Below are 57,671 nucleotides of genomic sequence, written 5' to 3'. Positions count from 1 at the left end.
AGGGGGTTGCTGGTCACGGTCCCGGCGGCGGGTTGCGGTTCGTGCCTGGTCGCGGTTTGCGTGCCGGGCCAGGGGGTTGCTGGTCACGGTCCCGGCGGCGGGTTGCGGTTCGTGCCTGGTCGCGGTTTGCGTGCCGGGCCAGGGGGTTGCTGGTCACGGTCCCGGCGGCGGGTTGCGGTTCGTGCCTGGTCGCGGTTTGCGTGCCGGGCCAGGGGGTTGCTGGTCACGGTCCCGGCGGCGGGTTGCGGTTCGTGCCTGGTCGCGGTTTGCGTGCCGGGCCAGGGGGTTGCTGGTCACGGTCCCGGCCGCGGGTTGCGGTTCGTGCCTGGTCGCGGTTTGCGTGCCGGGCCAGGGGGTTGCTGGTCACGGTCCCGGCGGCGGGTTGCGGTTCGTGCCTGGTCGCGGTTTGCGTGCCGGGCCAGGGGGTTGCTGGTCACGGTCCCGGCGGCGGGTTGCGGTTCGTGCCTGGTCGCGGTTTGCGTGCCGGGCCAGGGGGTTGCTGGTCACGGTCCCGGCGGCGGGTTGCGGTTCGTGCCTGGTCGCGGTTTGCGTGCCGGGCCAGGGGGTTGCTGGTCACGGTCCCGGCGGCGGGTTGCGGTTCGTGCCTGGTCGCGGTTTGCGTGCCGGGCCAGGGGGTTGCTGGTCACGGTCCCGGCGGCGGGTTGCGGTTCGTGCCTGGTCGCGGTTTGCGTGCCGGGCCAGGGGGTTGCTGGTCACGGTCCCGGCGGCGGGTTGCGGTTCGTGCCTGGTCGCGGTTTGCGTGCCGGGCCAGGGGGTTGCTGGTCACGGTCCCGGCCGCGGGTTGCGGTTCGTGCCTGGTCGCGGTTTGCGTGCCGGGCCAGGGGGTTGCTGGTCACGGTCCCGGCCGCGGGTTGCGGTTCGTGCCTGGTCGCGGTTTGCGTGCCAGGCAACGGAGCTGCTGCTCACGGCCCCGGCCGCCGGTTGCGGTTCGTGCCTGGTCGCGGTTTGCGTGCCGAGCCAGGGGGTTGCTGGTCACGGTCCCGGCCGCGGGTTGCGGTCCGTGCCTGGTCGCGGTTTGCGTGCCAGGCAACGGAGCTGCTGCTCACGGCCCCGGCCGCCGGGTTCCGGTGGGCTGATGCCGCGGTCTGGCCCGGTTCTGGTCCGCAGCCCACCGTTTCTGACCGTGGCACAACTTTCCGGAACGCTGCGCGGCCCAGCCCCGGCCGCTGTCTGTTCTGCTTGGTGCGTTCGGTGGCTGGTCCTGGTGGCCCTATCCGGATCCGGATTAGGGCCGTAGGTGCCAGCTCGATGGTTCCGGCTGGTTCCCATGGCCCTATCCGGGCAGGGGTTAGGGCCGTAGGTGCCAGCTCGATGGTTCGGGTTGGTTTCCATGGCCCTATCCGGGCAGGGGTTAGGGCCGTAGGTGCCAGCTCGATGGTTCGGGCTGGTTTCCATGGCCCTATCCGGGCAGGGGTTAGGGCCGTAGGTGCCAGCTCGATGGTTTCGGGCTGGTTTCCATGGCCCTATCCGGGCAGGGGTTAGGGCCGTAGGTGCCAGCTCGATGGTTCGGGCTGGTTTCCATGGCCCTATCCGGGCAGGGGTTAGGGCCGTAGGTGCCAGCTCGATGGTTCGGGCTGGTTTCCATGGCCCTATCCGGGCAGGGGTTAGGGCCGTAGGTGCCAGCTCGATGGTTCGGGCTGGTTCCCATGGCCCTATCCGGGCAGGGGTTAGGGCCGTAGGTGCCAGCTCGATGGTTCGGGCTGGTTCCCATGGCCCTATCCGGACACGGGATAGGGCCATAGAGACCAGCCGGGGAACTCGGACTGTGTGCCGCGACCGGCGCCGGGGGCGTGCCGGCTCGCTCCAGCCGATATGCACACTGGAGCGCTGTCCACAGGGTGCCGAACCAAGATCGCGGAATCACGTCATGCTGGCACAGGGCAGCCCCCCAGGGCGGGTGGGGGCTCGGAAAGGGCGGGTGGGGCTCGGAAAGGGGGTGGCTGTCGGGGCGAGCGTTTTTCGTCAGCGGCCCGCACGACGCGCGGTGCGGTCTGGGGTGGGCCGCAGCGTCGCGTGCCGATTGCCACGGGGCTGCCGGTCGTACCGGAAAAGGATCCGCAAGAGGGACGGCGGCGTCGCGGCAGCGGGGATGGTTGTCGTCGGCGGGTATGTGGAAAGGGCCGCCCATGAGGACGGCCCTTTCCCTGAGTGCGATTACCAGCCGCGCTCGGCGAGGCGGTGCGGCTGCGGGATCTCGTCGACGTTGATGCCGACCATGGCCTCGCCCAGGCCGCGCGACACCTTGGCGATCACGTCCGGGTCGTCGTGGAAGGTGGTGGCCTTGACGATCGCGGCGGCGCGCTGGGCCGGGTTGCCGGACTTGAAGATGCCGGAGCCGACGAAGACGCCCTCGGCGCCGAGCTGCATCATCATCGCCGCGTCGGCCGGGGTGGCGATGCCGCCCGCGGTGAACAGCACGACCGGCAGCTTGCCGGCCTCGGCGACCTCCTTGACCAGCTCGTACGGCGCCTGGAGCTCCTTGGCGGCGACGTAGAGCTCGTCCTCCGGCAGGGTCTGGAGGCGGCGGATCTCGGCGCGGATCTTGCGCATGTGGGTGGTCGCGTTCGAGACGTCGCCGGTGCCGGCCTCGCCCTTCGAGCGGATCATCGCGGCGCCCTCGGTGATCCGGCGCAGCGCCTCGCCCAGGTTGGTCGCGCCGCACACGAACGGCGCGGTGAACTGCCACTTGTCGATGTGGTTGGCGAAGTCGGCCGGGGTCAGCACCTCGGACTCGTCGATGTAGTCGACGCCCAGCGCCTGGAGCACCTGCGCCTCGACGAAGTGACCGATCCGGGCCTTGGCCATGACCGGGATGGAGACGGCGTTGATGATGCCGTCGATCATGTCGGGGTCGGACATCCGCGACACGCCGCCCTGGGCCCGGATGTCCGCGGGAACGCGCTCCAGCGCCATGACGGCGACGGCGCCGGCGTCCTCCGCGATCTTCGCCTGCTCGGGGGTGACGACGTCCATGATCACGCCGCCCTTGAGCATCTCCGCCATGCCGCGCTTGACGCGGGCGGTTCCGACGGCGGGCTGGTTCTCAGACATACGACTCCTCGTGCGCGATTTCGGTAAGGCGATCCTATGGAGCGGCGCGTGAACGCCTCGATAGCCAATCGACCCCCCGGTGGCCTGCATTAGCGCGCCGTCGGGGACGTCCTAGAGTTGACGGCGTGAACATCGGAGTGCTGGCCCTGCAGGGCGACGTGCGCGAACATCTGTCCGCTCTGGCCGAGTCGGACGTGCTGGCCCGCCCGGTCCGCCGTCCCGAGGAGTTGTCGGACGTCGACGCGCTGGTGATTCCCGGCGGTGAGTCCACGACGATGAGCAACCTGGCGATCACTTTCGGCCTGCTCGACCCGATCCGGAAGCGGATCGCGGACGGCATGCCGGTGTACGGTTCCTGCGCCGGCATGATCATGCTGGCCACCACGGTGCTGGACGGCCGTCCCGACCAGGAGTCCTTCCAGGGGATCGAGATGACCGTCCGGCGCAACGCGTTCGGCAGGCAGATCGACTCGTTCGAGGCGGCCGTGGAGATCGAGGGCATCGAGGGCGGCGAGTTCCACGCCGTTTTCATCCGCGCGCCGTGGGTCGAGCAGGTCGGCCCCGACGTGCGGGTGCTGGGTCGCGTGGCCTCCGGGGACGCCGCCGGTAGGATTGTCGCCGTTCGGCAGGGGAACCTGCTCGCCACGGCTTTCCACCCGGAGCTGACCGGCGACCTTCGCGTCCACCGGTACTTCGTCGAGATGGTCCGCCAGGCCGCACCCGCACGGTAGACACGGAGGTTACGCATGTCCGGCCACTCCAAGTGGGCGACGACCAAGCACAAGAAGGCGGTCATCGACGCCAAGCGCGGCAAGATGTTCGCCAAGCTGATCAAGAACATCGAGGTCGCGGCGCGGACCGGCGGTGGCGATCCGGCCGGTAACCCCACGCTCTACGACGCCATCCAGAAGGCGAAGAAGTCGTCGGTTCCGAACGACAACATCGACCGCGCGGTCAAGCGCGGCTCCGGCCTGGAGGCCGGCGGCGCCGACTGGCAGACGATCATGTACGAGGGGTACGGGCCGAACGGCGTCGCGCTCCTGATCGAGTGCCTCACCGACAACCGGAACCGGGCCGCCACCGAGGTGCGCACCGCGCTGACCCGCAACGGCGGCACGTTCGCCGACGCCGGCTCGGTGTCGTACCTGTTCAACCGCAAGGGCCAGGTGATCATCCCGAAGGCCGGCCTGAGCGAGGACGACGTGATGCTCGCCGTCCTGGACGCGGGCGCCGAGGAGGTCAACGACCTGGGCGACTCGTTCGAGGTGATCAGCGAGCCGACCGACCTGATCGGGGTCCGCAACGCGCTGCGCGACGCCGGGATCGAGTACGACTCGGCCGAGTCGCCGTTGGTCCCGACCATGACGGTGCCGCTGGACGAGGAGCCGGCCCGCAAGGTGTTCAAGCTCATCGACGTCCTCGAGGACTGCGACGACGTGCAGAACATCTACGCCAACTTCGACATCTCCGACGAGGTAATGGCACTCATTGACGCGTGACGGGTAGTCGCGCATGCGGCCGGTGCCGACGCGTTCCAGGATCCTGGAGTGCGTGGGCGTCGGCCGCGCGACTGTCGCCTTCCGGATGTCGGCGTCGCCATCGCGCTGCCACCCAACACTGCCGGCTGGTCGTCGATGCCGACAAACCAGGTTATGAGCGCGTGCGGACGCTGCGTCTCAGTGAGTTGGAAGCCGAGTACAAGGCGAGGCGAGCCTAGGACCCGGTGGCGGCGAGCCAGGACATGCCCTGGACCATGCCGCCGACCAGCAGGAGGCCGCCGATCACCAGCCGGGCGATGCGGCGGTGCTCGGACTGGCGCCAGGCGTGACACCAGGCGACCGAGGCGTCCGCCAAGGTGAGCAAGCCTGCTCGGGCCGTACCGTCAAGCACCGCGGCCTTGTGGAAAGCGATGCTGGTGGCGTGGCCGCGGACCGTGACCAGCGCCGGTTGGTGCGTGCGGAGCACGCGGACGTCCACCTCGTAGACCTGGTCCTCGCGCCACGCCGACGTCCGTTTGGCGAGTCGTTTGCGCAGGTAGAGACCGGGTGTGTCGGTGTGGGTGAGGCGTCCCCACAGGTGCAGGCGGCGCCAGTGGCCGGCCAGGTCGGTCAGCGCGTCCTGATAGATCTCGTGGCCGACCGGGTTGCCGCCGACCAGGCGCACGGCCTCGTGCCGCAGCTCATCCTCGTGGGCCGCGACCACATCGACGAACTCCGGTGGCGGATCGTCCTGCATCGGCGGTATGAGGTACATCCTGGCCTCCCACCCCCATCGTCGAGGCGTGTCGGCGGTGGGCGCAAGAGGGCCGTGGATTAGGGTGTCGAACACACGTACGTGAGGGGAGGCCGTGGTGCGCGTGCTCGGCATCGACCCGGGTCTCACCCGGTGCGGCGTCGGCGTGGTCGAGGGGGTCCCCGGCCGTCCCGGCAAGCTGATCGCCTACCACGTGGTCCGCAGCGAGCCGGACGAGGACATCGCCCTGCGCCTGCTGCACCTGGACCGCAGCCTGACCGAGCTGGTCGCCCTGCACCGACCGGACAGCGTCGCGGTCGAGCGGGTCTTCTCCCAGCACAACGCGCGGACCGTGATGGGCACCGCGCAGGCCAGCGCGGTCGCCATCCTGGCCGGCTCCCGGGCCGGGCTGCCGGTGCAGACCTACACTCCGAGCGAGGTCAAGGCCGCCGTCACCGGCTCCGGCACCGCCGACAAGAAGCAGGTCACCAGCATGGTGACCCGTCTGCTCCAGCTCGACGCCCCGCCGAAACCGGCTGACGCGGCGGACGCGATCGCCATTGCCATCTGTCACATCTGGCGCGGGGGCACCCGCGCGAAAATCCAAGCCGCGGCGATCGCCGCCGCCCGCAGGAGCAGCCGATGATCGCCAGCGTGCGCGGTGTGGTCACCGCGATCCTCCCGGACAGTGCCGTGGTCGAGGTCGGCGGAGTCGGTATGCGCGTGTTCTGCACACCGAACACGCTCGCCTCGCTGCGCTCCGGCGCCGAGGCCCGGCTGGCCACCACGCTGATCGTCCGGGAGGACTCGCTCACCCTCTACGGCTTCGCCGACGACGACGAGCGGCAGCTCTTCGAGCTGCTCCTGACGGCCAACGGGGTCGGCCCGCGGATCGCGCAGGCGGTGCTCGCGGTCCATCAACCCGATGCCGTACGCCGTGCCATCGGTGGCGGGGACATCGCGGCCCTGACCCAGGTCCCGGGCATCGGCAAGCGCGGCGCCGAGAAGATGATCGTCGAGCTGAAGGACAAGATCGGCCCGATCGGTCTCGGTGACGGCGGCGGCACGAGCGTGCTGGCCGGCGCCTGGCAGGAGCAGGTCCGCCAGGGTGTGCTCGCGCTCGGCTGGACCGCGACGCAGGCCGATCAGGCGGTCGCCGCCATCGGCGAGACGATCGACGGTGAGGTGCCGCCGGTTCCGGTGCTGCTGCGCCAGGCGATCCGGTTGCTGGGCAAGACGCGATGAGTGACGATCTGTCCCCCTTCGCCGGGGACGAGGAGCTGGACGCCGAGGCCAGCGTCCGGCCGCGCCGGCTGTCCGACTTCATCGCCCAGCACCGGGTCCGCGACCAGCTGGAGCTGCTGCTCAAGGCGTCGATGGGCCGGGGCGCCCCGCCGGACCACATCCTGCTGTCCGGGCCGCCCGGCCTGGGCAAGACGACGCTGGCCAACATCGTGGCGGCCGAGCTGGGCACCGGGATCCGCACCACCAGCGGCCCGGTGATCGAGCGCTCCGGCGACCTGGCCGCCATCCTCACCGGGCTCGGCCCCGGCGACGTGCTCTTCATCGACGAGATCCACCGGATCGCCAAGCCGGCCGAGGAGCTTCTCTACAGCGCGATGGAGGACTTCCGGGTCGACGTGGTGGTCGGCAAGGGCCCGGGTGCGACGGCCATCCCACTTGATGTGGAGCCATTCACACTCGTCGGCGCGACCACCCGGGCCGGCCTGCTGACCGGCCCGATGCGCGACCGGTTCGGGTTCGTCGCGCACCTGGACTTCTATTCACCCGCCGACCTGGACGCGTTGCTGCACCGCTCGGCGCGGATCCTCGGCGTGCCGATCACCCCGGAGGGCGCCGCCGAGATCGCCGGCCGCTCGCGCGGCACGCCGCGCATCGCGAACCGCCTGCTCCGCAGGGTCCGGGACTTCGCCGAGGTGCGGGCCGACGGGACGGTCACCGAGGCGGTCGCCAAGGCCGCCCTGCAGGTGTACGACGTCGACGCGCTCGGCCTGGACCGGCTGGACCGGGCGGTGCTGCGCGCCCTGATCGAGTCGTTCAAGGGCGGGCCGGTCGGTCTCTCCACGCTGGCCGTGGCGGTCGGTGAGCAGGCGGACACGGTGGAGGAGGTGTGCGAGCCGTTCCTGGTGCGGGCCGGGCTCCTCGCGCGTACCCCGCGCGGCCGGGTCGCCACCGAGGCCGGTTGGGCGCACCTGGGGAAGACTCCGCCACAGGACGGCAGGTCCGGGGTGTTTCAGGGGGACCTGTTCGCGCGAGATGCGTGAATATACCTCGTGATGTGAACGTGACGTGTGCCGCATTCGTAGTCTCAAGGTTGACCGATTAGACTCGCCCCCGCTTCAACCCGGATGTTTTGATGCCCCGGCGAGTCTCGACCGAGATCCCGGGGGCTTACGGAAGGCTGTTTCCCGTGCACCTGGCCGAGTCCGCCAGCTCCAACCCACTGGGGCTGTTCCTGCCCTTCATCCTGATCATCGGTGTCATGTATTTCCTGATGATCCGGCCGCAGCAGAAGCGGCGCCGCGAGGCGGCGGAGATGCAGAACAAGCTCGGCGCCGGCGACCAGATCGTGACCATCGGCGGCCTGCACGGCACCGTGGTGTCCGCCGAGGATGACGTGGTCAGCCTGGAGATCGCGCCGGACGTCGTGGTCCGGTTCGCCCGCCCGGCCATCGCCCGCGTGGTCACCCGCGCCGACGAGCCGGCCGCACCGGTCGAGGACGAGCCGGTCGCCGCCGAGCCGGTCGCCGAGGAGCCGCAGAGCCCGGTCGTCGACGTCCGCAAGCAGGACTGACAACACCACCCCCCGGACCGGCCCGAGGCGCCTGCGCCATCGGGTCCGGTCCCATCCGGCCGCCGTCCGACCGTCGACGGCCGGCCACCGATCGACAGAGCCGCGCGGCCGCGCGGCCGGAACACAGGGAGACCGAACGCCGTGGCACGACCACCACAGGGACAGATGCATCCCGGACGCCAACTCGGCGTGCTCGGCCTGATCTTCGTCGTCCTGTATCTGCTGGTCTTCTTCGCTGCTGACGCCAAGGGCAGTTTCACCGAGCGCCTGCAGCCGAAGCTGGGCCTCGACCTGCGTGGCGGCACGCAGGCGACGTACATCGCGACCCAGGCCGGCGGGGTGCCGACCAAGGAGTCGATGGAGGAAGCCCAGGCCATCATCGAGAAGCGGGTGAACGCTCTCGGTGTCTCCGAGGCCGACGTGGTCATCCAGGGCAACAACACCATCGTGGTCTCCCTGGCCGGTGAGGCGAAGGACGAGCTCAAGGACCTCGCGCAGGCCGCGAACATGCGGTTCCGGCTGCTCACCGCCACCACCGGTGACGTCTCCGCGAGCGCGCTGAACCCGGCGCCGCCGTCGGCGAGCCCGTCGGTCAGCGGCGCCCCGTCGGCGAAGCCGTCCAGCTCGGCCGGAGCCAAGCCGGCCGCCAGCGGCAGCAGCGTGCCGAAGGTGAAGGCCAGCTCGTCGGCGAACACCGGTGGCCAGGGTGGCGGCGAGGCGGTGCCGAGCGGCACCCCGTCGGCCAAGGCCTCGGCTGCCCCGTCGGCGTCGGCCGCGGCTCCGGCCGCCACGCCGACCAAGGCCGCCCCGGACGCCCCGGTCACCGCGGACGTCAAGGCGCAGCGCGCGGCGATCGAGAAGAAGGTCGGCGCCAAGCTCTGGGCACAGGCCGAGGCGCTGAAGGCGCCGGTCGACCTGAGCACCGACCCGAAGGCGGGCCTGCCCTACAAGCCGTTCGCCGCGCTGACCCCGGCCGAGGTGGCCGCGCTCAGCCCGGAGATGCAGTTCAACGTCCCGACGATCAGCTGCGACCAGCTCAACAAGCGGCCGAACGGCTCGATCGACAATCCGGACACCAAGGTGGTGGCCTGCTTCCAGAACGTCGCCAAGGTCACGCTGGACCAGGCGAAGGTGGTCGGTGACGACATCTCCAGCGCCAGCCCGCAGCTCGACCAGCAGACCGGCCGCTGGGTGGTCTCGCTGGACTTCAAGAGCGAGGGTCAGAAGAAGTGGGCCGACCTGACCCGGGTGGCGTACAACGCGACCTCCGGTGACCCCTGCTTCGCCGCGGTGCAGGCGCTGTACCCGAACGGCGCCGAGCACTGCGCGGTCGCGGTCGTGCTGGACAAGGAGATCCTCTCCGCGCCGCAGATCCAGGGCGTGCTGACCGGCTCCTCCCAGATCACCGGCGATTTCGACGTGGTCAGCGCCAAGAAGCTGGCCGACCAGCTGAAGTTCGGCGCGATCCCGGTGACCTTCTCGGCCGGCCCGATGCAGACCGTCTCGGCGACCCTGGGTCTCCAGCAGCTCGAGGCCGGTCTGATCGCCGCCGGGATCGGCATGGCCCTGGTGGCGGTGTACGCGTTCTTCTACTACCGCCTGCTCGGCTCGGTCATCTTCCTGAGCCTGCTGCTCTCCGGTCTGCTCACCTTCGGCGCGCTGGTCTTCCTGGGCCGCAGCATGGGTTACACGCTGACCCTGGCCGGTATCGCCGGTTTCATCGTGTCACTAGGTGTGGCGGCGGACTCGTTCGTCATCTACTTCGAGCGGCTCAAGGACGAGATCCACGAGGGCCGGACGCCGCGCAGCGCGGTCCCGCGGGCATGGCACCGGGCCCGTCGTACGATCATCTCGGCGAACACCATCACGATCATGTGTGCGGTGGTGCTCTACGTCGTGTCGATCGGCGCGGTGCAGGGCTTCGCCTTCGCCATGGGCCTCTCCACCGTGCTTGACTTGCTCGTGGTGTTCCTGTTCCGGCACCCGATCATGACCATGTTCGCCAACACCAAGGCGTTCCTCTCGCCGCGGGTCAGCGGGCTCGGCCGGGTCCTGCGCCGCAACTCGACCGAGGAGTCCGTCTCCTCGCGTGTGAAGGAGGCCTGACATGGCCCGTCCCGGTCTCGCGTCCCGCCTCTACGCGGGTGAAGCGAACATCAACATCGTGGGCCGCCGGAAGATGTGGTTCACCGTCGCGGCCGCGCTGGTGCTGATCTCGATCGGCAGCTTCGTGATCCGCGGCTTCGAGCTCGGTATCGAGTTCGCCGGTGGCACCTCGTTCAGCGTGCCGGCCTCGGCCAGCGGCAAGACGCTGACCAAGGACGAGATCCAGACCGCGGTCGACAAGGCGGTCACCGCGGCCAACCCGGAGGCGACCACCACCGCCGCGCAGAAGGTCGGCGACGGCCCGGACGCCAGCTACACGGTGCGCGCCTCGGCGCTCACCGCGAGCGAGTCCGAGGTGGCCAAGACCGCGATCGTCAACGACCTCGGGGTCAAGGCCGAGGACATCAGCGACAGCCAGGTCTCGCCGGCCTGGGGTGGCCAGGTCAGCCAGAAGGCCCTGCTCGGTCTGATCATCTTCCTGGTCCTGGTGGTCGGGTATCTGGTGGTCCGGTTCGAGTGGCGGATGGCGGTGGCCGCGCTGGCCTCGCTGCTGCTCGACCTGGTGCTGACCGCCGGCGTCTACTCGCTCGTCGGCTTCGAGGTCACGCCCTCCACCGTGATCGGCTTCCTGACCATCCTGGGCTACTCGCTGTACGACGTGGTGGTGGTCTTCGACAAGGTGCAGGAGAACACCCGCGGCATCACCGCGGGCAGCAGCCGCACCTACGCCGAGGCGACCAACCTGGCCGTCAACCAGACCCTGATGCGCTCGCTGAACACCGGTCTGGTGGCCCTGCTGCCGGTCGGCGGCCTGCTCTTCATCGGTGCCGGCCTGCTCGGCGCCGGCACCCTGAAGGACCTGGGCCTGGTGCTCTTCGTCGGCATGGGCTTCGGGGTCATCTCCTCGATCCTGTTCGCCGCGCCGGTGCTGAGCGCGCTCAAGGACCAGGAGCCGAAGATCAAGGCGCACAACGCCCGGGTGCTCGCCCGCCGGGCGAACAAGTCCGACGACGTGGCCCGCGGCACGCGGACCCGTCCGGCGAACGCCACCGACGCGGACGTGCAGCCGGCCATGGCGGGCAGCTCGACGCCGCGTCCGGGCGCCCGCCCGGCGACCCGCCGCACCGGCAACCGCCCCGGCAACAAGCGGTAAAGCCCGGCAGCCCTCGAAGGCCCGTCATCGCAGCGCGGTGGCGGGCCTTTAGGCTGTCCGCCGTGACTACCGAGAGAACCCCGGACGAGCTGGCCGCCCTGGTCGCGGGCGCGAGCATCGACGTGCCGGACTTCCCCAAGCCGGGCGTCGTCTTCAAGGACCTGATGCCGCTGTTCGCCGACGGCCCGGTGTTCCGCCAGGTGGTCGACGGGATCGTGGCGCACCACGGGGCCGGCTCGTTCGACGTGGTGGCCGGTGTGGAGGCGCGCGGCTTCCTGCTGGCGGCGGCGCTGGGCTACGCGACCGGCGCCGGGGTGGTGCCCATCCGCAAGGCCGGGAAGCTGCCGCGCAAGGCCCTGTCCGCCTCGTACGCGCTCGAATACGGCGAGGCCACCCTCGAGGTGCACGAGGACGCGTTCATCGCCGGACAGCGCGTCCTGGTGGTCGACGACGTGCTCGCCACCGGGGGGACCGCGGCGGCCGCGATGGACCTGGTGGAGCGGGCCGGCGGCACCGTCTCCGGCTTCAGCGTGCTGCTGGAGCTCGGCTTCCTGGACGGCCGGGCGAAGCTGAGCCCGCGCACGGTACACGCCCTGTTGACCGTTTGATCCGGTTTAACCATTGTTCCTCCACCCGGTCCGGCCGATTCCGCTGGTTCGGCCGGGCCATTCGCGATGTCGGTGCGGGTAGGATGGTCGTTCCAGAGGGCCACCCCTGGAGAAACTCGACTTCATCGGGCGTCCCGCACCGGTGGAGACCATGGCGCAGGTGATGAGGAGGCCGGTGTCCAGCGACGTCGTCCCTCCGGCGGAGGGCACGGTGCAACCGACCCAGAACTCGCGGACCGGCTCGGGCGATGCCACGCCCGTCGAGGCGGCCAGCGCTGACGACAAGGTTCCGGCCGACGGCGGCACGACCAACGGGGCCAACGGATCCGACCCGGAGAGCACCCAGCCCTTCACGCCGACCGAGGAGTCCGGGTTCGGCGGTTTCGCCAGCGCGCCCACCGGGCGGCGGGTGCGTGCCCGCCTGGCCCGGTTCAACGCGCCGTGGCAGAGCACGCAGGTCAGCGAGGTGCTCGAGCCGCTGATCGCCACGCACCGGGCGAGCCACCCCAAGGGTGACGTCCGCCAGCTGCAGAAGGCGTTCGACGTCGCCGCCCGCTGGCACTCGGGGCAGTATCGGAAATCCGGCGATCCGTACATCACGCACCCGCTCGCCGTCGCCACCATCCTGGCCAATCTGGGCATGGACACCACGACGCTGGTGGCCGCCCTGCTGCACGACACGATCGAGGACACCGACTACGGCCTCGAGCAGATGCGCAACGACTTCGGCGCCGAGGTGGCGCTGCTGGTCGACGGCGTCACCAAGCTCGACCGGGTGAAACTCGGTGACGCGGCCAAGGCCGAGACGATCCGCAAGATGGTCGTCGCGATGGCCAAGGACCCGCGGGTCCTGGTGATCAAGCTGGCCGACCGGCTGCACAACATGCGGACCCTCACCTTCCTGCCCCGCGCCAAGCAGGAGCAGAAGGCGAAGGAGACGCTGGAGATCCTGGCTCCGCTGGCCCACCGGCTGGGTATGAACACGATCAAGTGGGAGCTCGAGGACCTGGCCTTCGGCACCCTGTTCCCCAAGCGGTTCGAGGAGATCAACCGGCTGATCGGGGAGCACCAGCCGCAGCGTGAGGCGCTGCTGCGCCAGGTGACGAACAGGGTGAGCCTCGACCTCAAGTCGGCGAAGATCAAGGCCGAGACCACCGGCCGTCCCAAGCACCTGTACTCGATCTATCAGAAGATGATCGTCCGGGGCCGGGACTTCAACGACATCTACGACCTCGTCGGCGTCCGCATCCTGGTCGACACGGTCCGCGACTGCTACGCCGCGCTCGGAGTGATCCACGCGAACTGGCAGCCGGTGCCGGGCCGGTTCAAGGACTACATCGCGATGCCGAAATTCAACATGTACCAGTCGCTGCACACGACGGTCATCGGCCCGACCGGCAAGCCGGTCGAGATGCAGATCCGGACGTTCGCGATGCACCGCACCGCCGAGTTCGGCATCGCCGCGCACTGGAAGTACAAGGAGCAGAAGGGCGCGACGATCGTCGGCCCGCCGGCGCACATCGACGAGATGACCTGGCTGCGGCAGCTGCTCGACTGGCAGCGGGAGGCGAGCGACCCGTCCGAGTTCCTGGACGCGCTCCGCTTCGACCTCTCCAGCCAAGAGGTCTACGTCTTCACGCCCAAGGGCGACGTGATCCCGCTGCCGACCGGTTCCACGCCGGTCGACTTCGCCTACGCGGTGCACACCGAGGTCGGGCACAAGTGCATCGGCGCCCGGGTGAACGGCAAGCTGGTCCCGCTCGAGTCGACGCTCTCCAACGGCGACGTGATCGAGATCTTCACGTCCAAGTCCAGCACGGCCGGTCCGACGCAGGACTGGCTCGGCTTCGTGAAAAGCCCGCGGGCGCGGACGAAGATCCGGCAGTTCTTCAACAAGGAGCGCCGCGAGGAGGCGATCGAGGAGGGCAAGGACGCGATCGTCAAGGCGATGCGCAAGCAGGGCCTGCCCCTGCAGCGCATGCTGACCAGCGAAAACCTGACGACGATCGCGCGTGACCTGCACCTGGCCGACGTCTCGTCGCTGTACGCCGCGGTGGGCGAGAGCACCGTCTCGGCCCAGTCCGTGGTCGCCAAGCTCGTCGCCGGGTTCGGTGGCGAGGAGGGCGCGGTCGAGGACATCGCCGAGACCGCCGTCGCGACCCGCCCGCCGCGCAACCGCAGCACCGCGCAGGACCCGGGCGTGGTGGTCAAGGGCGTCTCGGACGTCTGGGTCAAACTCGCCCGCTGCTGCACCCCGGTGCCCGGCGACGCGGTGTTCGGCTTCGTCACCCGGTCCGGTGGGGTCAGCGTGCACCGGGAGGACTGCGCCAACGCTCAGGACCTGCGCGAGCAGGAGGAGCGCGTGGTCGAGGTGAGCTGGAAACCGACGTCCGCGTCGACGTTCCTGGTCGCCATCCAGGTGGAGGCGCTGGACCGGCACAAGCTGCTGGCCGACGTGACCCGGGTGCTCTCCGAGGAGCGGGTGAACATCCTGTCCGCGACGGTCACCACGACGCGGGACCGGGTGGCGGTGAGCCGGTTCACCTTCGAGATGGCCGACCCCAAGCACCTCGGGCACCTGGTCGCGGCGGTCCGCAAGGTCGACGGCGTCTTCGACGCCTACCGGGTGACCTCCGGCGCCTGAACGTCGAGAGACAACGAAAAAGCCCCGGGTCGCCCCGGGGCTTTTTCGTCACGCGCTGATCAGGCCGCGGCCATCGTCAGCGTCTTGATGTTGACCTCGAGCTTGGGGTGACCGTCACCCTGCCCGTTGGCGTTGTCACTGCCGGCCTTGCCGACCTTGTCCACGATGTCCATGCCCTTGGTCACGGTGCCCAGGATGGTGTACTCCGCGGGCAGCGAGTCCGCCTTGATGTCCTCGCCCCAGACGATGAAGAACTGGCTGCCGGTGGTGCCCGGCGTCTGGGTGCGGGCCATCGCGAGGGTGGCCTTCGGGTACGTCGGGTCCTGGCCGAGCGGCAGGTTCTCCTCGGCGTACTTGAAGTTCGGCCCGCCCTGGCCGTCGGTCTCGCGGTAACCCTTGCCGGTCGCGGTCGGGTCGCCGCACTGGAGCACCTTGATGCCCGCGGTGGTGAGGCGGTGGCACTTGGTGTTGTCCCAGAACTTCTTGGACGCCAGGTACTCGAAGGCGGCGGCGGTGCACGGCGACTTCGACTTGTCCACCGCGGCGGTGATGACGCCGAGGGCGGTGTCGAGGGTGAGCGTCGCCTTGCCCACGTTCGGCACGGTGGTCGGCGGGGTGCCGCCGGTGTCCTTGATGCCGGGGCCGCCGGTCGTCTTGTCCTCCGGCGTCCAGCTGCACGCGACGGTGCCGGCCGCGTTGGCGGTCGACTTCTTGTCGTCCTTCTTCAGCACGGAGACGATCCACACGGCCGCGCCGGCGACCACCACCACGGCCAGGGCCGAGCCGATGATCGCCTGCTTGCGGCGCCGGCTCTTGGCCGCCGCGGCACGCTCGGCCATCTCCTTCTCGAGCCGCGCCCGCGCCGCCGCGCGCTGCCGGTCCTTGATCGACGACACGTCGTTCCTCCTGCTGGTCTCTTCCGAACTCATGACTGCGCGCTCACCGAGGGTGCGGCCGTGGCGGCGGCATCCGCGCCGACGGTCAGGGATGTGATGGTGATCTTCTGCGAAGGCTTGACCTTGTCACCGGCGTCATCGGCCACCGTGGTGATTTTGCCGATTTTCGCCAGCGTGTCCAGACCGCCGGTCACCTTGCCGGCGATCGAGTAGGGCGCGTCGGTGGTCGGCGCGTAGTCCTTGAAGAAGATGAGGAACTGGCTGCCGTTGCTGCCGGCCGGGTTGCCGATCAACGTCACGGTGCCTTTGGGGTAGAGCACGGCGGGTTTCGCGGCGGCGCTGGCGCTCGGCGCGGGATCCGGCGTGACCGGCGCGTTCTCGTCGTAGAAGCTGTAGAGCGGCCCGCCGTTGTTGGTGCCGCTCGGGTCGCCGCAGTGCACCGCGCCGATCGAGAGGATCTCGTGGCAGTCGGTGTTGTCGTAGAACTTCTTGCCGGCCAGGTGGGTGAAGCTGGCGGCGGCACAGGGGGCGCTCGCCACGTCCAGGCTCACCGCGATCGGGGCACCCTGGTTGGTGCTGATCGTCATGGACTCGGTGCCGGTGGTCGGCAGGTTCTTGGTGGGCGGCGTCCCGACGTCCGTCTTCTCCGGGTTGTCGGATTTGTTGAGGGGCGACCAGAGGCAGGTGTCCGCGGCCTCGGTGGTGGTCTTCTCGTCGCTGTCGAACGCCCCGCCGATCCAGGCGCCACCGACCGCGACCAGCACGACCGCCACGGCGATGCCGGCGCCGGCCAGCATCCGGCGGCGACGCCGCTCCCGAACGGCCCGGCGAGCCATCTGGCGATCGAATTTCGCGCGCGCGAGCTTGCGCTGCCGGTCCTTGCTGGGAGCCACTAACGCTGTCCTTCCCTGTGCATGTCAAGGGGTGCGGCACGCCACACGCCCGCAAGAGTGTACGGGTACCTCCTGAGAAAGTGGTGTGCGGCTGCCCAGCTAGGCTCGTTACGATTCGCACCTGTTTTTGTGAGGGGGTCAGGCTCGTGCTCGTCGCCAGCTGTGAGGCGCAGGCCTTCGGCACCAACTGTTATGTGGTGGCCGCCGCGCCCGGCGAGCAGTGCTTGATCGTCGACCCCGGGATCGGTGTGCTCGACCAGCTGGACGCGTTGCTCGCGCAGCACCGGCTGTCGCCGGCCGCGGTCCTGCTCACCCACGGTCACCTGGACCACACGTTCTCCGTCGCGCCGGTCTGCGGCGCGCGCGGCATCACGGCATATGTGCACCCCGGCGACCGGGAGATGCTGGCCGATCCGGCCAAGGGGCTGAGCGTCGACCTGACCGCGCTGTTCGGCGGCCGGATCCAGTATTCGGAGCCGGACGACGTCGCCCCGCTGGTGGACGGCGCGGTGCTGAGCATCGCCGGCCTCGAGGTCACCGTCGACCACGCGCCCGGCCATACCGGCGGGTCGGTGCTGTTCCGCCTGCCCGGAGCAAGCTCTTCCTGGGACGCGGAAGAGGTCTGTCTCTCCGGGGACGTGCTCTTCGCGGGCTCGATCGGACGCACCGACCTGCCGGGTGGCAGCACCCCGACGATGATGGCCAGCCTGCGGGACAAGATCCTGCCGCTGACCGACGACACCGTCGTGCTGCCCGGCCACGGACCGGCCACCACCATCGGCCGTGAGCGCGCGTCGAACCCGTACCTGCGGGAGCTGATCGCGGCGCCCGGCCGCTTCCTCTAGGAGATTCAGTGCCCATTTCCGGCTTCCCTGAGTGGCTGCCGTCCCAGCGCATCGTCGAGCAGTACGTGCTGGATAAGATCCGATCCACCTTCGAGCTCTACGGTTTCGCGTCGCTGGAGACGCGTGCGGTCGAGCCCCTGGAGACGCTGCTGTCCAAAGGGGAGACCTCCAAAGAGGTGTACCTGCTGCGCCGGCTCCAGGACACGACCGATGCGCCCGCCAAGGGCGAGGACCAGCTGGGGCTGCACTTCGACCTGACCGTGCCGTTCGCGCGGTTCGTCACGGAGAACCACGGCAAGCTGCAGTTCCCGTTCCGCCGCTACCAGATCCAGAAGGTGTGGCGGGGCGAGCGGCCGCAGGAGGGTCGCTATCGCGAGTTCCTCCAGGCGGACATCGACGTGGTCAACCGGGACACCCTGCCGTTCCACTTCGACACCGAGATGCCCCTGGTGATCGGCGACGTCTTCCGGTCGCTGCCGATCCCGCGGGCCGTCATCCTGGTCAACAACCGGAAGGTGTGCGAGGGGTTCTACCGGGGGCTGGGCCTCGAGGACACCGCGCAGGTGCTGCGGACCGTCGACAAGCTCGACAAGATCGGCCCGGACAAGGTGGCCGCGCTGCTGGTCGAGACGGCCGGGGCCACCGACGCGCAGGCGCAGGCGTGCCTGCGGCTCGCCGAGATCTCCACCTCCGACGCGTCGTTCGTGGACGCGGTGAAGGCGCTCGGTGTCAGTGACCCGCTGCTCGACGAGGGGCTCGGCGAGCTGGCGCAGGTGGTCGAGGCGGCCAACGAGCACGCGCCGGGTCTCATCCGGGCCGAGCTGAAGATCGCCCGCGGCCTCGACTACTACACCGGCACGGTGTACGAGACCCAGCTGCTCGGCTACGAGCGGTTCGGCTCGATCTGCTCCGGCGGCCGGTACGAGAACCTCGCCTCGGTGGGCAACACCCGCTTCCCCGGCGTGGGCATCTCGATCGGCGTCTCGCGGCTGCTCGGCCTGCTCTTCGGGCAGAACGCCCTGAGCGCCTCCCGGTCGGTGCCGACCTGCGTGGTGGTCGCGCTGCCCAGCGAGGACCAGCGGGCCGAGTGCGACCGGATCGCGGCCGCGCTGCGCAAGCGGGGGATTCCGACCGAGGTGGCGCCGACCGCGGCGAAATTCGGCAAGCAGATCCAGTTCGCCGATCGGCGGGGCATCCCGTACGTCTGGTTCCCCGGCTCGCCGGACACGGTCAAGGACATCCGCTCCGGGGAGCAGGTCGAGGCGGACGCCTCCTCCTGGACCCCGGCGGCCGCCGACCTGCACCCGGTGGTCACCGGCATCTGACGGTACGACGAGGGGCGCGCCGCCCGCGCGGCGTGCCCCCGCCGGTCAGGTGTGCAGGACGAAGTACGCGGTCGAGTGGTCGGCGCTGAGGAACAGGTCGCCGCGTTTCGCCCCGGTCGCCTTGAGCTCCGCGTACTCGTCGCTGTGCAGCCAGCCCGGATCGGCCGGGACGAACGGGGCGAGGCCCGGCCACATCGCGGCGGGCGTACCGGAAACGGGGTCCTCGTCGTCCAGCGGCGCCCAGTCGTAGGCCGCCGCGAGCCGCGTCCCGTCCTCCGGGCGCAGCCGGATCACCCCTTGATAGCCCCAGTCGCCCGGCCCCGGCACCCCTCGGGTGCAGGGTGCGCCGGCCTCGGTCAGGTGATAGTGGACCTCGAGGTAGCCCCCGATCCCGGGCAGGTCCGCCTCGGTCCACCGGTGCGCGGTGTAGACGTGGTCCAGGGCCGCGTCGACGCCGTCCTGACAGTGGTCCACGTTGCGCTCCTGCCAGGCCAGCGGGATCCCGCAGGCGATCAGCGTCAGCACGCTGAGCCCGATCGACACCTGCACCGCCCTCTTCATCAGCGCGAGCCTAGTGATCCCCGGCAATCCCGCGCCGCGCCGGAGCGGCGGGTCAGGCCTTGGGCAGCTCGAAGAGCAGGCAGCTGGAGGTGGCGTGGGCGACCAGGCGGCCCTGGGCGTCGGTGAGGCGGGCCTCGGCGAGGGCGGTGCGGCGGCCGCTCTGCAGGACGGCGCCGGTGCAGGTGAGGGTGCCGGAGGTGACGGTGACGGCGCGCAGGAACTTCACGTTCAGATCCATGCTGGTGTAGCCGACGCCGATCGGGAGGGTGGACTGGACCGAGCAGGCGGCGGCGGTGTCCAGCAGCGTGGAGATGATGCCGCCGTGCACGGTGCCGATCGGGTTGTAGTGGAACTCCTGCGGGTCGAGCGTGATGGTGACGCTGCCGGGCTCGGCGTGCAGGCCGCTGCCGCCGATGAGCTGGAAGATCGGCGGGGGCGGGACCTCGCCGGCGCTCATCGCCCGCAGGATGTCCAGGCCGCTGCGGGTGGCGAGCAGCTTGACGTGCTCGGACGGGTCGGTCCAGGAGAAGGTGCGGGTCCGGGAGGCGACCGGAGCATCCTGAGTCTGCGTCATAGATGCAGGCTGGCATCGGCTTGCTGCGTCTGTCAACGAGACCTAGCCTGGTCGGATGGTCGGTCACGTCACACCTCCGGCGGCCCTCGAATGGGACGTGGACAACTGCACCATCGGGCGGGCGATGGCGATCCTCGGCGAGAAGTGGACGATGGTCGTGCTGCGGGAGGTCTTCAACGGCATCCGGCGGTTCGACGACATGCGGGTGCGCACCCGGATCCCGCGCCAGGTCCTGGCGAACCGGCTGGCCGACCTGGTCGAGCACGGGGTGCTGCGCCGTGAGCCCTATCAGGAGCCCGGCGCCCGGGTCCGGCACGAGTACCGGCTGACCCCGAAGGGCTTCGACCTCTACCCGGTGCTGATCGCGCTGGCCGGGTGGGGCGACCGTTACCTGGCCGACCCGGAGGGGCCGCCGATCGAGTTCGTGCACCGGGACTGCGCCGCCGAGCTGCGCGTCGCGATCCACTGCACGGAGGGGCACACGGTGACCGATCAGCGCGACGTCGTGTCCCGTCCGGGGCCGGGTGCGCGGCGGAGGAATCCGGAGACCTAGATTCCTCGGCGTGTGGAGTGAGACCGGGCCGGTGTTCCGTGCCCTCTGGATCGGCGTGCTGGCCAGCAACATCGGCACCTGGATGCAGACCGTGGGCGCCCAGTGGCTGGTGGTCGGGGAGCCGGACGCGGCGACCTGGGTCAGCCTGGTCCAGACCGCCACCACCCTGCCGGTGCTGCTCTTCGCGCTGCCCGCGGGCGCGGTCGCCGACGCTGTCGACCGGCGGCGGCTGCTGCTGGGCGTACAGTCAATTCTCTTTCTGATCGCGGCGGCGCTGGCCGCGCTGACCGCGCTGAGTGACGTCGGCCCCGCGCTGCTCCTGATCTTCACTTTCCTGCTCGGGTGCGGGCAGGCGCTGACGCTGCCGTCCTGGCAGGCGGTGATCCCGGAGGTCGTGCCGCGCGACGCGCTGCCGTCCGCGTCCGCGCTCGGCGCGGTCAACACCAACCTGGCCCGGTCGGCCGGTCCGGCGCTGGCCGGTCTGCTGGTCGCGCAGTTCGGCTCGGCGCTGGTGTTCGCGCTGAACGCGGTCTCCTTCGCGGTCTTCGCCGTGGTGCTGCTGCGCTGGCGGCGCCCGCCGGACCCGCCCACCGCACGGCCCGAGCACCTCGCCTCGGCGCTGCGGGCCGGTGGGCGCTTCGTCCGCTGGTCGCCGGTGATCCGCCGGATCCTCGGCCGGGTGCTGCTCTTCGTGCTGCCCGGCAGCGTCGTCTGGGGACTGCTGCCGCTGGTCGCGCGGCAGGAGCTGGGGATGGGCGCGAGCGGTTACGGCATCCTGCTGGCCGCGCTCGGGGTCGGCGCGATCGCCGGCGCGCTGCTCATGCCGCGGGCCCGCCGGCTGCTGCGCACCGACCAGATGATCGTCGCCACCGGCGCGGTCCACGGCGCCGCGCTGCTGGTCGTGGCGCTGGTCCCGAACCGGTACGCGGTCACGGCGGCCCTGGTCGCCGCCGGGCTGGCCTGGATGATGCTGGTCTCCCGGATGAATACGGCGATGCAGCTGAACCTGCCGAACTGGGTCCGTGCCCGGGCGCTCGCGATCTATCAGCTGGTCTTCGCCGGCGGGCAGGCGCTCGGCGCGCTCGCCTGGGGTCAGTCGGCCGAGGCCTTCGGCCTGCGGCACACCTTCGCTCTCGCGGCGGGCTTGATGCTGGCGGGGACCCTGACGGTACGCCGGTGGTCCGTACACACCCACGAGGACGAGGACCGCACCCCCGCGGTGTTCTGGCCGGAGCCGCACCTGATGCTGCAACCGCACCCGGCCGACGGCCCGATCCTGGTCTCCGCCACCTACCGGGTGACCGGCGCCGACCCGGCCGCCTTCGTCGCCGCCATGCGCGAGTTGCGCGGCTCCCGGCAGCGCACCGGCGCGACCCAGTGGGGACTGTTCCGCGACGGCGCCGACCCGGCCCGCTTCGTCGAGGTCTATCTGGTCGCGACCTGGGAGGAGCACCTGCGCCAGCATCGGGGCCGGCTGACCGAGGCGGACGAGCAGATCGAGGAGCGAGCGATCGCGCTGGCCGACGGCCCGCCGGAGGTGCGTCATCTGCTGCCCGCGGAGCATTCTGATTAGCCCGATGTTTCGGTTTTGTTCCGATTAACCTCAACGGTGGCCCGGTAGGGCCCTGAGGAGGCACGGTGGACGCCCGGCTACTGATCATGGGAGGCGCCGCCGGACCGGCCCTGCTCGCCCGGTTCGTGGAGCTGGCCGGGGCGGCGTCGGCCCGGATCGTGGTGATCGCCACCGCCAGCGAGGAGCCGGACAGCGCCGAGGCGTTCCACGTCGGCGCGTTCACCGCACTGGGCGCCGGTTCGGCCCGCGCGCTGCGGCTGGCCACCCGGGCCGACGCGAACGCGCCGGGTGCCGCCACCCTGCTGCGCGAGGCCACCGGGGTGTTCTTCACCGGTGGCGACCAGGAACGGATCACCAGCGTGCTGGGTGGCACGGTCATCGACTCGCTGCTGCAGGAGCTGGTCGGCACCGGCGCGGTGGTGCTCGGCGGGACGAGCGCGGGCGCGGCGATGATGTCGGCCACCATGATCGTCGGCGGCGACCGGCCCGGGGTGACCGCGGCCAGCGTCCGGACCGGCCCCGGCCTGGAGTTCCTCCCGGGTGTGCTGATCGATCAGCACTTCGCGCAGCGCGGGCGGCTGAACCGGCTGCTCAGCGCGGTCGCCCGGTATCCGCACGAGCTCGGCCTGGGCATCGACGAGGACACCGCGATCCTGACCGACGGCGACCGGTTCGAGGTGCTCGGCAGCGGCGCGGTCACGGTGGTCGACGCCGGCGCGGCCACCGACATCCGGGTGCCGCCGGACGGGCCGATCGCGCTGGCCGGGGCGCTGGTCCATGTGCTGCCGGCCGGACACACCTTTCATCTGACCGGCCGGCGGCCGGGGAGCGGGGAGCACTCCCATGAAGATCGAGAGCCTGCGCCGCCTGCGCGGCCCCAACGTGTATCTGTCCCGGCCGGCGGTGGTGGCCCGGCTCCGGCTGGAGGAGCTGACCGGCCGGGAGACGTGTGACGTACCCGGGTTCACCGAGCGGCTGCTGCGGGCACTGCCGGGGCTGGCCGAGCACCACTGCGCGGCGGGCGCGCCGGGCGGGTTCGTCAGCCGGCTGCGCGGCGGCACCTACTTCGGGCACGTCACCGAGCACGTCTGCCTGGAGCTGTCCCAGCTGATCGGCCGGGACGTGAGCTTCGGCCGGACCGTCTCGGCCGGCGAGAACGGCCTGTACGACGTGATCCTGGAGTGCCCGGTCGACGAGTCGCCGGAGTCCCGCGTGCCGGGCGAGCTGCTGGAGGCCGCGGTCGAGCTGGTCCTGGCCGTGCACGCCGGGCAGGCCGGTGGGGCGTACGCCGAGCGGCTCGCCGGCCTGGCCGCCTTCGCCGAACGGGAGGCGACCGGCCCGAGCACCCGGGCGATCATCGAGGCCGCCCGCCGCCGCGGCATCCCGGTCGAGCGGTTCGACGACCTCAGCCTGGTCCGGCTCGGCTGGGGCACCCGGCGGCGGATGGCCTGGGCCGCGATGACCGACCGGACCAGCGGGGTGGGCATCGACATCGCCGGCGACAAGCACGTCACCCGGCGGCTGCTCGGCGAGGCCGGCATCCCGGTCGCGGCCGGCGGCGCGGCGACCACCGCCCAGGAGGCGGTCCGGTTGCTGGCCGAGCTGGGCGCGCCGGTCGTGGTGAAGCCGCGGCACGGGCGGCAGGGACGGCACGTGGCGCTCGGGTTGCGCACGCCGGAGGCGGTCGAGCGGGCGTTCGCCGAGGCGGGCCCGGACGTGGTGATCGAGCGGCAGCTGGCCGGCCGGGACTACCGGGTACTGGTGGTGGCCGGCGAGGTGGTGGCCGCCGCCGAGCGGATCGCCGCGCACGTGGTCGGCGACGGGAGGTCCACGCTGCGGGAGCTGGTCGACCAGGTCAACGCGGATCCGCGGCGCGGCATCGGGCATTCGCGGGTGCTGACCCGGATCACGCTGGACGAGTCGCGGTTCGACAGAACCGAGGTTCCGCCCGAGGGCGAGACGGTCTGGCTGCACGACTGCGCCAACCTCTCCACCGGCGGGACCAGCCGGGACGTCACCGACCAGGTGCACCCCGACGTGACCCGGCTCTGCCAGCGGGTGGCCGCGCTGGTCGGCCTGGACGTGGCCGGGATCGACCTGCGGCTGCCGGACATCGCCGCGCCGCTGCCGCCGACCGGCGAGGACGAGCCGGCCGCCGGGGTGATCGAGGTGAACGCGGTGCCCGGGCTGCGGATGCACCTGGCCCCGGTGCGCGGCCGGTCCCGGGACGTGGGCGACGCGATCGTCCGGGCGATGTTCCCGGGCGGCTCCGACGGGCGGATCCCGGCCGTCGCGGTGACCGGCACGAACGGCAAGACCACGGTGACCCGGCTGACCGCGCACCTGCTCGGCGTGGGCCGGCGGGTCGGGATGGCCACCACCGACGGGGTGTACATCGACGGCCGCGCGGTGCACCTGGCCGACGCCACCGGCCCCCGGTCGGCGCAGCAGGTGCTCGGCGATCCGCAGGTCGAGGTGGCGGTGCTGGAGACGGCGCGGGGCGGCCTGCTGCGGCGCGGGCTCGGCTACGACTGGACGGACGTCGGGGTGGTCACCAACATCACCGCCGATCACCTTGGGCAGGACGGGCTCGGCTCGATCGAGGACCTGGCGCACGTCAAGGCGGTGGTGGCGGAACGGGTCCGGGACGGCGGCACGCTGGTGCTGAACGTGGACGACCCGTGGGTGCGCAGCCTCGCCGGGCGGCCCCGGGTACGCGCCGACCGCAAACGCCTGGTCTGGTTCGGGCTGGACCCGGCCAACCCGGTGCTGACCGAGCACCTGGGGCGGGGTGGCACGGCGTACGTCCTGGACGACGGCTGGCTGGTGCAGGCCACCGGCGCCCGGCGGACTCCGCTGCTGCGGGTGGCCGAGGTGCCCGGGGCGTACGGCGGCGCCGCCCCGCACGCCGCCGCCAACGCGCTCGCCGCGATCGCCGCGGCCCGGGCCCTGGGCGCCCGCCCGGAGTCGGTGGCGGCCCGCCTCACCGAGTTCGACCCGAGCGTGGACAACCCGGGCCGCGGCACCCTGTTCAAACTCGGCGAGATCTCGATCTTCCTGGACTACGCGCACAACCCGGCCGCGCTGGCCACCACGCTGCGCACGCTGCACCGGCTCTGGGGCGCCGACCGGTGCGTGGCCGCGGTGACCCTGCCCGGGGACCGCCGCGACGACCTGCTGGCCGCGTCCGCGCAGATCCTTGCCGACGGGCTGACCCGGGCCGTGCTCTACGACGACCGGGACCGGCGCGGGCGCGCTCCGGGCGAGGTGTCCCAGCTGGTCGAGCGGGAGATGCGGGCCCGCCGGCCGCAGATCCGGACGGTCCGCACGGACAGCAGCCGGGAGGCGGTGATCGCCGCTCTGGGGCTGGCCGCGCCGGGTGAGGTGGTCCTGGTGATCTACGAGAAGTGGGCGCCGATGCGGGCCTTCCTGACCGAGCTGGGCGCCGTGCCGGCCGCGAGCCGTCCGGTGGCGCCGATGCCCTCGGCCGGATGGGCGGCGCCGCAACTGGTGTCCAGCAGTGTGACAGATCATGGACATCCATGATCGCTTTCGGTGTCGGCTCGCTGACTGATCGTGAAACCTCCTACGTGGAGTGATCCTTAAAGTTGAAACCGCAAGTTCCGACGAAGCGGGCAATCTTCGACTGATCTCGTGGCGCTCCGTGGCGGAAGCACGACGGAAAGCGCTTTCCGCCCCTTTCCCAGGCGTGCACCAGGTCACACGGACGGTGATGATTGCCTGGTAGATCGCGTGATGCGCGGCTCGATCTGTAAGCCGATAGGTACTAACATCCTCGCCGTCGATGGGGGATGCTCAGGGTCCGATGGCGGGCCCCGGGCTCGCCCAGCGTCGGTCGGCATGGCGGTGCGGTCCGACGTTTCCTCGAAGCGCGCATGTGGGGGCACATGAGCACGGCGGACCTGCCCGGTTCGGGGTTGCTCGCCGGCCGTTATCGGCTGGTCGAGCGGCTCGGCGCCGGCGGGATGTCAGTGGTGTGGCGAGGCTTCGACGAGGTGCTCGGGCGACAGGTCGCGGTCAAGGTCCTGCCGCCGTCCACCAGCGCCGACCCTTCCTTCCGGCGACGCCTGCGCGCCGAGGCCCAGGCCGCGGCCCGGCTCAGCCATCCGCACATCACCAATGTGTACGACTACGGCGAGGCGACCACGGTCGACGGTGAGCCGGTGCCGTACGTGGTGATGGAGCTGGTCGACGGCGAGTCGCTGGCCGCCGTGCTGACCCGGGTCCGCACCCTGCCGTGGAACACCGCCGTGCGGATCAGCGCCGACGTGGCGGCCGCGCTGGCCGCCGCGCACGCCCGCGGCATCGTGCACCGCGACGTCACCCCGGCCAACGTCATGCTCACCTCGTCCGGCGCCAAGGTGGTCGACTTCGGCATCTCCGCCCTGATCGGGGAGAACGACACCGACCCGGACGGCAGCCTGCTCGGCACCCCGGCCTACCTCGCGCCCGAGCGGCTGGAGGGCGGCCAGGTCAGCCCGGCCACCGACGTCTACGCGGTCGGCCTGCTGATCTACCGGATGCTGATCGGCCAGCTCCCGTGGGACGTCGGCACCACCACCGCCCTGCTGCGCGCGCACCAGTACACCGAGCCCGAGCCGCTGCCCCCGGTCGACGGCCTGCCCGCCGAGGTGGACGCGCTGATCGGCCGCTGCCTGGAGAAACGCCCGGCCGACCGGCCGCCCACCGCCGAGGTGGCGCACCTGCTCGCCGGCATCGCGGCGGGCGCCCCGCCGGCCCAGGTCAGCGGTTTCGAGGCGGACTGGGCGGACAGCGGGGAGAACACCACGATCCTCCCGTCCGGCTACCCGTACGCCGGCATGGGCCCGGCCGCGGCCGCCGCCGACCCGGCGCCGAAGGCCCCACCGCTGCGCCCCGGCAGCGCCGACGGGCCGTCGTCGGCCGCGCCACCGGACAACCGACCACCGGGCCGCAGCCCGAAACAGGTCCGCACCCGCCGGGCCCTGGTGGTGGCCGGCACCATCGCCGTTCTCACCGCCCTGACGTACGGGTGGAGCCTGGCCGCCCCGGGCGAGCCGGACGACCGCGCCAACGCGGTCGCGGCCGGTCCCAGCGTGGTCGCCGCATCCGGTGGCTGCATCGTCAGCTACGCGGTCTGGTCGCAGGCGAACAACCGCTTCAAGGCGCAGGTCACGGTCGCCAACCGGGGTGAGACGCCGGTCGAGGACTGGAAGCTCTGGTTCCTGATGAACGGCGACCAGGTGGTCAAGGGCCGGGGCACCGTCGACCTGAAACAGAACCTGCGCGCGGTCACCGTCAACTCGGCCGGCCCGCTCCAGCCGCAGGAGAGCACCACCATGGAGATCACCGGGAAGTACCGGCAGAGCAACGCCGCCCCGATGGTCTTCCAGCTCAACGGCAAGAACTGCGAGGCGTTCGTGTCCAGCGAGCCGGGCGCCCCGTCCCGGCCGGTGGAGCACCTCTCGGACGGCACCATCCGGTTCGGCGCGCCGGCCACCGAGAGCACCCCGGAGCCGGGGATCTCGATCGACCAGGGCGGCATCGTGCACATCACGCCGACCACCACGAGCGCCGCGCCGAGCAAGCCCGGGTCCGCGACGACCACCCCGGCCCCCGGGGCGAGCAGCTCGTCGCCGGCGACCGGCGGCAATGCCGGACCGACCTCCGGCCCGACCACCACCGTCGCGCCGGAGCCGAACGCGTCGCAGGGCCCGTCGACGCCGGCCACCACGACGGCTGCCCCGCCTGACCCGGTCACCACGCCGGCGACGCCGGACCTGCCGCCGGACGACGAGTTGGACGGCGACACCACGACGTGATTGCCCGGCCCGGTGCTGGGTACAAGGGCTTGCGGCCGGTCAGTTGATCAGATCGGCCGCGGCGGCACCGGGGCGAAAAACCAGAAGTCGAACCGGCGACCACCGCGTTACGGTGAAAACGAGAACGACAGGCGCTCTGCTTCGACCCGCCCGGGCTGGATGTCCCGATTGCGGGTGCTTCGCACGGCGTGGCTGCCGACCGGCTCGACTCTCGCGGAGATGATGGGCGAGGGTTGTCCGCCGGACTGACTAGCAGGTCGTCGCAACGGGGAGTTCGACAATGCTCAGCACTGTGAAGGATCTGGCCGCCGAGGCGCTGTTCGTCTCACACCTGCAGCCATCCGAGTATCCGAACCGCGCTGCCCTGGAGGAGGCGATCACCAGCATGATCCTCCTGTACGGCAGTGACGGATGCGCCGCCGGCGTGGCCACCGAGTTCGGGGATCACCCCGACGTGGCGGTCCGCCGGATGCGCTGGGTGCAGGATGAGCTTGCCGGGGTGGTGGCGTGGCGCGCACCGGTGTTCCACTGACATTTCCCTCCTGAAGGCGATCCGCATGGCCCCTGGCCAGGCGGATCGTCGTGTTTCAGGCCTCAGCGCCGGCCGACCTGAGGCTTTATGTGAAAAAACTCCACAAAAGCAACCGAGTTCCGGCCCGGCTGCACCCAACGGCGACCACTGTTCTTCTCGTCAGCCGGCTTCACCAGCCGGTTCGTACGAGCGAGGAGGACTACGTGACCGCCACGACCGAACTCCCCGCCACCATCGGCGTCATCCACGACGCGCCCTCCGCGCGCGACATCGAGGACCTGATCCGCGAACACATGCCGATGGTTGGCCATCTGGTCCGGGAATTGCTCAACCGGGTGCCCGGCCACGTCCACGCAGATGACCTCTCATCAGCCGGTTTCGCGGCGTTGCTCGGAGCGGCTCGCTCCTTCGACGTGACCCGCGGGATTCCCTTCCACCGCTTCGCCGCCGTCCGGATCCGCGGTGCGCTGCTGGACGAGCTCCGTGGACAGGACTGGGCCAGCCGATCGGTGCGGGCCCGGGCCCGGCGCGCGGCGACCGCTCGCCAGGAGCTCACCGCGGCCCTCGGGCGCACACCCAGTGACGCCGAGGTCGCCGAGATGCTCGGCATCGGGGTCTCCGAGCTGGCCAGCGTCGAGGACGACGTGCAGAAGGCGTCGCTGCTGAGTCTGCAGGGCTTCCCCACCGGGGCGGCCGAGGAGATGGTGCCGGAGCTGTCCGAGGGACCCGAGGATCTGCTGCTCAAGCGTGAGCGGCTGGGTTACCTGCATCAGGCCATCCAGGCGCTGCCCGAGCGGCTGCGTCAGGTCGTGGAGGAGTCGTTCCTGCAAGAGCAACCGCTCAGCGAGGTGGCGGCCCGGCTCGGGGTCACCGAGTCCCGGATCTCCCAGTTGCGCACCGAGGCGCTGCGCCTGCTCCGGGAGGGCCTGAACAGCTCGCTCGCGCCGGAACTGCTGACCGTCGCGGCGGGCGGCCCCCGCACCCGGAAGGGCTGCCTGCAACGGCGGCGCACCGAGTACTTCGCGAAGGTGCAACAGCAGGGCAACCTGCACACCCGCCTCGCGTTGACCGACAGTCACGGCGTACCGATAGCGGTCGCGGCGTAGCACCGCAGAACCCGGCGGAGGGCGGATCGCTTGCGGTCCGCTCTCCGCCCTGTCTCACGCCGATTTCCGTACGCCACGCAGCCCGAGCACGACGCCGACGGCGCCCACCCACAGGCCCCAGCACGTGCTCCCCAGCGGCCCGGCCAGGTCCCAGACCGGGAAGCCCGGCACCGCCGTGGCGAGCACGTCGCCCTGGTTGAGCAGGTACAGCGCCGACACCGCCAGTCCGCTCCAGCCGATCCACCGGGGCAGCGCGCCGGACCGCAGCGCCACCACACTGACCGTCGCCGACCAGGCCACCGCGAGCACCTGCCCGAGGTGCTCGCCGAGCAGCGCCCCGCCGAACTGGTGCTGCGCCGTCCACGCCGCCTCGACCGCGACCCGGGTGACCGCGTCGCCCCCGGCCCACCGGTCGGCCAGCGCCGGCACCACGAACACCCAGCGCAGGAACCCGATCAGGGACAGCAGCACCGAGGCGGCGCCGATCGTGCCGGCCGCCCGCAACGCCGGGTCCCCGGGGCGTCCCAGGGCCGCCGCCAGCAGCAGCACCGGCACGCCGAGCAGGCCGTAGGTCCAGGCCACCGCGAACCAGGTCCCGATCAGCGACGTCCCGCCGTCGTGGAACGCGGCCAGCACCACCGGCGCCGGCTCGCGCAGGATGTCCGGCCAGTCGAAGGTCGCCGACAGCACGCTCGACGCCACCCCGAACCCGATCGCCGCCGCGACGAAAGTCCACCCGGTCACTCGTTGAAGATTCATTTCAACCTATTTCTGTACGCCGTGCAGAGTTGCTGACGCAGGCAATGCTGTACGGTGTGCAGAGATCTGTCAAGCGGGGATCGGGGATGGTCATGACTGAGGCGCGACGGCGGCCCGGCCCGAAGCGGGCACTGAGCGAGGACGACGTGCTCGACGCGGCCCTGCGGCTGATGGACGAGGACGGCCCGGTCGCCGCCTCGATCCGCAAGATCGCCGCCGAGCTGGGCGTCACGCCGAACGCGGTCTACACGTACTTCGCCGACAAGGCGGCCATCGAGCAGGCCCTGGTCGAGCGCCTGCTCGGCGAGGTCAACGCGGCCGCCCCGGCCACCGGCGACTGGCGCGACGACCTGGAGCAGCTGGCCGTCGGCATCCGCGCCCGCCTGGTCGCCCACCCGGGCGCCGTCCCGCTCTTCCTGGGCGGCGCGATGAACGGCCCGCAGGCCCTGCTGCTGGGCGAACGCCTGCTGACCCTGCTCGCCGCGGCCGGCCTCGACCGTGAACCCGCGGCCCGCGCGTCCTACCTGATCATGGTCTACGTGCTGGGCGCGATCGCTCTCGAAGTCGCCGACCAGCCGCACGCCGGCGCGCTCCCGCCGGAGGCCGACCGGATCGAGGCCCGCCGGGCGGCCTGGAGCCTGGTCCCGGCCGGGACGTTCCCGCGCACCGCCGCCGCCACCGACGTGATGGCCGGCTGGATCGGCACCGATCAGTACCTGTGGGGGCTGCGCCGGGTGCTCGCCGGGCTCACCGCCTGACGGGGGAGGATGACGTGATGCGTGCCGTGGTTGTCGACGTGGTCCGAGGCCGTCCCGAGGTCCGTGAGGTTCCCGAGCCGGTGGCCCCGCCCGGCGGGGTGGTGGTCCGGGTGCTGGCCACCGGGCTGTGCCGCAGCGACTGGCACGGCTGGGCCGGGCACGACGACGACATCGTGTTCCCGCACGTGCCCGGGCACGAGCTGGCCGGGGTGGTGGCCTCGGTGGGGCCGGGAGTGGAACGCTGGGCGGTCGGTGACCGGGTGACCGTTCCGTTCGTCTGCGGGTGCGGCCGGTGCGAGTGGTGCCGGGCCGGGGACGCTCAGGTCTGCCCCGACCAGCAGCAGCCCGGGTTCACGCACTGGGGCTCGTTCGCCGAGCTGGTGGTGCTTCATGCCGCGGACACCAACCTGGTGGCGATCCCCGCTTCGGTGGACTTCGCGGCGGCGGCGAGCCTCGGGTGCCGGTTCGCCACGGCGTATCGGGGGCTGGCCGGGCGGGCGCGGGTCGCCGCGGGGGAGTGGGTGACCGTGGTCGGGGCCGGTGGGGTGGGTCTCAGCGCGGTGATGATCGCGCGGGCGATGGGGGCGCGGGTGATCGCGGTCGACCGCAATCCGGAGGCTCTCGCGGTGGCCGCCGCGGTCGGGGCCGAGCACACCTTGCTCGCCGACCCCGCCGACCCCGCCGACCGTGCCGACCGCGCCGACCCCGCCGACCGTGCTGATCGCGCCGACCGTGCCGACCGTGCTGATCGCGCCGACCGTGCCGACCATGCTGATCGCGCCGACCGTGCTGATCGCGCCGGCCGCGCCGACGGCCCTGACGCTGCCCGTGGCCCTGACGCTGCCCGCGGACCGGTTGATGCCCGCGGACCGGCTGGTGCCCGTGGCTCTCGTGGCGCTGACAGCTCCGGCGGTGCCGACATTCCGGCCTTGGTCGCGGAGCTGACCGGCGGGGGCAGCCATGTCTCGGTCGACGCGGTCGGCAGTGAGCAGACCTGCGCCGACGCGATTCTGAGCCTGCGCCGCCGGGGGCGGCACGTGCAGATCGGGCTGTTGCCGTCGCTCGACGGGCACCCCCGGGCGCCGTTGTCCCGGGTGATCGGCTGGGAGCTGGACGTGCTGGGCAGCCATGGGATGGCGGCGGTCGACTACCCGGGCATGCTGGCGCTCATCGAGCAGGGCCGGTTGCAGCCGCAGCGGCTGATCGAACGCACGGTCGGGCTCGCCGAGGGGGCGCGGCTGCTGCCCGGCTTCGACCAGGCCACCCCGGCGGGGATGACCATGATCGACCCGTCCCGCTGACAACTCCCATGGCACCAAACGGTTTCCGGAAGGGTGCAGCGATCCACGAGGCTGTCGTAGGTAACCGTCGCGCCGTCGTCCCACGGCTGGTTGCGGTCTCCGGCTGGTCCTGAGCGCCCTATCCAGCCACGGAATAGGGCGCTCAGGCCCAGCCAGGCAGTCTCCGGCTGGTCCTGGTGGCCCTATCAAGACACGGGATAGGGCCCTGAGCGCCAGCCCGAGTTTCGGCTTGCGCTGAGAGGGCCGTTATCCGCCGGCTGCTGCTTTCGGGCTCTGAGCGCGAACCGGTGGTCGTGGCTTGCGGTGGGGGCCGTCATCCGGTCCGGTTAGGGGTTCGCTACCGCAGGTCCCGGACTCGGGCTGGTGCTCATGGCCCTATGCCGGGTCGGGATGGGGCCGTCAGGGCCAGCTGGTGGTGTCGGGCTGGTGCTCATGGCCCTGTCGCGGGCTGGGATGGGGCGATCAGGGCCAGCTGGAGGTGTCGGGCTGGTGCTCATGGTCCTATCGCGGGCTGGGATGGGGCGATCAGGGCCAGCTGGAGGTGTCGGGCTGGTGCTCATGGCCCTGTCGCGGGCTGGGATGGGGCCGTCAGGGCCAGCTGGGGGTGTCGGGCTGGTGCTCATGGTCCTATTGCGGGCTGGGATGGGGCCATGAGGGCCAGCTGGAGGTGTCGGGCTGGTGCTCATGGTCCTATCGCCGGCCGGGATGGGGCCACCAGGACCAGCTGGGGCGGTGTGACCCGAGGTCGGGGCGGCGGGGCGTACCGGAGAGCCGGGTCATGGTCGGGCAGCCGGCAAGGGGACATTTGGGAACGGGTCGGAGGTTGCCGGAGGGTAGAGCGATCTCCCTCGGAAGGAAGCGCAGTTTTCCACACTGTCCGGCCGTCCACAGGCCGCCAAAGATCAGCGAGCCTTTTCCGTCACACTGACTTCCGGGCAGGCCCCCAGGGTGGGCGGGGTCTGGCGAGTTGGGGTGGATCGGGGCGGTCAGTGGGGGAGGGGGATTCGCTCCGGGCGCCTGGCCGTGGGGTGGCTGACGCAGAACGGGTCGAGGGCGGCGCGGACGGCGCGGATGTCGGCGCCGACGGCGGTGGCCAGCATGCCGGGGCCGGCCAGCGGCATGATCGCGCTGTGCGGGCCTACGGACGGCGGGGTGACCGTGTCCGGGCCGGCGGTGACGACGGTGCCGACCGCTCGGCCGCCACCGAGTACCGCGGCGCCGGACCAGCCCGGGGCGTGCGGGCCGACGGACAGTTCGTGGCGGTACAGGGTGCTCTCGGCGTACGAAAAGCCTGTGTCAGCGACGAAGTCGCCGGAATCTTCTCCGTGCCGGCCGCAGACCAGGTCGTCGCGCCACAACAGGGACCCACCGGCCTCCACCGCGACCCGGGTGATCGCGACGTGGTCGCAGCCGGCGGCCGCGATCAGCGGCTCCGGGATCCACCGTAACGTGCCGCCCGCCGCGACCGTCGCGGTGATCGTCAGCCGGGACGCGGGCGCCGGGCGGCCCGGCAGCGCCAGCTGTGCCGCCACGCTGAGCAGCTCCAGCCAGGCGCCCGGGCCGACCTCGATGTCCAGTCGCAGGTCGTCGCCGCGCAGCGGACCGGCCGCCCCGCCGACCAGGTGGACCGTCACCCCGCCGTCCTGGCGTGGCCCGGTCCGGCGCAGCAGCAGCGGGGACTGGCTGCGCAGCACGGCGAGCCGGGTGCCGCCGTGGCCGTCGGCCACGGCGACGACCCGGGCTTCGGCCTTCACGCCGCGGTGCGGGCCGCGGCCAGCCCGCGGATCCACTCGGCGACCGGGGTCGCGGCCTTGTCCTCGGCCAGCGACAGGAAGACCGTCGGCAGCTCGTGGCGGCGGGCCTTGGCGTCGCGGTCCATCACCGACAGGTCCGCGCCGACCAGCGGCGCCAGGTCGGTCTTGTTGATCACCAGGAGGTCGGCGGTGGTGACGCCGGGGCCGCCCTTGCGCGGCACCTTGTCGCCGCCGGACACGTCGACCACGAAGATCTGCTGGTCGATCAGGCCCTTGCTGAACGTGGCGGTCAGGTTGTCGCCGCCGCTCTCCACCAGGACCAGGTCGAGCGGGCCGAGGGACGACTCCAGGTCCTCGACGGCGTCGAGGTTGGCCGAGATGTCGTCGCGGATCGCGGTGTGCGGGCAGCAGCCGGTCTCCACCGCGCGGATCCGCTCGGCCGGCAGCACACCGTTGCGCAGCAGGAAGTCGGCGTCCTCGGTGGTGTAGATGTCGTTGGTGACGACGGCCAGCCGCAGCTCCTCGCCGAGGGTCCGGCACAGGGCCGCGACCAGGGCGGTCTTGCCGGAGCCGACCGGACCGCCGATGCCGATGCGCAGCGCGCGTGACCCTTGGTGGAGGGGCGCATGCGGGTCCACCCCCGGCTCGGGGTGGGTGTGGGGAACCTCATCAGGGCCGTGTTCGTGCAGTTCAGGATGCAAAGAGACGCACCTCCCAGGTGGCGTGGTGCTCGGCGCCGATGTCGAGCAGGGGCGCGCCCGCGGCCGGCAAGTCGTCGACCGGGTCGCCGGATCGGGCCACGGCGGCTGCCGCGACCCGGTCACAGTCAGGTGCGAGCCGCGCCAGGAGCGCGTGCACCGCGTATGGATCAAGTCCCAGCAACCGGACGGCCGCGCTGGCCGGACCGGTGATCGTGCCGTGCGCCGCCGCGACGGCCGCCTCGGTGGCGGTGAGCCCGGCCGCGGCGGCCAGCGCGCCCAGCGCGACGGGCTGGTGCGGTTCTCGGCCGATGGCCGCGACGGGCCACATCGCCCGCCCGGCCCGCAGCAGCGCCCGCCCCTGCGCCCGCGAGGCCTTGCGCAGGGCCGGCGACGGCGTCCGCGCGTCGAGCCCGGCGTCCAGCTCCGCGAATCGTGCGGGCGAGACGCACGCGGCGGCCGTGAACGCCGCCGCGACGAGCCCGCTGGTGGCGAGCTTGCCGCGGAGGAACCCGGCCAGGTCGTCGACGGTGCGGACCCGGCCGGCGGAGACCTGTGCCTCCAGGCCGGCCGAGTGTGCGTGCCCGCCGGACGGCAATCGGCCGTCGGCGAGCAGGAGCAGTGTCGCGAGACTCATCAGAACAGGAAGTACCGCTGGGCCATCGGCAGTTCGGTGACCGGGTCCGGCTCCACGATCTCGCCGTCGACGCGTACCTCGAAGGTGTCCGCCTTGACCTCGATCCGGGGCATCGCGTCGTTCAGCGGCATGTCCGTCTTGCCGACCGAGCGGGTGTCGCCGACCGGGACGAGCGCGCGCTTCACCCCGATCCGGTCGGCGAGCAGCGCGTCGATGGCGGCCGGGGCGACGAACGCGAGCGAGGTCTGCGCCGGGACGACGCCGTAGGAGCCGAACATCGGGCGCGGCAGCATCGGCTGCGGGGTCGGGATCGACGCGTTCGCGTCGCCCATCTGCGCGTACGCGATCATCCCGCCCTTGAGCACCAGCGCCGGCCGTACCCCGAAGAACGCCGGGTCCCAGAGCACCAGGTCGGCGAGCTTGCCGGTCTCGACCGAACCGACCTGACCCGCCATGCCGTGCGCGACGGCCGGGCAGATCGTGTACTTGGCGACGTACCTCTTGGCCCGATTGTTGTCGGCGGCCCCGTCGCCGGGCAGCGCGCCGCGACGTGCCTTCATGACGTGCGCGGTCTGCCAGGTCCGCAGGATCACCTCGCCGACCCGGCCCATCGCCTGCGAGTCCGAGCCGATCATCGAGATCGCCCCGAGGTCGTGCAGCAGGTCCTCGGCGGCCATCGTGGACGGCCGGATCCGGCTCTCGGCGAAGGCCAGGTCCTCCGGCACCGCCGAGTTCAGGTGGTGGCAGACCATCAGCATGTCGAGGTGCTCGGCCAGGGTGTTCCGGGTGTACGGCCGGGTCGGGTTCGTCGACGACGGCAGCACGTTGGGGTGCGACGCCACGGTGATGATGTCCGGCGCGTGCCCGCCCCCGGCACCCTCGGTGTGATAGGCGTGGATCGACCGCCCGCCGATCGCCCGGATCGTCTCCTCGACGAACCCGGCCTCGTTCAGCGTGTCGGTGTGGATCGCCGCCTGCACCCCGGACGCGTCACACACCTTGAGGCAGGCGTCGATCGCGGCCGGCGTGGTGCCCCAGTCCTCGTGCAGCTTGAAGCCGCCGGCGCCGCCGCGCAGCTGCTCCCACATCGACTCCTCGGACATCGTGTTGCCCTTGCCGAGCAGCAGCACGTTGATCGGGAAGGTGTCGATCGCCTCCAGCATCCGGGCCAGGTGCCAGGCGTTCGGGGTGACCGTGGTGGCCTTGGTGCCCTCCGCCGGGCCGGTGCCGCCGCCGATGATCGTGGTGATGCCGGCCGCGAGCGCGGTGTCCAGGATGGTCGGGCTGATCAGGTGCACGTGGCTGTCGATCGCGCCGGCCGTGAGGATCTTGCCGTTGCCCGCGATGATCTCGGTGCTGGCGCCGATCACCAGGGCGGGGTGCACGCCGTCCATGGTGTCCGGGTTGCCGGCCTTGCCGATCGCGACGATCCGGCCGTCCCGGATGCCGACGTCGGCCTTGACGATGCCCCAGTGGTCGAGCACGACCACACCGGTGATCACGGTGTCCGGGGCGCCGTCGGCGCGGGTGGCCCGGGACTGGCCCATCGACTCGCGGATCACCTTGCCGCCGCCGAAGACCACCTCGTCGCCCGGGTGCGGGCCGGCGCTGCGGTCCTCCTCGATCTCGATCAGCAGGTTGGTGTCGGCGAGCCGGATCCGGTCGCCGGCGGTGGGCCCGTAGAGCGCCGCGTAGCGGCCGCGGTCCAAGGAGGTCATGCCGATTCTCCGCTTCGCTTTCGCTCCGAACCGGTCGGCACGGTCGCTTCGCGCCTCACCGTGGGCTCCCGTTCGGCTGGGCCTCGCCGGTGTCCTCGTCCAGGGAGCCGGCGGGTTCGATGTCGGTCGGGTCGGGCTCGGCCGCGGGCGGCAGCGCGTCCAGCGGGCCGCCGGCCAGGCCGCGCAGGCCCGGCACGATCCGGTCGCCGGCCAGCGGGACCAGGACCACGTCGCGCGGCATGCCGGGTTCGAAGCGGACCGAGGTGCCGGCCGGGATGGCGAGCCGGTGGCCCCACGCGGTGTCCCGGTCGAATTCCAGGGCCGCGTTCGACTCGGCGAAGTGGAAGTGCGAGCCGACCTGGACCGGCCGGTCACCGGTGTTGCGGACGGTCAGCTCCAGGACCGGCCGGCCGGGGTTGATGACGATCTCGCCGTCCCCGAAGAGCACCTCGCCGGGGATCATGAAATCGGCCCGTGCACGGTGACCAGCTTGGTGCCGTCCGGGAACGTCGCCTCCACCTGCACCTCGGGGAGCATCTCCGGCACCCCGGGCAGCACGTCGTCCCGGGTCAGGACCCGGCGCCCGGCGTCCATCAGCTCGACGACGCTGAGACCGTCGCGGGCGCCCTCCAGCAGGAACGCCGTGATGATCGCGGTCGCCTCCGGGTGGTTCAGTTTCAGTCCGCGTTCGCGCCGCTTCTGGGCGACATCGGCCGCCACGTGAATGAGCAGGCGTTCCTGCTCATGTTGACTGAGGAACAAAGCACCTCCCTGATCGCGCCACGAGATGTTTGCATTTGGAAGTTTCCGACGTGTAACCCTCGTTGATCAAAACATGTCCTTGCTGGTCACCCGGGTGGAAATGCCGTGAGTGGACAGATCCTCGGTGCGCTGTGGTCCGGGTCGTCGGCCCGGCGCCGGGCACGCTTGCGGCCGAGGTCCGGGCGATTGGGGTACGCGGTGAGCGCCGCCTCCGTCGGGAATCGCCAGTGGTCGGGTATCGCCTGTGGTCGGGTATCGCCTCTGGTCGGAATCGCCTTTGGTCGGAATCGCCTCCGTCAGGATTCGGCGGAGGGGCCGTCGCCGGCCGGCTCCGAGTTGCCGGGGCCCTCGCTGGTCGTGCCGCCGTCGGTGGTGCTCGGGCTGCCGCTCGGTGACGACGTGAGGCTCGGGGACGGCCTGCGGGAACCGGTGCGCGGGCGGGTGGTCCGGGGTCGCCCGGGCGGCGGGTTCTCGGCTGTGGGCGTACCGGAAATCGTTCTTGACGGTGGTGAGGTCGGACTCGGGAACGCTGATCCGCTCGGCGGGGCGGGCGAGGCCGGCGGGGTCGTGGCCGGGGTGGGGAACCAGCCGAACGGGTCGCTGACCAGGGCGACGGCGCCGGCTCCGGAGAGCGCGGCCAGCAGGATCGCGAGGATCGGCAGGAGGAATCGGGTCCGGGGCGGCCGGTCCGGGATCACCGGGGACGGCGCGGCCTGGAGGGCGACGGTGGCGTTCTCGGTCGCCAGCAGGTTCGCCGCGTCCGGGTCGCCGCCGAGCGCGGATCGGGCGGCGGTGGCCAGCGCGGCGGCGGACGGGTGCCGGTCCGCCGGATCCTTGGCCAGCGCCCGGGTGACCAGGGCACGGACCGGGGCGGGCAGGTCGGCCGGGAGCGGCTCCGGGGTCTCGGTGACATGCCGGAGCGCGATCGAGACGGGACTGCCGCCCTCGAACGGGGGATGTCCGGCCAGGCAGTGGTAGGCGACCGCGCCGAGCGCGTACAGATCGGCGGCCGGGCCGACAGTGGCCTTGGCCACCTGCTCCGGCGCCATGTAGCAGGCCGTGCCGATCACGTTGCGGGTCCCGGTCAGCGTGACCGACAGCGCCGAGCGGGCCACCCCGAAGTCGACCAGGACCACGTTGCCGTCCGGCTCGATGATCAGGTTGCCGGGGGTGACGTCGCGGTGCACGATCCCGGCCCGATGCACCGCCTGAAGGGCCCCGGCCACCTGCGCGACCAGGGCCATCGTCTCGCTCGCGGAGAGCCGGCCGCGCTCGGCGATCCGCTGCTCCAGCGGCTGCCCGTCGATCCGGGCCAGCACCAGATAGGCGCCGCCGGCGGTGGTCCCGTAGTCGTAGACCGCGGCCACCCCCGGGTGCCGCAGCGTGGCCATCGCCCGCGCCTCGTGCTCGAACCGCTGCTGGAACGTCGGCTCCGCGGCATGCTCGACCAGCAGCATCTTGACCGCGACCGGGCGGCCGAGCAGGGTGTCGGTCGCCCGCCACACCTCGCCCATGCCGCCCGCCGCGATCCGGTCGTCCAGCCGGTAGCGCGCGTTCAGCGCGTCACCGGCATCGGGCATAGGTGACAGCCTATGCCTCAGTTACCGCCGATCGGCAGCCTCGCCTCCAGCAGCGGGGCCAGCATCTGCGCGTACTTCGTGGTGATGTGGCTGTTGTCCCGCCACACCATGATGTTGCCGACCACCTGCGGGCAGACGTCGGCGCAGAACCACTGCCGGGTCGGGATGACCGTGACGCCCAGGTCGCGGGCGGTCCGCGAGACCAGTTCCTGCCGCGCCGGGAAGGCGAACGCGTCCTCGGCCGGCCGGGCGCAGCGGGACGCGTGCCGGGAGTTCGTGGCCAGGCACTCGGGGGTGTCCTTGCCCGGCCATGGGGTGTCCTCGATCAGCACCAGCCGGGTGCCCTTGGCCGTGAGCGCCCGGAAGGTGGCCTTCCAGCCGGCCACCCAGAGCCCGTCCCGCTGCGCCTCCGGGCCCCGGTCGGCGAACTGGCCGGCCGCGTTGAGCAGGCCGCCGTTGTTGTTGCCGTTCGACGAGACCACCACCATCGTCGGCTTGGCCCGCTTGATCTCGGCCAGCATGGCGGCCCGCCACTGCTCACACTCGGTGTAGGCGCGCTTGAGGGTGTTCGCGAACGTCCGGACCGTCGGGGCCTGGCAGGCACTCTTGGTGCGGACCACCAGCCTCCAGCCGTGCTTCGCGGCGATCGTCTGCATCGCCGGGTACCAGTGCGCCGCGTGCGAGTCGCCGAGCAGATAGACGGTCTGCGCGCCGGCCGGGTCGCCGAAGGCGCACGGACCCGGCGGGACGACCTCGGTGTAGTCCAGGTGGCAGTCGGTCCCGTAGTACTCCGGCAGGTCCTTGTGGCCTCGCTCGACCGGCGGCGTGATGTTCGACGGCAGTTCGCCCAGGCCGGCCGAGGTCGCGATGATCCGCCGGAGCTCGGCCTCCGGGTCGGTCGCGGCGGCGACGACCTCCGCCGTCACCACCGCCGGGGCGCCCTTCGCGAGCTGGGGCGGGTGGTTGCCGCCGACCCGGGCGACGACGGCCACGGCCAGGGAGAGGGCCAGGCCGACGGCGATACCGCGTACGGCGGACCGCTTCACCCAGGGCTGGTTGCGTCCCGGGTTCTCCACCAGGTGGTACGAGCCGATCGCGAGGAGCAGGGCGATCGCGGCCAGCGACAGGTTCAGGCCCACGGTCGGCTCGGTGTCCAGGGCGAACGGGACGATCATCAGGACCGGCCAGTGCCACAGGTACCAGCTGTAGGAGTACTTGCCGATCTGCTGGAACGGCCAGCGGCCCAGCAGCACGGCGACGCCGCCGCGCGGGGCGGCGCAGCCACCGGCGATGATCGCGGCGGCGCCCAGGACCGGCAGGGCGGCGGCGGTGCCGGGGAACGGGGTGGCGTCGTCGTAGAGCAGGGCGCTGGTGACGACGGCGGCCAGGCCGGCCCAGGTGAGGACGGCGGCCAGTGGCTGGGGGAGGCCGGCCAGGCGGGTGGTGCCGATCGCGACGAGGGCGCCGATGCCCAGTTCCCAGGCTCGGGTGTGTGCGCCGAAGTAGGCGTACGGGGCGGAGGACTCGGTCACCTGGACGCTGACGTACAGGCTGGCCAGGACGGCGAGGCCGAGGGCGATCAGGACCGGCTTGCGGTATCGGCTCCGGAACGTCAGCGCGAAGATCAGCAGGAGCAGGGGCCAGACCAGGTAGAACTGCTCCTCGACCGCGAGCGACCAGAAGTGCTGGAGCGGCGACGGGGCGGCGTCGGCGTTCAGGTACTGGACACCCTCGGAGGCGAGTCGCCAGTTGATGCCGTAGAAGGTCGCGTACAGCGCGTCGAGGGAGATCGACTTGAACCGGGTGGCCGGCAGCCACAGCCAGGCGCCGGCCAGGGTGACGAGCAGGACCAGCGTAGAGGCGGGCAGCAGCCGGGTGGCCCGGCGCGCGTAGAACTTGGCCAGCGAGATCGTGCCGCTGCGCTGGAGCTCGCCGAGCAGCAGCGTGGTGATCAGGAACCCGGAGATCACGAAGAAGACGTCGACGCCGACGTAGCCGCCGGCCAGCCCGGAGAGCCCGGCGTGCGAGAGCACCACCAGGGTGACCGCGATGGCACGCATGCCCTCGATGTCGGCCCGGAACTTGAGGTGTGGCCGTGCGGTGGCGGTCGTTCTGCCAACCGAGTTCTCCGGTCGGTCAGCTTCGGTATGGAGGTCGTAGGTGACCGACATGGCCTGCCTGTGGGGGGAAGCGGGGTCGTGGGTGACCGATGGGGACGGGTCGAGCGATGGTACCCACCAATTCACAGATCTGGCACAGGAGGTTCATGGTCAATTCACGGGCTGGGTGGGGGATGACGTTTCCGCTGGTCCGTGCTCGGATGTCGGCCTTTCACCGAGGGGTGACCGGGCGATCACCCGGCGTGTTGCCGCGGTGTCAGCCGTTGTTGTTTCCCGGGCCGCTGTTGTCGTTGTCCTCGGCTTGTTCCTCGCCGCCGGTGCCGGTTTCGTCCGGGGTCGCGGTGGTGGGGGCCTCGGTGGGCTCGGTGGTCTTCGTGGGGGCCGGCTCGGTCTGGGTGGGCTGGGCCGGGGTGGTCGGTTCGGTCGCGGGGGCGCCGTTGCGGGTGGGTTCGGCGGTCCCGGTGGACTTCGGGGTTCCGGTGGGCTGCCGGTGTGGTTTTCCGGCGGGTTCGTCCTTACGGGTGTCGTTCTTGGTGGCACCGGGCGTGACCGCGACCGACGGCTGCCCCGCGCCGGGCGGCGTGCCACCGGCGGGGCCGCCACCGAACCAGTCGAACGGATCAGCCAGCGCCAGTGCCGCGCCGGCTCCGATCAGAACGAGCAGCGCCGCGGCGAGGATCAGCGCCCGCTTCCGCCCACCCTGCTCCCTTCCCTCTGTCGCCGCTCCGGCCCCGGCGGCTCCGGCCCCGGCGGCTCCGGCCCCGGCGGCTCCGGCCCCGGCGGCTCCGGCCCCGGGGGTTCCGGCCCCGCCGGCTCCGGCCCCGCCGGCTCCGGCGCCGCCCCGCACGCCAGCTGCGTCGCCGGCGAGGCTGCCCGTGGCCGCCGCGCCTGCCCTGCCCGCGGCGTACCCGGCGGTCGATTCTCCTGTCCTGGCCGCGGCGTACCCGGCGGCTGACTTACCCGCGATGGTTCCGATGGCCGCCGCGCCTGTCTTGCCGGTGTTTCCGTCGGCCGGGTCGCCGTTTTCGTCGTCGGGCTTGGGGCTGTCCGGCGAGGTGTGCTCCTCGCCGATCGCCGGATGGTCCGGCATCGTGGGCGATCCCGGTGTCGCGATGGCCATGGTGTGACCGTCACGCGCGGAACCGGCCAGGCGCGTTCCGGCATACGGCGGGCCGCCGACCATGGCCCGCGCGGCGAAGCCCGAAGCGGCCCCGGCGGCCACCGCCTCCGTCACCGCATCGCCGTTCGTCATCACCCCGGCGTTCGTCGTGGATCCGGAGACGGCGCTTGTAGTGGATCCGGAGGTAGCGCTCGTAGTGGATCCGGAGGCAGCGCTCGTCGTGGATCCCGGGGCCGCGCGGTCGGCGGTCGCTGTCAGCGACTCGGCCGTCGCGGCCATGGCGGCCGCCGAGGGGAAGCGGTCGGCCGGATCCTTGGCCAGGGCGACACCGATCAGGTCACGAACCGGCCGGGGCACGTCCCGCGACAGCGGCGGAGGCTCGTCCGTCACGTGCTGGAGCGCCACCGCGAGCGGGTTGTCGCCGAGGAACGGCGGCCGCCCGGTCAAACAGTGATAGGCCACCCCGCCGAGCGCGTAGATGTCCGCCGCCGGCCCGGTGGCCCGCTTGGACACCTGCTCCGGCGCGATGTACAGGGCGGTGCCGACTACCTCACGCGCACCGGTCAACGTGACCGAGTTCGCCGACCGTGCCACCCCGAAGTCGACCAGCACCACCGTCCCGTCCGGCTCGATGATCAGGTTGCCCGGCTTGACGTCCCGGTGCACGATCCCGGCCTCGTGCGCCGCCTGAAGCGCCCGACCAGCCTGCGCCACCACCGACATCGTCTCGGTGACGGTGAGTTGCCCACGGTCGGCGAGCAGCTGATTCAGCGGCTGGCCGGCCACCCTCGCCATCACCAGGAAGGCGCCGTCCTCGGTGTCCCCGAAGTCGTAGACCGGCACCACCCCCGGATGCCGCAACGAGGCCATCGTCCGCGCCTCGTGCTGGAACCGGCTCAGGAACCCGGGATCAGTCCCACGTCCCCCGAGCAGCGTCTTCACGGCGACCGGCCGCCCCAGCACAGTGTCCGTGGCCGCCCAGACCTCGCCCATGCCACCAGCCGCGATCCGCTCGTCGAGCCGGTACCGTCCACCGAGCAACTCTCCGGGTTTAGGCATGCGTCTTCCACTACCCAGGAGCGTCCTCGCCTATCCCGCCCTCCTCTCTCCGACTCGCGATGCCCACCATCCGTCACCGGTCCCGCACGCCGCTTAGACCTCGCGGGACTACTCGCCGATGTAGAGGATGGCGTCGATCTCGATGTCGAAGCCGACCAGGGGGACCGGGAGGGTGGTGCGGACCGGGCGGTTGTCGCCCTTGATGTACTGCTGATAGATCTCGTTCATCTCCGCGAAGTCACCGAAGTCCCGCAAGTAGACGCCGACCCGGACGGCGTCGTCCAGGCTCGCGCCGGCCGCCTCGGCGACCGCCGCCAGGTTGCGGAACGCGGCGTGCGCCTGCTCGGCGAAACTGCCGGTCACCCAGGTCCCGTCCGGCAGAGCCGGCACCGCCCCGGCCAGGTAGATGGTGTCGCCGGCGACGACCGCATGCGAGTACGGGCCACCGGCCGGCGCCGCCTTGTCGGTGATTACAGCGCGCTTGGGCATCAGGAACTCCTCGGTTGGTTTCTCGGAAACTGTTCGTCCAGCCCGTCCGGCCCCACGAGGGGTGTGGCGAGCAGGTCACGGAGGTGGCGCGTCCGGTCGGCGAGAGCGGCGCGCTGGGCGATGGTGAGCGGGATCCACGGTGGTGGCGGGCCGGGCAATCGCGGTGTGAGCAACCGGCCGCCCACATAGGTCGCGTCGTTCACCAGCCGCATCGGCGAGATCCGGACCTGCCGGTGCGCGTCGACGACCGGGAACTCCTCCGCCCGTACCTCGAAGATCGCGAGGTCAGCGGGAGCTCCCACCGTGAGCGTCCCGCCGGGGAGTCCCAGCGCTCGGGCCGGATGGAGCGTGGCCGCCGCGACCACCTCGGCCAGCGCAACCCCGGCTGCCAGCATCTTGGCCATCGTGGTGGGCAGGTCGAAGACCGGTCCGTACAGCGACCGCGCATGCAGGTCGGTGGAGATCGTGTACGGCCGCAGTCCCGCGTCCAACTGGGCCGCCAGCACGTCGAAGGCGAAACCGCCGGAGCCGTGCCCCAGGTCGAGCAGCACCCCGCGCGCGGCCGCCGCATGCACCGCCGAGCCCAGCGGGGCGGCGATGCCGCTCGCGCAGTGAGTCACGATGTCGCCCGGGCGCAGCAGGTCGAGCACCTCGTCGAGCTCCGGAGGGGCGGTGCCGATGTGGACCATGACCGGCACGCCGCAGGCGTCCGCCGCCGCCAGACCGCGCCGAAGCGGCTCGATGCCGTTGTCGCCCACGGTCTCCCGGTCGATGCGCACCTTGATCCCGCGGATCAACTCGCGATTGGCCTGGATGGTGTCGATCGCCAGGCCGGCGTCGCAGGTGGCCAGGTCGCGGCACTCGCCGGTGCGGCCGGCCAGGCCGACGGCGGAGATGTTCAGCAGCGCGGGCACACGCACGGTCGCCCCGGCCGCCACCCGTCGCAGGCCGTCCAGCGTGTACGCCCCGGCGGACCCGGCGTCGACCCAGGTGGTCACCCCGCAGTGCCATGCGATCGGATCCGGGTCGATGCCCCAGTAGCCCGGCCCGACGTGGGTGTGCAGGTCGATCAAGCCCGGTGTCACCAGCCGCCCGGCGACCTCGACCACCTGCCGCGCGTCCCGAGGCAGATCAGTCCCGACCGCGGCGATCTTCCCGTCGCGAACCCCGATGTCCACCACCCGGCCGTCCGCCAGTGGCCCGCCGATGGGTCCGCCGTGCGGCGGCCCGGTTGCCGCGTCGCTGGTCAGGACGGTCGCATCCGTCAGCAGAAGGTCGAACGTCATCGGTCACCTCCCGTCGCCAAGGCTGCCTGGATGGCCAGCCGGTAGAGCCGGGTGGGGCGACCCTTCTGATGGGGCTGAGCGCTGCCCTCCGCGGCGACCAGGCCGGCCTCGCTGAGTTTCCGGATCAGGCGGCGACCGCTCGGATCGGTGATCCCCAGCGCCCGGGCCAGCTCGCCGGGGGTGATCGGGCGGCCGCCGAGCGAACGCTCCAGCGCTGCGAGCCGGGACATCGTGGCGGCGCTCAGCCCGGCCCGGCCGGCCAACTCCTCCAGGCCTCCGTGCTCGCGGTAGGTATAGGTCAGCGGCGGTCCCGCGGCGCCGATCGGGCCGATCATCACGCCGTCATCGGTGATCAGATAGCCGCTCGCGGAGTCGTTCTGCTCGGCTCGATCCGCCGCCTGCTCGGCCAGCGTCACACTGCCGCGCGCCGATGCCCCGATCCCGAACCCGACCGCGGTGCTCCGGACCGCCGCGGTGTGGCCCGGTGTGCCGTCGATTTCCGCGTCGTCGACGCCGGTGTCGCCGGCGCCGGGGAAGCCGGTCTCCTCGCTGAAGGGCAGATGAACCCAATGCTGGGTCAGGGTCTGGAAGACACCGGCCGGGGCGAAGGCGATCACGGCTCGTGGGCCGTGGTCGTCGATCCAGGCATCGGCCAACTCGGGAAGCTCGGACAGCGCCCGGCGCAGCGTCTCCCGGGCGCCGGAGGCGGGTGCGCGGAAGACCGCGGCGGCGAACCGCTGCTCGTCCGCCTGCCGGCCCCGCACCCGCAGGACCAGCTCGTGCAGGTCGGCACGGATCGTGCCGGGGGTGGCCACCGCCTGCACCACCGCGGTCCGCCCGTCCAGCGCGGCGGCCACGGCGGTGCGCGCGGTGATCACATAGGGCGCGCCGGTGCGGTCCAGCCGCTCGCGGTGGAACGCGACCACCTCGGCCACCGGCTGCTCCGGCTGGAACGGCAGAGCGGCGATCGCCGAGCGGTCGAGGCCGAGCGCGGTCGCCACCTCGGCGACCGTCTCCTCGGGGAAGGTGTCGATGCTGACCGGAGTGGCGGGCCACCCGTTCCCCCGGGCGCGTGCCCAGGCGAGGGCCAGATCGAGCGCCGCGGAGCGGGTGACCGTGACCGGCAGGCCCGGGGGCAGCAGGTCCCGGGCCCGCGCGAAGGGGACAAGGCCGAGCAGCAACCCGTCCAGGGTGCCGGTGGTCAGCAGGTCGGTGACCCGGTCGCGGATCTCCTCCTCGTGCTCGTAGACCGCCCAGGCGAAGGAGACGCCGGCCAAGGTGCGTGCCGCCTCGGCAAAGCGGCCGCGCTGACCGGAGTGGACCACGACTCCGATGACCATCGCGTCTCCTCTGGTGGTTCGTATGTGGCTCGTAGTAGCCTCCAGGAAAACGCCCGCCAGGTCAAGGAGGCAGGATGAGCGAGCCACTTACGAGCCTCGTCCCGAGGCCCGCTCTGGTGCTGCCCGCCAGCGACGGTTTCCCGCTCGATCTGACCACCGCGCTCGACGCCACACCGGAGTTGGCCGAGGTGGCCATCTGGCTGCGGGGCACGCTGGGCCCGGCCGTCGGCTGCCCGTTCCCGCCCGGCCCGGGCGGCATCCGTCTGCGGGTCGATCCGGCCCTGCCCGTCGAGGGCTATGCGGTGGACATCCGCCCGGCCGGCGTGGATCTCCACGGGGGTTCCGCGGCCGGCGTCTTCTATGGCGTGCAGACCCTGCGGCAGCTGCTCCCGCCCGCCACGCTACGCCGCGCCCGGGTCGGCCACGGCCCGTGGACGCTGCCCGGCGGCCGGATCGAGGACGCGCCGCGGTTCGGCTGGCGCGGTGTGATGCTCGACGTCGCGCGCCACTTCATGCCGGTCGCCGACGTCCTCCGGCTGATCGACCTGATCGCCTTCCACAAGCTCAACGTGCTGCACCTGCATCTGACCGACGACCAGGGCTGGAGGCTCGAGGTGCCCGGGTGGCCGCGGCTCACCTCGGTGGGCGCCTGGCGACCCGCCACCATGCTGGGCTCCCGTCAGCACGAGCGATATGACACCCGTCCGCACGGTGGCTTCTACTCCGACGACGACCTGCGAGAGATCGTGGCGTTCGCCGCGGCCCGTCACGTCACCGTCGTCCCCGAGGTCGACATGCCCGGGCACATGCAGGCCGCGATCGCGGCCTATCCGGAGCTGGGCAACGGTTATGCCGGCCCGGTTCGCAGCTCGTGGGGGATCTCGCGGCACGTGCTCAACCTGGGGCCCGCCGCCCTCGACTTCTGCTTCGCGGTGCTCGATCACCTCTGTGACCTGTTCCCCGGCGAGCTGATCGGAATCGGCGGCGACGAGTGCCCGGTGGACGAGTGGCAGGACAGCCCGATCGCCCAGGCACGGATCCGGGACGAGGGGCTGGCCGCGCCTGAGCGACTTCAGTCCTGGTTCACCGCCCGGTTGGCCGGGCATCTCGCCGAGCGAGGCCGCCGGGTGTTCGGCTGGGACGAGATCCTGGCCGGCGGCGCGCCGCCCGGGGCGGTGATCGCCGCCTGGCGGGGCGCCGGACCGGCCGCCCACGCGGCCCGCGCCGGGCACACCGTCGTCTCCTGCCCTGACACCTCGGTCTACCTGGACTATCGGCAGTCCGACGACCCGGCCGAGCCGACCCCGGTGGGCACCCGGCTCACCCTTGCCGACGTTTACGCCTTCGACCCGGTCCCATCCGGCCTCACCCCGGAGCAGGCCGCCTTGATCCTCGGCGGTCAGGCCAACCTCTGGACCGAGCACATGGAGTCCGCGCGCCGCGTCGACTACCAGGCCTTTCCGCGCCTCTGCGCGTTCGCCGAGACGGTGTGGGGCCCGGCCGAGCGCGATTTCGCCGCGTTCTCCTCGCGGCTGCCGGTCCACTTGAGCAGGCTGGACGCCCTCGGGGTGAACTATCGGCCACCCACCGGGCCACGCCCCTGGGACGGGCGACCCGACGCGCCCGGCCACCCGCGTACCGTCGAGGATCGTCTCGCGGAATTGCGCGAGATGACCGCGGACCTGGACCAGGCACCCGCATGATCGCCGAAGGCCGCGTACACGGTCATCTCACCAGCGCGGCGACCCGGCGGCTGTCGCCTTGTCCTTTTCGACCTACCCGGCCGGGCCTGGGATCAGGGCAGCTGCGGCAGCAGTTGGTGCGCCAGGCGCAGCGGCCGGCAGGTCCCGACGCCGTCTCCCTCGGCGTTCCACACCTCGGCGAGCACCGCCTGCACGAAACCCCAGGCCACCACGCGCTCGATCGGGATGCCGAGGCCGTCCGCGAGTTGCTCGATCCGGCTCGGCACCAGCTTCAGGACGGTGTCGTCCTCATCCCGCGGATCCGGGTTGTAGAGCATCGCCCCGATCTCATAACCGGGATCGCCGACCGCTCCGTGCGGATCGATCGCCAGCCACGGCTCGCGGTCGGCGGTGAGCACGTTGTCGTGGTGCAGGTCGCCGTGCAGCACCACACGCTCGGTCGCGGTCGCGCACAGCTCGGTGAGCATCCGACCGGCTCGGTCGACCAGGTGCCGGGGCAGCGGATCATCGCCCGGGAAACGCCGCAGATGCTCGTCGAAGGAGGCGCGCCGCGCGGCGAGCTCCGGGAGCGCGATGCCGGGCGGCGCGGGCCGGTGCAGGCGGTGGATCACCTCGATCAGCACGGCGGTGGCGGCCTCGTCCCGCTCCGGCACCAGCGACCGTGCCTGCACCCCGGGAGCCGCCTCCTCCAGCAGCAACGCGCCGTGCGCCGCGTCGCGGGCGAGCACCGCGATCGCGCTACGCCCGTCGAAAAACTCCAGTGCGGCCGCCTCGTCCGCGAGGTGCTCCGACTCCGGCACGCCCATCTTGAGCACCGCGGCCGATCCGTCGGCGCGAAGCACCCGCGTCACCCAGTTCAGGCTCAGCGGATAAGCGCGGTCCAGGCGGAGATCCCAGTCCCGCAGGAGCTGGTTCGCCGTCTCCGGGAGCCCGGCCAGCCACCGGGTGCCGGCCGCGCCCCAGGTCGCCGTGACCCGGCGAGTGAATGTGTCCGGCAAGGCGATCTCCACCATGCGAGGAGTCTGGCAGCCGGCGACAAGACCACGATCGAGGGAGGCCGAGAATGACTGTCGACTGGCGGAGCAAGGGTTTCTGGCTGCCACACGGCTCGCTGACCGCCGAACAGATCGCGGCCGACCGGCCGAGCATCTTCGACGGCGGCTTCACCTGGCCACTTCTGGTGGTCCGGCGCGCGGCCGTGGAGGCGAACATCGCCGCCATGGCGGCCTACTGCCGGCGGCACGGGTTCGACTTCGCGCCGCACGCCAAGACGACGATGGCGCCCGGCCTGTTCGACGCCCAATTGCGTGCCGGTGCGTGGGGCCTGACCGTGGCCACCGCGAATCAGGCGCTGGTACTGCGGCGGCTGGGGGTGGCACGGGTGCTGATCGCGAACCAGGTGCTCGATCCCACCGCGCTGCGCTGGCTGGCCGCCGAGAGCGCCGCCGGATGGGAGGTGTATTTCCAGGTCGACTCGATTGCCGGGGTGCGTGCGGCGGGCGCGGCGGGTCACGCTCGGGTGCTCGTCGAGCTCGGCCATCCCGGCGGGCGGACCGGGGTGCGCACTCTCGACCAGCTGACCGAGGTGGCACGGGCCGCCGTCGCCGAGCCGGGGGTCGACTTGGCCGGGCTGACCGGATACGAGGGGCAGATCGCTGACCTGTCCGGCGTGGACGCCTACCTGGATCTGCTGGTCGCGGGCTTCGAGCGGCTGGCGGAGGCCGGGTTGCTGCCGGAACAGCCTATCGTCTCGGCCGGTGGGAGCGCGTGGTTCGACCGGGTGACCGACCGCTTTGCCGGGCTGTCGGCGCGGGCGCGGCTGATCCTGCGCAGCGGCGCGTCGGTCACTCACGACGACGGCTTCTATCGGGAGCGGACACCGTTCACCCGGGTGCCCGAGGACGGGACGCTGGTGGCGGCGCTGGAGATCTGGGCGCAGGTCCTGTCGGCGCCGGAGCCGGGATTGGCGCTGACCGGGATGGGGAAACGGGACGCGCCGTTCGACGAGGGGTTGCCGGTGCCGCTGGAGATCCGGCGGACGGACGGCACTGTGTCGTCTGCCGACGGGCTGACGGTGACCAAGGTCAACGATCACCACACCTATGTGGAGGTGGCCGACGGGGCCGACGTGGTGCCGGGGGACCTGGTCCGATTCGGGATCTCGCATCCGTGCACCGCCTTCGACAAGTGGCGCGACATCCCGGTCGTGGACGAGGAGCGGCGGGTGGTGGACGTGCTGCAAACCTACTTCTGAGTCCGGTGAGGAGACTCCCGGGACGGAGCGCGACGATCAGGAAACGAGGCGACACCTTGAAGTTGATGTTGAAAGACTGCGCGGCATGACGCAGACATTGACGCTCTGGCGCCCGACCGGGCCGAAGGAGCTTGAGTTGGTGCAGGCCACAGGATGGCGACGGTGGCCGCCGCGGCTGCCGGACCAGCCGATCTTCTACCCGGTGCTGAACGAGGACTACGCGGTGCGGATCGCCCGGGACTGGAACGTGCCCGCGTCCGGGGTCGGTTACGTGACCCGGTTCGAGGTGGACGCGGCGTTCGCGGCGCGTTATCCGGTGCGTCAGGCCGGCGGGGACACGATCTTGGAACTCTGGGTGCCGGCCGAGGAACTGGAGGAGTTCAACGACCACATCGTCGGCACGATCGAAGTGGTCCGCGAGTTCCGGTGACCCTGGGTTCGGAGGTGTTCGGTGCGGGTGTTCGGGCAGGAGCGGTATCGGGCGCGGTTCGATTGGGGGCCGGTCGGGGCGGAGGCAGTCGCGGCGGGAGCCGCGTTCGTGGCGGTGGTGGACGTGCTGTCGTTCACCACCGCACTGAGTGTCGCCGTGGAGCACGGCGTGGCGGTATTGCCGTATCCGTGGCGGGACGACACTGCGGCCGAGACGGCCGCTCGGTGTGACGCGGAGCTGGCGGTGGGGCGTTCGGCAGCCGGTGCGGACGAGATCAGTCTGTCGCCGGCGGCGATCCGGCGGGTGGTGGCCCGGCGTCCGGTCGAGCGGCTGGTGCTGCCCTCGCCCAACGGGTCGGCGATCTCCGCCCGGCTCTCGGCGGTCGACGGGGTGACGGTGGTCGGAGTCAGTCTGCGGAATGCGACGGCGGCCGGGGCCTGGGTCCGCGAGCGGGCGGAGGGACGCGCGGTTGCGGTGGTCGCGGCGGGGGAGCGGTGGCCCGACGGTTCGTTGCGACCGGCGGTGGAGGACCTCTGGGGTGCGGGGGCGTTCCTGGCGGGGTTCGGCGATCGGTCACCCGAGGCGGAGGTGGCGGTGGCGGGGTATCGGGCGGTGGCGGATCGCTTTCCGGAGGCGCTCGCCGAGACGGCTTCCGGGCGTGAGCTGGCGGCCATCGGCTTCGCCGAGGACGTGGCGGTTGCGGGGGAGGTGGGTTCGACAGACGTGGTTCCGGTTCTGGTGGCCGGGTGGTATCGCCTCGCTGGGGGATGTCGGTGACGACCGCGGCTATTTAGGCTATTTGGGAGGTTTCGCCTACTGCGCTGGAGGGGTTCCTCTTGCCTGTTTTTCGTGCAGCCAGTTACTCCGATCATGCTGGTCAGGGCGCTCCTGAGGGGGCTGATGGCCAGGGTCGCCATGACGACGCGGGTGGTGTGGCGGACGTGGATTCCGGTGTCCGGGAAGCGGAGGCCGCGAACGTCGGTCAGGTTGTCTCGTCCGAGGTCCGGGCCGCTCCGGAGAGTTCCGCGGCGCGGGGCGGCCGGGCGGTGGGGGCGGCTCCGCTGCGAGAGCGTCCCGGTTTGATCAGGCAGGCGTATCCCCAGCAGTCGGGAGGCTCGGGAACGAGTCGATTGCCGGATGCTCGTCCGCCCGGCGATCGGGCACCGGACAGGCCGTCGGGCGATGAGGCAGCGGTGAGGCCGCCGAGCGATCAAGCGGCTGCGAGGTCGCCGAGCGATCAAGCGGCGGCAAGGCTGCCGGGCGATCAAGCGGCTGCGAGGTCGCCGAGTGTTCGGACGACGGCGCGGCCTTCGGCGGGTGCCGATCCGCGTCCCGGCGCAGGAGCCCACTTGCCGGAGGCGTCGGAGCCGGAGCTGCCGGTGGCTTCGGCGGTGGGTGGTTCCGGTTGGCTCGCGGGAGCTCGACCGGTGCCGGAACCGCCTTTCACGACGAGTTTGCCTGCCGAGGACGAATCGGGGTGGCCGGACGAAGACGCGGCGAGCCAGATAGAGGAGACCGGAACGGGCCCGGCGGTAGCGAGTGCTGCGGGCCGAGCGGTGGGGCCGGCCACGGGTACAGCGGTGAGGCATGCGGTGGGGACGGCGGGGAGTGCTGCGGGCCGAGCGGTGGGGACGACGGGTACGGGGGCGGGGACCGCTGGCCGAGTGGTTGGGGCGGCCACCGGTACGACGGCGGGGAGTGCTGCGGGCCGAGCGGTGGGGATGATGGGTACGACGGCGGGGACCGCTGGCCGAGTGGTTGGGGCGGCCACCGGTACGACGGCGAGGACTGCGGCAGGCCGAGTGGTGGGGGCAGCGGCGGGAAGTGCGGCGAGCCGAGTGGCGGGAGCGGCGGCCCGTTCGGCAGTGGGTAATGCGGCGGACCGAGCAGGCGGGACGGTGACGGGCTCGGCGGTGGGGACGGCGACGGGCTCGGCGGTGGGAAGCGCGGCGGGGCCGGTCCCAGGGACCGGGGCGGTTCGAGCGGGTGGGCAGCGGTCACGGTGGCGGCTCGGGGAGGACATCGGGCGGCTGGGTGGGGACGGGGTGGAGGTTGCGCAGACGCCCTGGTGGCCGACCGAGCAAGGGATGACCGAGCGGCTGCCGGTACCCGAGACGACGAGTGGGCGGCGACTGGCGATCACCGCGGTTCTGGTCAGCTTGCTGGCGCTGATGGCGAGTGGGGTGACCGGGGTCCTGCTCTACCGGTTGATCGCCACGCCGGCGCCGATGCACGACATGTCGCCCGCGCCGGCGCCGTCCGCGGTGGGACTGCCGGTGACGTACGCGAAAGAGGCCCTGAATGTGCGCGTCGGGTGCGCCGCGCTGGTCTACCTCGACCTCGACGAACCTCGCGCCGGGGTTTCCGAGCAGGTCGCGGACCTGCGCTACGACAGCCGGTGCGGGAACGGGCCGGCGCGGCTGACGCTGGCGGTCGGTTCGGTGGCGGGGAGCAGCGTGCCGAGCGGGAATCTCGACGCGGCCGGGTGCCTGCGGGCGATTCGGACCGGGCCGCTCGGGCCGGGCGCCGAGGTGGAGGTTCGCAGAGGTGCGGCGCTCTGTGTGCTGACGGCCGCGGAACCGGCCAAGGTGGTGCTGGTCGAGATCACCGAGGTGGGCGGTACCGGCGCTGCCGGGCTTCGAGCCACGTCCTGGCTGGCGCCGAAATAAAGGCGCGAGGCGAAAAGCGAGGCCGGCCGAACGAAGGCGGAGGGTGAGAAGGCGGCAAAGCGGGAGGGCGAGACGCGGGGGAAAGCGGGAGGAAGGGGCGGCGGGACTGCGGGAACGAATAGGGGGAAACCGGCCCGTGGCGCGAGCGGCGATCGGGTGCTGACAGAATGTCGGGTGCGCCCCGCGAACTCGGTTAGGAGACGTTTCCGTGATCAGGACCCATAACGCCGGCAGTCTGCGTGTGACTGACGCCGGCACGACGGTGACGCTCGCAGGTTGGGTGGCCCGACGGCGGGACCACGGCGGTGTCATCTTCGTCGACCTGCGGGACGGCTCCGGCGTGGTGCAGGTGGTCTTCCGCGAGGAGGACGCCCACGCGCTGCGCAACGAGTTCTGCGTCAAGGTCGTCGGTGAGGTCAACGCCCGCCCGGCCGGCAACGAGAACCCGGACCTCGCCACCGGCGCGATCGAGGTCGTCGCCAGCGAGCTGACCGTGCTCTCCGAGGCGGCCCCGCTGCCGCTGCCGATCGACGACGCGGTCACCGCATCCGACGACATCCGGTTGAAGTATCGCTACCTCGACCTGCGCCGTTCCGGTCCGGCGAAGGCGCTGCGCCTGCGCAGCCGCGCCAACCAGATCGCCCGCGAGGTCCTGCACGCCCACGACTTCAACGAGATCGAGACGCCGACCCTGACCCGGTCGACGCCCGAGGGCGCCCGCGACTTCCTGGTCCCGGTCCGCCTCCAGCCCGGCGCGTGGTACGCCCTGCCCCAGTCCCCGCAGCTGTTCAAGCAGCTGCTGATGGTCGCCGGCATGGAGCGGTATTACCAGATCGCCCGCTGCTACCGCGACGAGGACTTCCGCGCCGACCGGCAGCCGGAGTTCACCCAGCTCGACATCGAGATGTCGTTCGTGACGCAGGACGACATCATCGCCCTCGGCGAGGAGATCGTCTCGCGGCTGTGGAGCGAGCTCGCCGACTACCAGGTGCAGCTGCCGATCCCGCGGATCACCTGGACCGACGCGATGAACCGCTACGGTTCCGACAAGCCCGACCTGCGCTACGGCGTCGAGCTGGTCGAGCTGACCGACTACCTGCGCGGCACCGAGTTCCGGGTGTTCGCCGGCGCGATCGACGCCGGCGGTTACGTCGGCGCGGTCGTCATGCCGGGCGGCGCCTCGCAGACCCGCAAGGAGCTGGACGGCTGGCAGGACTGGGCGAAAGCGCGGGGTGCTCGCGGTCTGGCCTACGTGGTTCTCGACGCCGACACCGGCGCCGCGCGCGGCCCGGTCGCGAAGAACCTGTCCGAGGCGCACCTGGCCGGCCTGGCCGACGCGGTCGGCGCCAAGCCGGGTGACGCGGTCTTCTTCGCCGCGGCCACCGAACGCCGCGAGGCGCAGGAGCTGCTCGGCGCGGCCCGCATCGAGATCGCCAAGCGGGCGAAGCTGATCGACGAGAGCGCCTGGGCGTTCTGCTGGGTCGTCGACGCCCCGATGTTCGAGAAGACGGACGAGGGCGGCTGGACCGCCGTCCACCACCCCTTCACCTCGCCGAACGACGAGTGGCTCGACAACTTCGAGTCCGCCCCGGACAAGGCGCTGGCCTACGCGTACGACATCGTCGTGAACGGCAACGAGATCGGCGGCGGCTCCGTCCGTATTCACCGCGGTGATGTGCAGAGCCGGGTCTTCGACCTGCTCGGCATCACCCCGGAGGAGGCGCAGGACAAGTTCGGCTTCCTGCTCGAGGCGTTCAAGTACGGCCCGCCGCCGCACGCCGGCATCGCCCTGGGCTGGGACCGGACCTGCATGCTGCTCGGCGGGTTCGACTCGATCCGCGAGGTCATCTCGTTCCCGAAGAGCCGCGGTGGCTTCGACCCGCTGACCGGCGCGCCGACCCCGATCACCGCGCAGCAGCGCCTGGAGGCCGGCGTCGACGCCAAGCCCAAGGTGACCGCCGCGCTGCCCGGCACCGACGGCCAGGCCGCCCCGGTGGAGCGCTCGAACTAAAGATTTCAGCAAACAGGCGTGGCCCCGCGTGAGGATGCGGGGCCACGCCTGTTTTGTGAGACTGGACAGCGTGGAGCCGACCATCGTCCGGTGCGCCGAGCAGCCCTATGTCGGACGCCGCGAATCAATCACCATGACCGAGTTCGCCCGCGTCGCCGATCATCTGCCCACCATGTTCGCCGGCCTGGCGCAGCGTGGCGTGCAGGTCACCGGGGCGCCGTTCTTCCGCTATCGCCTGGTCGACATGGCCGACGAGATGGTCGTCGAGGCCGGAATCCCGGTCACCGGCCCGGTCCAGGTCGAGCCCCCCGACTTCGTCGACAGGCTGCCCGCCGGCCGCTACGCCACCGTCACCCACGTCGGGCACCCTGATCAATTGATGGGCGTCACCGCTCGCCTGCTGGATTGGGCCCAGCGCAGGGGCCTGAGCTGGGACATGACGCCGACGCCGACCGGCGAGCGGTGGAGCGCGCGACTCGAGATCCTGATGACGAACCCGGCCGAACAACCCGACATGCACAAATGGGAAACGGTCCTGCTCTTCAAACTGGCCGATTAACCCATTTCGTACGCATGCCCCTCCCCAACCGCACCACCCCCGCCCGTGCCCACACGCGAGCGAATCCCGCCTCAAGGCCCGCCCGGCGACCCCCGGGCTGAATCTGTGGAGACGCCCGCGCTCCCGCCCCGCCCCATCCTCACAATCCCGTCCCCCCGAACGGCGCTGTCCCGCCCAGCCCGCGTTCGTCGAGCTGGTGCTGGTGGCCCTATTCCAGGCCTGGATAGGGCGGTGAGTGCCAGCTGGTGTTGTCGGGCTGGTGTTGGTGGTCCTATTCCGGGCCTGGATGGGGCGCTGGGGGCCAGCTGGTGGTGTCGGGCTGGTGTTGGTGGCCCTATTCCAGGCCTGGATAGGGCGGTGAGTGCCAGCTGGTGTTGTCGGGCTGGTGTTGGTGGCCCTGTTCCGGGCTTGGATAGGGCCGTGGGGGCCAGCTGGTGGTGTCGGGCTGGTGTTGGTGGTCCTGTTTCGGGGGTGGGTGGGGCGGTGAGTGCCAGCTGGTGTTGTCGGGCTGGTGCTGGTGGTCCTATTCCGGGCTTGGATAGGGCCGTGAGGGCCAGCCGGTGGTCTGCGGCCGGGTCAGTCCGCTGGGCCGATCAGGTCGGTGGCGTGCACCGAGGCGGCCAGCAGCAGCGGGTCGCCGGTGGCGTGCCAGGTCTCGATCGCCGCGTCCGCGAACTTGATCCCGTGCGCGTCGCCTCCGGCCACCGCCCGATCGAACACCTCGTCAGGATCGAGCCCGCCGTCGAGTCGGTCGAGCCCGCCCTCCGGCCCGTCGAGTCGGTCGAGCCCGCCGCCCGGGCCGTCGAGTCGGTCGAGCCCGCCCTTCGGCCCGTCGAGTCGGTCGAGTCCGCCGCCCGGGCCGTCGAGTCCGCCGCCCGGGCCGTCGAGCCTGCCGCCTGGCCGGTCGAGTCCGTCGCCCGGGCCGTCTAGTAGCGCGCGCGTCGCTGGGTCCGGGGCTTTCGGGGCGTACACCGAGGTGACCGCCGCGGTCGCTGCCCATGCCGCGGCCAGGCTCGGGCCGGCCAGCGCGGGCGGCAGCGCCGGCAGGGTCCGCAGCACCGCCGCCGGGGCGGTCGCCGCGTGCACGAGCATGACCGGACTGCCGTACCCATGGGTCAGGTGTTTGCGGACAGCGGCCGCGACGATCCCGCGGATCCGGTCCGGCACCGGTCCGTCGCCGGGCACCGCCCCGGCCGCCTCCGCCCAGCCGGGCAGGTCGGCGAGCTGCGCGAGCCGGCTGCGAATCCCGAACCGCTGATCCGGCACCCGCGGCACCGCGTCCAGCGCGCTCCGCGGGTCGCCACTCGGATAGCGGCCCTGCCCGGCCGGTGCGAGCGGCTGCCAGCGCGCCGCC

Annotated in this window: 49 protein-coding genes (1 of these 49 running past the window's edge); 28 read left to right on the top strand and 21 right to left on the bottom strand. The window is 71.8% G+C overall.

Translation table 11 applies throughout. The features are described 5' to 3' along the window. Positions 1–2,175: 2,175 nt before the first annotated feature. On the bottom strand, positions 2,176–3,072 hold the full coding sequence (gene pdxS / locus Aiant_RS11080) for a pyridoxal 5'-phosphate synthase lyase subunit PdxS (RefSeq protein ID WP_189333289.1): 897 nt from the start codon (positions 3,070–3,072) through the stop codon (positions 2,176–2,178). Positions 3,073–3,197: 125 nt separating this feature from the next. Between pdxS and pdxT the strand changes: the two genes are divergently transcribed. Then, complete coding sequence (pdxT, locus tag Aiant_RS11075) at positions 3,198–3,803, top strand: pyridoxal 5'-phosphate synthase glutaminase subunit PdxT (RefSeq protein WP_189333290.1); 606 nt, start codon at positions 3,198–3,200, stop codon at positions 3,801–3,803. Between the two features lie 15 nt (positions 3,804–3,818). Continuing rightward, complete coding sequence (locus tag Aiant_RS11070) at positions 3,819–4,571, top strand: YebC/PmpR family DNA-binding transcriptional regulator (RefSeq protein ID WP_189333291.1); 753 nt, start codon at positions 3,819–3,821, stop codon at positions 4,569–4,571. Between the two features lie 214 nt (positions 4,572–4,785). Here the strand turns inward: Aiant_RS11070 and Aiant_RS11065 are convergent, their stop codons facing one another. After that, on the bottom strand, positions 4,786–5,325 hold the full coding sequence (locus Aiant_RS11065) for a hypothetical protein (protein ID WP_189333292.1): 540 nt from the start codon (positions 5,323–5,325) through the stop codon (positions 4,786–4,788). A gap of 97 nt (positions 5,326–5,422) precedes the next feature. Here Aiant_RS11065 and ruvC point away from each other — a divergent pair, with 97 nt between their 5' ends. The 8 genes from ruvC to Aiant_RS11025 all read left to right on the top strand — a co-directional run bounded on the left by ruvC (position 5,423) and on the right by Aiant_RS11025 (position 14,630). Beyond that, a complete protein-coding gene (gene ruvC, locus Aiant_RS11060) occupies positions 5,423–5,950 on the top strand; it encodes a crossover junction endodeoxyribonuclease RuvC (RefSeq protein ID WP_189333293.1) in 528 nt (175 codons plus the stop codon). Next, positions 5,947–6,549: a Holliday junction branch migration protein RuvA gene (gene ruvA / locus Aiant_RS11055; RefSeq protein WP_189333294.1), complete on the top strand. Its 603-nt coding sequence runs from the start codon at positions 5,947–5,949 to the stop codon at positions 6,547–6,549. Before ruvC ends, ruvA begins: the two co-directional genes overlap by 4 nt. Then, complete coding sequence (gene ruvB, locus Aiant_RS11050) at positions 6,546–7,589, top strand: Holliday junction branch migration DNA helicase RuvB (RefSeq protein WP_189333295.1); 1,044 nt, start codon at positions 6,546–6,548, stop codon at positions 7,587–7,589. Before ruvA ends, ruvB begins: the two co-directional genes overlap by 4 nt. 92 nt (positions 7,590–7,681) lie before the next feature. Beyond that, positions 7,682–8,119 carry a preprotein translocase subunit YajC gene (gene yajC / locus Aiant_RS11045; protein ID WP_189333296.1) on the top strand — a complete coding sequence of 146 codons (438 nt, stop codon included), beginning with the start codon at positions 7,682–7,684 and terminating at the stop codon, positions 8,117–8,119. Positions 8,120–8,284: 165 nt separating this feature from the next. Further along, the gene (gene secD, locus Aiant_RS11040) at positions 8,285–10,225 is read left to right on the top strand and encodes a protein translocase subunit SecD (RefSeq protein WP_189333297.1); all 1,941 of its coding nucleotides are present in this window, start codon (positions 8,285–8,287) and stop codon (positions 10,223–10,225) included. A 1-nt stretch (position 10,226) separates the two neighbouring features. After that, the gene (gene secF, locus Aiant_RS11035; RefSeq protein ID WP_189333298.1) at positions 10,227–11,378 is read left to right on the top strand and encodes a protein translocase subunit SecF; all 1,152 of its coding nucleotides are present in this window, start codon (positions 10,227–10,229) and stop codon (positions 11,376–11,378) included. Positions 11,379–11,440: 62 nt separating this feature from the next. Next, a complete protein-coding gene (locus tag Aiant_RS11030; RefSeq protein ID WP_189333299.1) occupies positions 11,441–11,986 on the top strand; it encodes an adenine phosphoribosyltransferase in 546 nt (181 codons plus the stop codon). Between the two features lie 175 nt (positions 11,987–12,161). Then, positions 12,162–14,630 (top strand): RelA/SpoT family protein, encoded by a 2,469-nt coding sequence (locus Aiant_RS11025; RefSeq protein WP_189333300.1) that lies wholly within the window; start codon positions 12,162–12,164, stop codon positions 14,628–14,630. Positions 14,631–14,689: 59 nt separating this feature from the next. On the opposite strand, the gene Aiant_RS11020 is transcribed toward Aiant_RS11025, so the two are convergent. Both Aiant_RS11020 and Aiant_RS11015 read right to left on the bottom strand, forming a co-directional pair. Continuing rightward, positions 14,690–15,559 (bottom strand): peptidylprolyl isomerase, encoded by an 870-nt coding sequence (locus Aiant_RS11020; protein ID WP_189333301.1) that lies wholly within the window; start codon positions 15,557–15,559, stop codon positions 14,690–14,692. Continuing rightward, positions 15,556–16,419: a peptidylprolyl isomerase gene (locus Aiant_RS11015; RefSeq protein ID WP_189333302.1), complete on the bottom strand. Its 864-nt coding sequence runs from the start codon at positions 16,417–16,419 to the stop codon at positions 15,556–15,558. Before Aiant_RS11015 ends, Aiant_RS11020 begins: the two co-directional genes overlap by 4 nt. Positions 16,420–16,565: 146 nt before the next feature. On the opposite strand from Aiant_RS11015, the gene Aiant_RS11010 reads away from it, so the two are divergent. Both Aiant_RS11010 and hisS read left to right on the top strand, forming a co-directional pair. Continuing rightward, positions 16,566–17,264 (top strand): MBL fold metallo-hydrolase, encoded by a 699-nt coding sequence (locus Aiant_RS11010; RefSeq protein ID WP_189333303.1) that lies wholly within the window; start codon positions 16,566–16,568, stop codon positions 17,262–17,264. An 8-nt stretch (positions 17,265–17,272) separates the two neighbouring features. Beyond that, positions 17,273–18,589 (top strand): histidine--tRNA ligase, encoded by a 1,317-nt coding sequence (gene hisS, locus Aiant_RS11005; protein ID WP_189333304.1) that lies wholly within the window; start codon positions 17,273–17,275, stop codon positions 18,587–18,589. A 45-nt stretch (positions 18,590–18,634) separates the two neighbouring features. Here the strand turns inward: hisS and Aiant_RS11000 are convergent, their stop codons facing one another. Together Aiant_RS11000 and Aiant_RS10995 are read right to left on the bottom strand one after the other, a co-directional pair. After that, a complete protein-coding gene (locus Aiant_RS11000; RefSeq protein WP_189333305.1) occupies positions 18,635–19,150 on the bottom strand; it encodes a hypothetical protein in 516 nt (171 codons plus the stop codon). 52 nt (positions 19,151–19,202) lie between these two features. Further along, complete coding sequence (locus Aiant_RS10995) at positions 19,203–19,724, bottom strand: PaaI family thioesterase (RefSeq protein ID WP_189333306.1); 522 nt, start codon at positions 19,722–19,724, stop codon at positions 19,203–19,205. A gap of 55 nt (positions 19,725–19,779) precedes the next feature. Between Aiant_RS10995 and Aiant_RS10990 the strand changes: the two genes are divergently transcribed. The 7 genes from Aiant_RS10990 (at position 19,780) to Aiant_RS10960 (ending at position 29,310) form a co-directional block, all read left to right on the top strand. Beyond that, a complete protein-coding gene (locus tag Aiant_RS10990) occupies positions 19,780–20,277 on the top strand; it encodes a winged helix-turn-helix transcriptional regulator (RefSeq protein WP_189333307.1) in 498 nt (165 codons plus the stop codon). Positions 20,278–20,287: 10 nt separating this feature from the next. Next, a complete protein-coding gene (locus tag Aiant_RS10985; RefSeq protein WP_189333308.1) occupies positions 20,288–21,850 on the top strand; it encodes an MFS transporter in 1,563 nt (520 codons plus the stop codon). A 65-nt stretch (positions 21,851–21,915) separates the two neighbouring features. Then, positions 21,916–22,803 (top strand): cyanophycinase, encoded by an 888-nt coding sequence (locus Aiant_RS10980; protein ID WP_189333309.1) that lies wholly within the window; start codon positions 21,916–21,918, stop codon positions 22,801–22,803. After that, entirely contained in the window at positions 22,694–25,396 is a 2,703-nt protein-coding gene (gene cphA / locus Aiant_RS10975; RefSeq protein WP_189333310.1) for a cyanophycin synthetase, read from the top strand. Before Aiant_RS10980 ends, cphA begins: the two co-directional genes overlap by 110 nt. Positions 25,397–25,758: 362 nt before the next feature. Then, positions 25,759–27,672, top strand: coding sequence for a serine/threonine-protein kinase (locus Aiant_RS10970; protein WP_229830702.1), 1,914 nt, complete (start codon positions 25,759–25,761; stop codon positions 27,670–27,672). Between the two features lie 280 nt (positions 27,673–27,952). Beyond that, positions 27,953–28,204, top strand: coding sequence for a hypothetical protein (locus Aiant_RS10965; RefSeq protein WP_189333312.1), 252 nt, complete (start codon positions 27,953–27,955; stop codon positions 28,202–28,204). A 203-nt stretch (positions 28,205–28,407) separates the two neighbouring features. After that, positions 28,408–29,310 (top strand): sigma-70 family RNA polymerase sigma factor, encoded by a 903-nt coding sequence (locus tag Aiant_RS10960; protein ID WP_189333313.1) that lies wholly within the window; start codon positions 28,408–28,410, stop codon positions 29,308–29,310. A 54-nt stretch (positions 29,311–29,364) separates the two neighbouring features. Here Aiant_RS10960 and Aiant_RS10955 read toward each other — a convergent pair whose 3' ends face one another. Next, positions 29,365–30,054, bottom strand: a complete 690-nt coding sequence (locus tag Aiant_RS10955; protein WP_229830705.1) for a DUF4386 domain-containing protein — start codon at positions 30,052–30,054, stop codon at positions 29,365–29,367. A 107-nt stretch (positions 30,055–30,161) separates the two neighbouring features. On the opposite strand from Aiant_RS10955, the gene Aiant_RS10950 reads away from it, so the two are divergent. Both Aiant_RS10950 and Aiant_RS45585 read left to right on the top strand, forming a co-directional pair. After that, complete coding sequence (locus tag Aiant_RS10950; protein WP_189333315.1) at positions 30,162–30,827, top strand: TetR/AcrR family transcriptional regulator; 666 nt, start codon at positions 30,162–30,164, stop codon at positions 30,825–30,827. A 17-nt stretch (positions 30,828–30,844) separates the two neighbouring features. Further along, complete coding sequence (locus Aiant_RS45585; protein WP_229830707.1) at positions 30,845–32,128, top strand: alcohol dehydrogenase catalytic domain-containing protein; 1,284 nt, start codon at positions 30,845–30,847, stop codon at positions 32,126–32,128. Positions 32,129–33,114: 986 nt separating this feature from the next. Here Aiant_RS45585 and Aiant_RS10935 read toward each other — a convergent pair. From Aiant_RS10935 to Aiant_RS10880, 12 genes are all read right to left on the bottom strand, one after another. Further along, positions 33,115–33,882, bottom strand: coding sequence for an urease accessory protein UreD (locus Aiant_RS10935; protein ID WP_189333316.1), 768 nt, complete (start codon positions 33,880–33,882; stop codon positions 33,115–33,117). Continuing rightward, positions 33,879–34,583: an urease accessory protein UreG gene (gene ureG, locus Aiant_RS10930; protein WP_189333317.1), complete on the bottom strand. Its 705-nt coding sequence runs from the start codon at positions 34,581–34,583 to the stop codon at positions 33,879–33,881. Before ureG ends, Aiant_RS10935 begins: the two co-directional genes overlap by 4 nt. Beyond that, complete coding sequence (locus Aiant_RS10925) at positions 34,573–35,217, bottom strand: urease accessory protein UreF (RefSeq protein WP_189333318.1); 645 nt, start codon at positions 35,215–35,217, stop codon at positions 34,573–34,575. The genes ureG and Aiant_RS10925 overlap by 11 nt, the downstream gene beginning before the upstream one ends. Further along, a complete protein-coding gene (locus Aiant_RS10920) occupies positions 35,217–36,935 on the bottom strand; it encodes an urease subunit alpha (protein ID WP_189333319.1) in 1,719 nt (572 codons plus the stop codon). Before Aiant_RS10920 ends, Aiant_RS10925 begins: the two co-directional genes overlap by 1 nt. A 55-nt stretch (positions 36,936–36,990) precedes the next feature. Next, positions 36,991–37,398: an urease subunit beta gene (locus Aiant_RS10915; protein WP_189333320.1), complete on the bottom strand. Its 408-nt coding sequence runs from the start codon at positions 37,396–37,398 to the stop codon at positions 36,991–36,993. After that, entirely contained in the window at positions 37,395–37,697 is a 303-nt protein-coding gene (locus Aiant_RS10910) for an urease subunit gamma (protein ID WP_189333321.1), read from the bottom strand. Before Aiant_RS10910 ends, Aiant_RS10915 begins: the two co-directional genes overlap by 4 nt. 296 nt (positions 37,698–37,993) lie before the next feature. Beyond that, the gene (locus Aiant_RS10905) at positions 37,994–39,277 is read right to left on the bottom strand and encodes a serine/threonine-protein kinase (RefSeq protein ID WP_189333322.1); all 1,284 of its coding nucleotides are present in this window, start codon (positions 39,275–39,277) and stop codon (positions 37,994–37,996) included. Between the two features lie 17 nt (positions 39,278–39,294). Further along, entirely contained in the window at positions 39,295–41,337 is a 2,043-nt protein-coding gene (locus Aiant_RS10900) for an acyltransferase family protein (protein WP_189333323.1), read from the bottom strand. 316 nt (positions 41,338–41,653) lie between these two features. Next, positions 41,654–43,576, bottom strand: coding sequence for a serine/threonine-protein kinase (locus tag Aiant_RS46465; protein WP_268248822.1), 1,923 nt, complete (start codon positions 43,574–43,576; stop codon positions 41,654–41,656). A 108-nt stretch (positions 43,577–43,684) separates the two neighbouring features. Continuing rightward, positions 43,685–44,065, bottom strand: a complete 381-nt coding sequence (locus Aiant_RS10890; protein WP_189333324.1) for a RidA family protein — start codon at positions 44,063–44,065, stop codon at positions 43,685–43,687. Then, positions 44,065–45,351 carry an amidohydrolase/deacetylase family metallohydrolase gene (locus Aiant_RS10885; RefSeq protein ID WP_189333325.1) on the bottom strand — a complete coding sequence of 429 codons (1,287 nt, stop codon included), beginning with the start codon at positions 45,349–45,351 and terminating at the stop codon, positions 44,065–44,067. The genes Aiant_RS10890 and Aiant_RS10885 overlap by 1 nt, the downstream gene beginning before the upstream one ends. Beyond that, positions 45,348–46,691: a helix-turn-helix domain-containing protein gene (locus Aiant_RS10880; protein ID WP_189333326.1), complete on the bottom strand. Its 1,344-nt coding sequence runs from the start codon at positions 46,689–46,691 to the stop codon at positions 45,348–45,350. The genes Aiant_RS10885 and Aiant_RS10880 overlap by 4 nt, the downstream gene beginning before the upstream one ends. A gap of 74 nt (positions 46,692–46,765) precedes the next feature. Here Aiant_RS10880 and Aiant_RS10875 point away from each other — a divergent pair, with 74 nt between their 5' ends. Further along, positions 46,766–48,394 (top strand): beta-N-acetylhexosaminidase, encoded by a 1,629-nt coding sequence (locus Aiant_RS10875; RefSeq protein ID WP_189333327.1) that lies wholly within the window; start codon positions 46,766–46,768, stop codon positions 48,392–48,394. A gap of 92 nt (positions 48,395–48,486) precedes the next feature. On the opposite strand, the gene Aiant_RS10870 is transcribed toward Aiant_RS10875, so the two are convergent. Further along, complete coding sequence (locus Aiant_RS10870; RefSeq protein WP_189333328.1) at positions 48,487–49,407, bottom strand: aminoglycoside phosphotransferase family protein; 921 nt, start codon at positions 49,405–49,407, stop codon at positions 48,487–48,489. A 50-nt stretch (positions 49,408–49,457) separates the two neighbouring features. On the opposite strand from Aiant_RS10870, the gene Aiant_RS10865 reads away from it, so the two are divergent. From Aiant_RS10865 to Aiant_RS10840, 6 genes are all read left to right on the top strand, one after another. After that, complete coding sequence (locus Aiant_RS10865; protein WP_189333329.1) at positions 49,458–50,648, top strand: alanine racemase; 1,191 nt, start codon at positions 49,458–49,460, stop codon at positions 50,646–50,648. An 85-nt stretch (positions 50,649–50,733) separates the two neighbouring features. Continuing rightward, a complete protein-coding gene (locus tag Aiant_RS10860; RefSeq protein WP_189333330.1) occupies positions 50,734–51,078 on the top strand; it encodes a hypothetical protein in 345 nt (114 codons plus the stop codon). A 21-nt stretch (positions 51,079–51,099) separates the two neighbouring features. Then, a complete protein-coding gene (locus Aiant_RS10855) occupies positions 51,100–51,855 on the top strand; it encodes a 2-phosphosulfolactate phosphatase (RefSeq protein WP_425322665.1) in 756 nt (251 codons plus the stop codon). A 1,310-nt stretch (positions 51,856–53,165) separates the two neighbouring features. Then, positions 53,166–53,747 (top strand): hypothetical protein, encoded by a 582-nt coding sequence (locus Aiant_RS10850; protein WP_189333331.1) that lies wholly within the window; start codon positions 53,166–53,168, stop codon positions 53,745–53,747. Between the two features lie 208 nt (positions 53,748–53,955). Further along, positions 53,956–55,758 (top strand): aspartate--tRNA ligase, encoded by a 1,803-nt coding sequence (aspS, locus tag Aiant_RS10845; protein WP_189333332.1) that lies wholly within the window; start codon positions 53,956–53,958, stop codon positions 55,756–55,758. A gap of 133 nt (positions 55,759–55,891) precedes the next feature. After that, a complete protein-coding gene (locus tag Aiant_RS10840) occupies positions 55,892–56,317 on the top strand; it encodes a GyrI-like domain-containing protein (RefSeq protein ID WP_245006651.1) in 426 nt (141 codons plus the stop codon). Positions 56,318–56,893: 576 nt separating this feature from the next. On the opposite strand, the gene Aiant_RS10835 is transcribed toward Aiant_RS10840, so the two are convergent. Beyond that, positions 56,894–57,671, bottom strand: partial view of a questin oxidase family protein gene (locus tag Aiant_RS10835; RefSeq protein ID WP_189333334.1) — the 3' portion only. The gene runs 443 nt beyond the window's last position; the window shows 778 of its 1,221 coding nt (coding positions 444–1,221); the start codon falls outside the window, past its right edge; the stop codon is at positions 56,894–56,896.

This window comes from Actinoplanes ianthinogenes, assembly GCF_018324205.1.
In the GTDB taxonomy this organism is placed as follows: domain Bacteria; phylum Actinomycetota; class Actinomycetes; order Mycobacteriales; family Micromonosporaceae; genus Actinoplanes; species Actinoplanes ianthinogenes.
This window is presented reverse-complemented; position numbering and strand designations above follow the sequence as displayed.

What these genes read in the sequence shown, in the direction of transcription:
- Aiant_RS10900 (WP_189333323.1), bottom strand. Translation starts at nt 41,337, where the DNA reads ATGCGTGCCATCGCGGTCACCCTGGTGGTGCTCTCGCACGCCGGGCTC.
- Aiant_RS10965 (WP_189333312.1), top strand. Translation starts at nt 27,953, where the DNA reads ATGCTCAGCACTGTGAAGGATCTGGCCGCCGAGGCGCTGTTCGTCTCA.
- Aiant_RS10995 (WP_189333306.1), bottom strand. Translation starts at nt 19,724, where the DNA reads ATGACGCAGACTCAGGATGCTCCGGTCGCCTCCCGGACCCGCACCTTC.
- Aiant_RS10840 (WP_245006651.1), top strand. Translation starts at nt 55,892, where the DNA reads ATGACCGAGTTCGCCCGCGTCGCCGATCATCTGCCCACCATGTTCGCC.
- Aiant_RS46465 (WP_268248822.1), bottom strand. Translation starts at nt 43,576, where the DNA reads ATGCCTAAACCCGGAGAGTTGCTCGGTGGACGGTACCGGCTCGACGAG.
- secD (WP_189333297.1), top strand. Translation starts at nt 8,285, where the DNA reads ATGCATCCCGGACGCCAACTCGGCGTGCTCGGCCTGATCTTCGTCGTC.
- Aiant_RS45585 (WP_229830707.1), top strand. Translation starts at nt 30,845, where the DNA reads ATGCGTGCCGTGGTTGTCGACGTGGTCCGAGGCCGTCCCGAGGTCCGT.
- yajC (WP_189333296.1), top strand. Translation starts at nt 7,682, where the DNA reads ATGCCCCGGCGAGTCTCGACCGAGATCCCGGGGGCTTACGGAAGGCTG.
- Aiant_RS10915 (WP_189333320.1), bottom strand. Translation starts at nt 37,398, where the DNA reads ATGATCCCCGGCGAGGTGCTCTTCGGGGACGGCGAGATCGTCATCAAC.
- Aiant_RS10990 (WP_189333307.1), top strand. Translation starts at nt 19,780, where the DNA reads ATGGTCGGTCACGTCACACCTCCGGCGGCCCTCGAATGGGACGTGGAC.
- Aiant_RS10865 (WP_189333329.1), top strand. Translation starts at nt 49,458, where the DNA reads ATGACTGTCGACTGGCGGAGCAAGGGTTTCTGGCTGCCACACGGCTCG.
- Aiant_RS11065 (WP_189333292.1), bottom strand. Translation starts at nt 5,325, where the DNA reads ATGTACCTCATACCGCCGATGCAGGACGATCCGCCACCGGAGTTCGTC.
- Aiant_RS10950 (WP_189333315.1), top strand. Translation starts at nt 30,162, where the DNA reads ATGACTGAGGCGCGACGGCGGCCCGGCCCGAAGCGGGCACTGAGCGAG.
- Aiant_RS10925 (WP_189333318.1), bottom strand. Translation starts at nt 35,217, where the DNA reads ATGAGTCTCGCGACACTGCTCCTGCTCGCCGACGGCCGATTGCCGTCC.
- Aiant_RS10970 (WP_229830702.1), top strand. Translation starts at nt 25,759, where the DNA reads ATGAGCACGGCGGACCTGCCCGGTTCGGGGTTGCTCGCCGGCCGTTAT.
- Aiant_RS10860 (WP_189333330.1), top strand. Translation starts at nt 50,734, where the DNA reads ATGACGCAGACATTGACGCTCTGGCGCCCGACCGGGCCGAAGGAGCTT.
- Aiant_RS10875 (WP_189333327.1), top strand. Translation starts at nt 46,766, where the DNA reads ATGAGCGAGCCACTTACGAGCCTCGTCCCGAGGCCCGCTCTGGTGCTG.
- secF (WP_189333298.1), top strand. Translation starts at nt 10,227, where the DNA reads ATGGCCCGTCCCGGTCTCGCGTCCCGCCTCTACGCGGGTGAAGCGAAC.
- Aiant_RS11020 (WP_189333301.1), bottom strand. Translation starts at nt 15,559, where the DNA reads ATGAGTTCGGAAGAGACCAGCAGGAGGAACGACGTGTCGTCGATCAAG.
- Aiant_RS10880 (WP_189333326.1), bottom strand. Translation starts at nt 46,691, where the DNA reads ATGGTCATCGGAGTCGTGGTCCACTCCGGTCAGCGCGGCCGCTTTGCC.
- Aiant_RS11070 (WP_189333291.1), top strand. Translation starts at nt 3,819, where the DNA reads ATGTCCGGCCACTCCAAGTGGGCGACGACCAAGCACAAGAAGGCGGTC.
- ruvA (WP_189333294.1), top strand. Translation starts at nt 5,947, where the DNA reads ATGATCGCCAGCGTGCGCGGTGTGGTCACCGCGATCCTCCCGGACAGT.
- cphA (WP_189333310.1), top strand. Translation starts at nt 22,694, where the DNA reads ATGAAGATCGAGAGCCTGCGCCGCCTGCGCGGCCCCAACGTGTATCTG.
- Aiant_RS10850 (WP_189333331.1), top strand. Translation starts at nt 53,166, where the DNA reads ATGACCGAGCGGCTGCCGGTACCCGAGACGACGAGTGGGCGGCGACTG.
- pdxS (WP_189333289.1), bottom strand. Translation starts at nt 3,072, where the DNA reads ATGTCTGAGAACCAGCCCGCCGTCGGAACCGCCCGCGTCAAGCGCGGC.
- Aiant_RS10905 (WP_189333322.1), bottom strand. Translation starts at nt 39,277, where the DNA reads ATGCCCGATGCCGGTGACGCGCTGAACGCGCGCTACCGGCTGGACGAC.
- Aiant_RS10870 (WP_189333328.1), bottom strand. Translation starts at nt 49,407, where the DNA reads ATGGTGGAGATCGCCTTGCCGGACACATTCACTCGCCGGGTCACGGCG.
- Aiant_RS11000 (WP_189333305.1), bottom strand. Translation starts at nt 19,150, where the DNA reads ATGAAGAGGGCGGTGCAGGTGTCGATCGGGCTCAGCGTGCTGACGCTG.
- ruvB (WP_189333295.1), top strand. Translation starts at nt 6,546, where the DNA reads ATGAGTGACGATCTGTCCCCCTTCGCCGGGGACGAGGAGCTGGACGCC.
- Aiant_RS10885 (WP_189333325.1), bottom strand. Translation starts at nt 45,351, where the DNA reads ATGACGTTCGACCTTCTGCTGACGGATGCGACCGTCCTGACCAGCGAC.
- Aiant_RS10890 (WP_189333324.1), bottom strand. Translation starts at nt 44,065, where the DNA reads ATGCCCAAGCGCGCTGTAATCACCGACAAGGCGGCGCCGGCCGGTGGC.
- Aiant_RS10920 (WP_189333319.1), bottom strand. Translation starts at nt 36,935, where the DNA reads ATGACCTCCTTGGACCGCGGCCGCTACGCGGCGCTCTACGGGCCCACC.